General features: G+C 62.4%; 60 protein-coding genes and 1 pseudogene (2 of these 61 cut by a window edge). 35 read left to right on the forward strand and 26 right to left on the reverse strand.

Features of this window, described 5'->3' with window-relative positions:
- The 3 genes and pseudogenes from V1293_RS03620 to V1293_RS03630 all read left to right on the forward strand — a co-directional run.
- On the forward strand, positions 1–518 hold the 3' end of the coding sequence (locus V1293_RS03620; RefSeq protein WP_334506759.1) for a glutamine synthetase beta-grasp domain-containing protein. It extends 520 nt beyond the left edge of the window; only the last 518 of its 1,038 coding nucleotides appear in the window; the start codon falls outside the window, past its left edge; its stop codon occupies positions 516–518.
- 202 nt (positions 519–720) lie between these two features.
- Positions 721–1,425, forward strand: coding sequence for a GrlR family regulatory protein (locus V1293_RS03625; protein WP_334506761.1), 705 nt, complete (start codon positions 721–723; stop codon positions 1,423–1,425).
- Between the two features lie 6 nt (positions 1,426–1,431).
- Positions 1,432–2,113, forward strand: a pseudogene (locus V1293_RS03630) (substrate-binding domain-containing protein).
- Between the two features lie 3 nt (positions 2,114–2,116).
- On the opposite strand, the gene V1293_RS03635 reads toward V1293_RS03630, so the two are convergent.
- On the reverse strand, positions 2,117–2,560 hold the full coding sequence (locus V1293_RS03635) for a DMT family transporter (RefSeq protein WP_442894204.1): 444 nt from the start codon (positions 2,558–2,560) through the stop codon (positions 2,117–2,119).
- A gap of 138 nt (positions 2,561–2,698) precedes the next feature.
- Between V1293_RS03635 and V1293_RS03640 the strand changes: the two genes are divergently transcribed.
- The gene (locus tag V1293_RS03640) at positions 2,699–2,848 is read left to right on the forward strand and encodes a hypothetical protein (protein ID WP_141686549.1); all 150 of its coding nucleotides are present in this window, start codon (positions 2,699–2,701) and stop codon (positions 2,846–2,848) included.
- A gap of 82 nt (positions 2,849–2,930) precedes the next feature.
- Entirely contained in the window at positions 2,931–3,635 is a 705-nt protein-coding gene (locus V1293_RS03645; protein ID WP_334506765.1) for a GrlR family regulatory protein, read from the forward strand.
- Here V1293_RS03645 and V1293_RS03650 read toward each other — a convergent pair.
- The 3 genes from V1293_RS03650 to V1293_RS03660 are packed head-to-tail and all read right to left on the reverse strand — an operon-like array spanning position 3,632 to position 7,243.
- Entirely contained in the window at positions 3,632–3,832 is a 201-nt protein-coding gene (locus V1293_RS03650; RefSeq protein WP_334506767.1) for a hypothetical protein, read from the reverse strand. The two genes, V1293_RS03645 and V1293_RS03650, sit on opposite strands and share 4 nt — an antisense overlap.
- Positions 3,829–4,932 carry a PepSY-associated TM helix domain-containing protein gene (locus V1293_RS03655; RefSeq protein WP_334506769.1) on the reverse strand — a complete coding sequence of 368 codons (1,104 nt, stop codon included), beginning with the start codon at positions 4,930–4,932 and terminating at the stop codon, positions 3,829–3,831. Before V1293_RS03655 ends, V1293_RS03650 begins: the two co-directional genes overlap by 4 nt.
- Positions 4,933–4,984: 52 nt before the next feature.
- Entirely contained in the window at positions 4,985–7,243 is a 2,259-nt protein-coding gene (locus V1293_RS03660; RefSeq protein WP_334516609.1) for a TonB-dependent siderophore receptor, read from the reverse strand.
- Between the two features lie 338 nt (positions 7,244–7,581).
- Here V1293_RS03660 and V1293_RS03665 point away from each other — a divergent pair, with 338 nt between their 5' ends.
- The 3 genes from V1293_RS03665 (at position 7,582) to V1293_RS03675 (ending at position 10,627) form a co-directional block, all read left to right on the forward strand.
- Positions 7,582–8,457, forward strand: coding sequence for a S1C family serine protease (locus V1293_RS03665; protein WP_334506771.1), 876 nt, complete (start codon positions 7,582–7,584; stop codon positions 8,455–8,457).
- Entirely contained in the window at positions 8,454–8,831 is a 378-nt protein-coding gene (locus tag V1293_RS03670; RefSeq protein ID WP_334506773.1) for a response regulator transcription factor, read from the forward strand. The genes V1293_RS03665 and V1293_RS03670 overlap by 4 nt, the downstream gene beginning before the upstream one ends.
- Before the next feature lie 173 nt (positions 8,832–9,004).
- A complete protein-coding gene (locus tag V1293_RS03675) occupies positions 9,005–10,627 on the forward strand; it encodes an ABC-F family ATP-binding cassette domain-containing protein (RefSeq protein WP_334506775.1) in 1,623 nt (540 codons plus the stop codon).
- A 3-nt stretch (positions 10,628–10,630) separates the two neighbouring features.
- On the opposite strand, the gene V1293_RS03680 is transcribed toward V1293_RS03675, so the two are convergent.
- Positions 10,631–11,611: a glycerophosphodiester phosphodiesterase family protein gene (locus tag V1293_RS03680; RefSeq protein WP_334506777.1), complete on the reverse strand. Its 981-nt coding sequence runs from the start codon at positions 11,609–11,611 to the stop codon at positions 10,631–10,633.
- A gap of 158 nt (positions 11,612–11,769) precedes the next feature.
- Here V1293_RS03680 and V1293_RS03685 point away from each other — a divergent pair, with 158 nt between their 5' ends.
- Together V1293_RS03685 and V1293_RS03690 are read left to right on the forward strand one after the other, a co-directional pair.
- Entirely contained in the window at positions 11,770–12,117 is a 348-nt protein-coding gene (locus tag V1293_RS03685) for a hypothetical protein (protein WP_334506779.1), read from the forward strand.
- A gap of 39 nt (positions 12,118–12,156) precedes the next feature.
- On the forward strand, positions 12,157–12,834 hold the full coding sequence (locus tag V1293_RS03690) for a nitroreductase (protein WP_334516611.1): 678 nt from the start codon (positions 12,157–12,159) through the stop codon (positions 12,832–12,834).
- 9 nt (positions 12,835–12,843) lie between these two features.
- Here V1293_RS03690 and V1293_RS03695 read toward each other — a convergent pair whose 3' ends face one another.
- Entirely contained in the window at positions 12,844–14,925 is a 2,082-nt protein-coding gene (locus V1293_RS03695) for a methyl-accepting chemotaxis protein (protein WP_334506781.1), read from the reverse strand.
- Positions 14,926–15,087: 162 nt separating this feature from the next.
- Between V1293_RS03695 and V1293_RS03700 the strand changes: the two genes are divergently transcribed.
- Entirely contained in the window at positions 15,088–15,849 is a 762-nt protein-coding gene (locus V1293_RS03700) for an SDR family oxidoreductase (RefSeq protein WP_334506783.1), read from the forward strand.
- An 814-nt stretch (positions 15,850–16,663) separates the two neighbouring features.
- Here V1293_RS03700 and V1293_RS03705 read toward each other — a convergent pair.
- Positions 16,664–16,918 carry a hypothetical protein gene (locus V1293_RS03705; RefSeq protein WP_334506785.1) on the reverse strand — a complete coding sequence of 85 codons (255 nt, stop codon included), beginning with the start codon at positions 16,916–16,918 and terminating at the stop codon, positions 16,664–16,666.
- A 224-nt stretch (positions 16,919–17,142) separates the two neighbouring features.
- Between V1293_RS03705 and V1293_RS03710 the strand changes: the two genes are divergently transcribed.
- Positions 17,143–17,382, forward strand: a complete 240-nt coding sequence (locus V1293_RS03710) for a hypothetical protein (protein ID WP_334506787.1) — start codon at positions 17,143–17,145, stop codon at positions 17,380–17,382.
- Positions 17,383–17,402: 20 nt separating this feature from the next.
- Here the strand turns inward: V1293_RS03710 and V1293_RS03715 are convergent, their stop codons facing one another.
- On the reverse strand, positions 17,403–17,837 hold the full coding sequence (locus tag V1293_RS03715) for a hypothetical protein (protein WP_334506789.1): 435 nt from the start codon (positions 17,835–17,837) through the stop codon (positions 17,403–17,405).
- Positions 17,838–17,997: 160 nt separating this feature from the next.
- On the opposite strand from V1293_RS03715, the gene V1293_RS03720 reads away from it, so the two are divergent.
- Both V1293_RS03720 and V1293_RS03725 read left to right on the forward strand, forming a co-directional pair.
- Entirely contained in the window at positions 17,998–18,348 is a 351-nt protein-coding gene (locus V1293_RS03720; protein ID WP_334506790.1) for a hypothetical protein, read from the forward strand.
- 149 nt (positions 18,349–18,497) lie between these two features.
- Positions 18,498–19,286, forward strand: coding sequence for an SDR family NAD(P)-dependent oxidoreductase (locus V1293_RS03725; protein WP_334506792.1), 789 nt, complete (start codon positions 18,498–18,500; stop codon positions 19,284–19,286).
- A 40-nt stretch (positions 19,287–19,326) separates the two neighbouring features.
- On the opposite strand, the gene V1293_RS03730 is transcribed toward V1293_RS03725, so the two are convergent.
- Entirely contained in the window at positions 19,327–19,488 is a 162-nt protein-coding gene (locus V1293_RS03730; RefSeq protein ID WP_334506794.1) for a hypothetical protein, read from the reverse strand.
- 11 nt (positions 19,489–19,499) lie between these two features.
- The gene (locus tag V1293_RS03735; protein WP_334506796.1) at positions 19,500–19,733 is read right to left on the reverse strand and encodes a DUF6894 family protein; all 234 of its coding nucleotides are present in this window, start codon (positions 19,731–19,733) and stop codon (positions 19,500–19,502) included.
- Positions 19,734–19,976: 243 nt separating this feature from the next.
- Between V1293_RS03735 and V1293_RS03740 the strand changes: the two genes are divergently transcribed.
- The gene (locus tag V1293_RS03740) at positions 19,977–20,162 is read left to right on the forward strand and encodes a hypothetical protein (RefSeq protein WP_334506798.1); all 186 of its coding nucleotides are present in this window, start codon (positions 19,977–19,979) and stop codon (positions 20,160–20,162) included.
- A gap of 165 nt (positions 20,163–20,327) precedes the next feature.
- Here V1293_RS03740 and V1293_RS03745 read toward each other — a convergent pair whose 3' ends face one another.
- On the reverse strand, positions 20,328–21,356 hold the full coding sequence (locus V1293_RS03745; RefSeq protein WP_334506800.1) for a hypothetical protein: 1,029 nt from the start codon (positions 21,354–21,356) through the stop codon (positions 20,328–20,330).
- 222 nt (positions 21,357–21,578) lie between these two features.
- Between V1293_RS03745 and V1293_RS03750 the strand changes: the two genes are divergently transcribed.
- Positions 21,579–22,331 carry an alpha/beta fold hydrolase gene (locus V1293_RS03750; RefSeq protein WP_334506802.1) on the forward strand — a complete coding sequence of 251 codons (753 nt, stop codon included), beginning with the start codon at positions 21,579–21,581 and terminating at the stop codon, positions 22,329–22,331.
- Here V1293_RS03750 and V1293_RS03755 read toward each other — a convergent pair.
- Positions 22,328–22,510 (reverse strand): hypothetical protein, encoded by a 183-nt coding sequence (locus V1293_RS03755; protein WP_334517069.1) that lies wholly within the window; start codon positions 22,508–22,510, stop codon positions 22,328–22,330. The genes V1293_RS03750 and V1293_RS03755 overlap by 4 nt on opposite strands.
- 9 nt (positions 22,511–22,519) lie before the next feature.
- Positions 22,520–22,753: a DUF6894 family protein gene (locus V1293_RS03760; protein ID WP_334506804.1), complete on the reverse strand. Its 234-nt coding sequence runs from the start codon at positions 22,751–22,753 to the stop codon at positions 22,520–22,522.
- A 311-nt stretch (positions 22,754–23,064) separates the two neighbouring features.
- Between V1293_RS03760 and V1293_RS03765 the strand changes: the two genes are divergently transcribed.
- The 4 genes from V1293_RS03765 (at position 23,065) to V1293_RS03780 (ending at position 25,069) form a co-directional block, all read left to right on the forward strand.
- On the forward strand, positions 23,065–23,433 hold the full coding sequence (locus V1293_RS03765; protein WP_334506806.1) for a hypothetical protein: 369 nt from the start codon (positions 23,065–23,067) through the stop codon (positions 23,431–23,433).
- A gap of 230 nt (positions 23,434–23,663) precedes the next feature.
- The gene (locus V1293_RS03770; RefSeq protein WP_334506808.1) at positions 23,664–24,254 is read left to right on the forward strand and encodes an NADPH-dependent FMN reductase; all 591 of its coding nucleotides are present in this window, start codon (positions 23,664–23,666) and stop codon (positions 24,252–24,254) included.
- Between the two features lie 155 nt (positions 24,255–24,409).
- Positions 24,410–24,763: a hypothetical protein gene (locus V1293_RS03775; protein WP_334506810.1), complete on the forward strand. Its 354-nt coding sequence runs from the start codon at positions 24,410–24,412 to the stop codon at positions 24,761–24,763.
- 123 nt (positions 24,764–24,886) lie between these two features.
- Entirely contained in the window at positions 24,887–25,069 is a 183-nt protein-coding gene (locus V1293_RS03780; protein ID WP_212418709.1) for a hypothetical protein, read from the forward strand.
- Between the two features lie 101 nt (positions 25,070–25,170).
- Here V1293_RS03780 and V1293_RS03785 read toward each other — a convergent pair whose 3' ends face one another.
- Positions 25,171–26,076 carry a ketopantoate reductase family protein gene (locus tag V1293_RS03785; protein WP_334506812.1) on the reverse strand — a complete coding sequence of 302 codons (906 nt, stop codon included), beginning with the start codon at positions 26,074–26,076 and terminating at the stop codon, positions 25,171–25,173.
- A gap of 158 nt (positions 26,077–26,234) precedes the next feature.
- On the opposite strand from V1293_RS03785, the gene V1293_RS03790 reads away from it, so the two are divergent.
- The 3 genes from V1293_RS03790 (at position 26,235) to V1293_RS03800 (ending at position 28,868) form a co-directional block, all read left to right on the forward strand.
- Complete coding sequence (locus V1293_RS03790; protein WP_334506813.1) at positions 26,235–26,507, forward strand: hypothetical protein; 273 nt, start codon at positions 26,235–26,237, stop codon at positions 26,505–26,507.
- Between the two features lie 183 nt (positions 26,508–26,690).
- Positions 26,691–28,091, forward strand: coding sequence for an adenylate/guanylate cyclase domain-containing protein (locus tag V1293_RS03795; RefSeq protein WP_334506815.1), 1,401 nt, complete (start codon positions 26,691–26,693; stop codon positions 28,089–28,091).
- Positions 28,092–28,280: 189 nt separating this feature from the next.
- A complete protein-coding gene (locus tag V1293_RS03800; protein ID WP_334506817.1) occupies positions 28,281–28,868 on the forward strand; it encodes a septal ring lytic transglycosylase RlpA family protein in 588 nt (195 codons plus the stop codon).
- Between the two features lie 34 nt (positions 28,869–28,902).
- Here the strand turns inward: V1293_RS03800 and hisC are convergent, their stop codons facing one another.
- Together hisC and pdxY are read right to left on the reverse strand one after the other, a co-directional pair.
- The gene (hisC, locus tag V1293_RS03805; RefSeq protein ID WP_334506818.1) at positions 28,903–29,967 is read right to left on the reverse strand and encodes a histidinol-phosphate transaminase; all 1,065 of its coding nucleotides are present in this window, start codon (positions 29,965–29,967) and stop codon (positions 28,903–28,905) included.
- A gap of 136 nt (positions 29,968–30,103) precedes the next feature.
- Positions 30,104–30,952 carry a pyridoxal kinase PdxY gene (gene pdxY, locus V1293_RS03810; RefSeq protein ID WP_334506819.1) on the reverse strand — a complete coding sequence of 283 codons (849 nt, stop codon included), beginning with the start codon at positions 30,950–30,952 and terminating at the stop codon, positions 30,104–30,106.
- A gap of 110 nt (positions 30,953–31,062) precedes the next feature.
- Here pdxY and V1293_RS03815 point away from each other — a divergent pair, with 110 nt between their 5' ends.
- Positions 31,063–31,332: a DUF2312 domain-containing protein gene (locus V1293_RS03815; protein WP_334506821.1), complete on the forward strand. Its 270-nt coding sequence runs from the start codon at positions 31,063–31,065 to the stop codon at positions 31,330–31,332.
- Positions 31,333–31,533: 201 nt separating this feature from the next.
- On the opposite strand, the gene V1293_RS03820 is transcribed toward V1293_RS03815, so the two are convergent.
- Together V1293_RS03820 and V1293_RS03825 are read right to left on the reverse strand one after the other, a co-directional pair.
- The gene (locus tag V1293_RS03820; RefSeq protein ID WP_198518601.1) at positions 31,534–31,707 is read right to left on the reverse strand and encodes a hypothetical protein; all 174 of its coding nucleotides are present in this window, start codon (positions 31,705–31,707) and stop codon (positions 31,534–31,536) included.
- A gap of 99 nt (positions 31,708–31,806) precedes the next feature.
- On the reverse strand, positions 31,807–32,151 hold the full coding sequence (locus V1293_RS03825) for a tRNA-binding protein (protein WP_334506824.1): 345 nt from the start codon (positions 32,149–32,151) through the stop codon (positions 31,807–31,809).
- A 119-nt stretch (positions 32,152–32,270) separates the two neighbouring features.
- On the opposite strand from V1293_RS03825, the gene V1293_RS03830 reads away from it, so the two are divergent.
- From V1293_RS03830 to V1293_RS03845, 4 genes are all read left to right on the forward strand, one after another.
- Complete coding sequence (locus V1293_RS03830; RefSeq protein WP_334506826.1) at positions 32,271–32,474, forward strand: hypothetical protein; 204 nt, start codon at positions 32,271–32,273, stop codon at positions 32,472–32,474.
- 338 nt (positions 32,475–32,812) lie between these two features.
- Complete coding sequence (locus V1293_RS03835; RefSeq protein ID WP_334506828.1) at positions 32,813–33,811, forward strand: Bug family tripartite tricarboxylate transporter substrate binding protein; 999 nt, start codon at positions 32,813–32,815, stop codon at positions 33,809–33,811.
- 29 nt (positions 33,812–33,840) lie between these two features.
- Positions 33,841–34,776: an oxygenase MpaB family protein gene (locus V1293_RS03840; RefSeq protein ID WP_334516612.1), complete on the forward strand. Its 936-nt coding sequence runs from the start codon at positions 33,841–33,843 to the stop codon at positions 34,774–34,776.
- Positions 34,777–34,861: 85 nt separating this feature from the next.
- Positions 34,862–35,218 carry a hypothetical protein gene (locus V1293_RS03845; RefSeq protein WP_334506830.1) on the forward strand — a complete coding sequence of 119 codons (357 nt, stop codon included), beginning with the start codon at positions 34,862–34,864 and terminating at the stop codon, positions 35,216–35,218.
- A 144-nt stretch (positions 35,219–35,362) separates the two neighbouring features.
- On the opposite strand, the gene V1293_RS03850 is transcribed toward V1293_RS03845, so the two are convergent.
- Positions 35,363–36,031: a hypothetical protein gene (locus V1293_RS03850; protein ID WP_334506832.1), complete on the reverse strand. Its 669-nt coding sequence runs from the start codon at positions 36,029–36,031 to the stop codon at positions 35,363–35,365.
- 544 nt (positions 36,032–36,575) lie between these two features.
- On the opposite strand from V1293_RS03850, the gene V1293_RS03855 reads away from it, so the two are divergent.
- Both V1293_RS03855 and V1293_RS03860 read left to right on the forward strand, forming a co-directional pair.
- A complete protein-coding gene (locus V1293_RS03855) occupies positions 36,576–37,598 on the forward strand; it encodes an SH3 domain-containing protein (RefSeq protein WP_334506833.1) in 1,023 nt (340 codons plus the stop codon).
- 95 nt (positions 37,599–37,693) lie between these two features.
- Positions 37,694–37,993: a cytosolic protein gene (locus V1293_RS03860; protein WP_334506835.1), complete on the forward strand. Its 300-nt coding sequence runs from the start codon at positions 37,694–37,696 to the stop codon at positions 37,991–37,993.
- A gap of 34 nt (positions 37,994–38,027) precedes the next feature.
- Here the strand turns inward: V1293_RS03860 and V1293_RS03865 are convergent, their stop codons facing one another.
- Positions 38,028–38,378 carry a zinc ribbon domain-containing protein YjdM gene (locus V1293_RS03865; RefSeq protein ID WP_334506837.1) on the reverse strand — a complete coding sequence of 117 codons (351 nt, stop codon included), beginning with the start codon at positions 38,376–38,378 and terminating at the stop codon, positions 38,028–38,030.
- Positions 38,379–38,719: 341 nt separating this feature from the next.
- Positions 38,720–39,586: a hypothetical protein gene (locus V1293_RS03870; protein ID WP_334506839.1), complete on the reverse strand. Its 867-nt coding sequence runs from the start codon at positions 39,584–39,586 to the stop codon at positions 38,720–38,722.
- A gap of 56 nt (positions 39,587–39,642) precedes the next feature.
- Here V1293_RS03870 and V1293_RS03875 point away from each other — a divergent pair, with 56 nt between their 5' ends.
- The gene (locus V1293_RS03875) at positions 39,643–40,038 is read left to right on the forward strand and encodes a tripartite tricarboxylate transporter substrate-binding protein (RefSeq protein ID WP_334506841.1); all 396 of its coding nucleotides are present in this window, start codon (positions 39,643–39,645) and stop codon (positions 40,036–40,038) included.
- 424 nt (positions 40,039–40,462) lie between these two features.
- Positions 40,463–41,029 carry a hypothetical protein gene (locus V1293_RS03880; RefSeq protein WP_334506843.1) on the forward strand — a complete coding sequence of 189 codons (567 nt, stop codon included), beginning with the start codon at positions 40,463–40,465 and terminating at the stop codon, positions 41,027–41,029.
- Positions 41,030–41,310: 281 nt separating this feature from the next.
- Here V1293_RS03880 and V1293_RS03885 read toward each other — a convergent pair whose 3' ends face one another.
- Positions 41,311–42,999 (reverse strand): DUF4435 domain-containing protein, encoded by a 1,689-nt coding sequence (locus tag V1293_RS03885; RefSeq protein WP_334506845.1) that lies wholly within the window; start codon positions 42,997–42,999, stop codon positions 41,311–41,313.
- A gap of 7 nt (positions 43,000–43,006) precedes the next feature.
- Complete coding sequence (locus V1293_RS03890; RefSeq protein ID WP_334506847.1) at positions 43,007–46,747, reverse strand: vitamin B12-dependent ribonucleotide reductase; 3,741 nt, start codon at positions 46,745–46,747, stop codon at positions 43,007–43,009.
- Between the two features lie 1,025 nt (positions 46,748–47,772).
- On the opposite strand from V1293_RS03890, the gene V1293_RS03895 reads away from it, so the two are divergent.
- Complete coding sequence (locus tag V1293_RS03895; protein ID WP_334506848.1) at positions 47,773–48,456, forward strand: helix-turn-helix domain-containing protein; 684 nt, start codon at positions 47,773–47,775, stop codon at positions 48,454–48,456.
- On the forward strand, positions 48,453–48,950 hold the full coding sequence (locus tag V1293_RS03900; protein WP_334506849.1) for a cupin domain-containing protein: 498 nt from the start codon (positions 48,453–48,455) through the stop codon (positions 48,948–48,950). The genes V1293_RS03895 and V1293_RS03900 overlap by 4 nt, the downstream gene beginning before the upstream one ends.
- 35 nt (positions 48,951–48,985) lie before the next feature.
- Here V1293_RS03900 and V1293_RS03905 read toward each other — a convergent pair whose 3' ends face one another.
- On the reverse strand, positions 48,986–51,154 hold the full coding sequence (locus V1293_RS03905; protein WP_334506850.1) for a carbamoyltransferase C-terminal domain-containing protein: 2,169 nt from the start codon (positions 51,152–51,154) through the stop codon (positions 48,986–48,988).
- A 181-nt stretch (positions 51,155–51,335) separates the two neighbouring features.
- Here V1293_RS03905 and V1293_RS03910 point away from each other — a divergent pair, with 181 nt between their 5' ends.
- A complete protein-coding gene (locus V1293_RS03910) occupies positions 51,336–52,559 on the forward strand; it encodes an ABC transporter substrate-binding protein (RefSeq protein WP_334506852.1) in 1,224 nt (407 codons plus the stop codon).
- A 41-nt stretch (positions 52,560–52,600) separates the two neighbouring features.
- On the opposite strand, the gene V1293_RS03915 is transcribed toward V1293_RS03910, so the two are convergent.
- Together V1293_RS03915 and V1293_RS03920 are read right to left on the reverse strand one after the other, a co-directional pair.
- Positions 52,601–53,050, reverse strand: a complete 450-nt coding sequence (locus V1293_RS03915; protein ID WP_334506854.1) for an SRPBCC family protein — start codon at positions 53,048–53,050, stop codon at positions 52,601–52,603.
- 237 nt (positions 53,051–53,287) lie between these two features.
- Positions 53,288–54,581 carry the 3' portion of an O-antigen ligase family protein gene (locus V1293_RS03920; protein ID WP_442894205.1) on the reverse strand. 38 nt of this gene lie beyond the right edge of the window, so the window shows 1,294 of its 1,332 coding nt (coding positions 39–1,332); its start codon lies off the right edge, out of view — the gene reads right to left on this strand; it ends in the stop codon at positions 53,288–53,290.

Raw genomic sequence — 54,581 nt, forward strand, 5'->3', positions numbered from 1 at the left:
CGAAGGGCCAGTGGGAATTCCAGATCTTCGGCAAGGGCTCCAAGACCGCTGCCGACCAGATGTGGATGGCGCGCTACCTGATGCTGCGTCTCACCGAATCTTACGGCATCGACATCGAATTCCACTGCAAGCCGCTCGGCGACACCGACTGGAACGGCTCCGGCATGCACGCCAACTTCTCGACCAAGTATATGCGCGAAGTCGGCGGCAAGGAGTACTTCGAGAAGCTGATGGCGGCCTTTGACAAGAATCTCATGGACCACATTGCCGTCTACGGGCCGGACAACGACAAGCGCCTGACCGGCAAGCACGAGACCGCGCCCTGGAACAAGTTCAGCTACGGCATTGCCGACCGTGGCGCCTCGATCCGCGTTCCGCACTCGTTCGCCAACAACGGATACAAGGGCTATCTGGAAGACCGCCGTCCGAACTCGCAGGGCGACCCCTACCAGATCGCGTCCCAGATCCTGAAGACCATCGCGGAAGTCCCGACCGGCGCCAAGGCGGCCGCGGCCTAAGGGACTTACGATAAGGGACCTTATGACCCGGGCGCGCCCGGGCTGCAAAGCTGATCCGCCAAGGCGAAACCGCCTTGGCGGATCATTGCGTTTTGATGACACGCCGTCTTGATGAGTTTGATTCAATTCCGCCGGTTCAAGGCCGTTTCCTTGCGTTATGAAGCGCGCTAGACAGCGGCATGGGCTCGCCGGGGACACGGCATTGTTTGAGGGATTTTACAAAGTCAGGTTTCAGCTTGGCGCTGCGGTCGGCCGCAGCGTGATGTATGCGCGCGACGGCAGGATGCTCGGCGGCAATTCGGCCTTTGCCCATATCGGCACGTACGAAAAACGGGATGACGGCGTCGACATCGTGATCCAGACCGTCCGCCATAACCCGGACCCGAATTACCGCGCGATGGCCGGCACCGACGATGCCACCCTGCTGGCAAGGGGCAGGGCTGACGGAGACCTCTACCGTTTTGAAGGGGGCTTGAAGGAATTGCCCGGCGTGGCGTTTCACTCGGTGATGACGCCGATCGAGCAGGATGCCGTACCGATCGCCGGTGGCGTCGGCGAGGGGGGCATCGTCAACGGTCTCTATTCCATTCACATCCGCATGCTTGACGGTGTCGAGGGCGGCCTGACAGGCGTCATGTTGCTCAATGAAGGCCGCATCCTGGGCGGCGATGCCTCGTTCTATTATCTCGGCACCTACACCTCGGAGAAGGGCCGCTGGAAGGGGCAGATCCTGAATCAGGAGCACACGCCGGCCATGGGGGAGAATCCCATCTTCGGCGGGCACGAAGTCGGCATCGGCTTTTCCGGCACCTGCGGCAAGGAGGGCGCGATGCTCGAGGCGACCGCGCTCGCCGGCAAACGCAGCCTTCGCATGACCGCGGTGCTCAAGCTGATGCACCAGGTGTAGTGGCCGATGAGCGATACTGTGCGCGTGCTCTCGACGCTGGCGCTGAAGGGCGCCGTGCACGACCTGACCAGCCAGTATCAGGCGGCCGGCGGTGCGCATATCGATGCCGATTTCGCCCCGACACTGGCGCTGCTGGAGCGGTTGCGAGCGGGTGAGGCGGCCGACGTCGTCATCCTGACCCGCGAGGGGCTGAACGAGGTCGCGCGCGAGGCGCGGGTGGCGGCGGAAAGTTGCGTGGATCTCGCGCGATCTTTTGTCGGCATTGCCGTGAAAGCCGGCGTGGCCCATCCGGATATCTCAACCGAGGTGGCGTTGCGCGTGGCGTTGCTCGGCGCGCGTTCGGTGGCCTATTCGCGACTCGGCGCCAGCGGCATTCTGTTTGCGAAATTGATCGAGCGGCTCGGCATTGCCTCCGACATCAACGCCCGGGCGGTGATCATTCCGCAGGGCTTTACCGCCGATCGGCTCGTCACCGGCGAGGCCGATCTCGCGGTCCAGCAGATCAGCGAGCTGAAGCAGGTCGCCGGCATCGATGTGGTGGGACCCATTCCACACCAACTGCAAACGCCGGCAGTCCGCAGGACGAATGGCGGCGACGAACAGGCCGGCCGAAGCAGACCGGCTGTTGCGGTTTCTCGCTTCGCCCGAGGTCGCGCCAGCGCTGCGCGACAGCGGGCTGGAGCCTTGAATTTCACTCCCTGATCATGACGACGCCGGCGATCAGAAGAGCAGCGCCTGCAAGCCGCGCGGCGCCGATGGGATGCGGCGTCAACCCAAACGCGCCGAAATGATCCAGCGTCACCGCGGCGAGCACCTGGCCGGCGATGACAAGCGCAAACAGCGTCGCCGCGCCGAGCGAGGGCAGCAGCAGGATCGCCAGCAAGATGAAGGCGGCGCCGAATACGCCGCCGGACCATGCGTACCACGGCACATCGACGACGGTCTTCCATGACGGCACCCGTTCGCCGAGTGCGATCACCGCGACGATCATGGTGACGAGGCCGCCGGCATAACTGACCAGCCCCGTCCAGGCCGGAGATCCCAGCGCCGTGCGCAGGCTGCTATTGAGCACCTGCTGGGTCGTGACGCTGACGCCGCCGCCGAGCGCGAGGAGATAGAGGAAGAAATGTTGCACCGAAGCCTCCATTCATTCCGCGCCGGCAGAGCGATCCGGCATTGCAGGGCTTGAGACAACGCGAATAGCCGGCTCGGAACAAGAGGCCCCTCGGCGCAATTATTGCTGACGGGGACTCGCCAACAAGCGGTGCTTTCCATGATCCGAAAACTGCAATCAGGCGAATACCGGCTCTATTCCCGCAAAATCAACCCGAAAACGGGCAAGCGCCGTAACCTTGGAACCTTCAAATCCCGCGCGGCGGCGGAAAAGCATGAGCGCGCCGTGCAGTATTTCAAGCGGCACTGAACCTGCGTTAAAACGCGGCTGGTTCCGGGCTTCCGGCAGTGCTATGCCCCGCGAGACAATTCCATAGTGCGGGACATTTTCGTTGCTGAACGGGCTCTACAAGGTCGAGTATGGCGTGAACGACGCGTTCGGCCGCAGCATCATGTGCATGCACAATGGCAAGCTGCTGGGCGGTAATTCGGCCTTCGCCCATCTCGGGACCTATCAGGAGATGGCTGAGGAAATTATCGGCGAAGTCATCACCCAGCGTCACAATGACGACCCCTACTACAAGCCGCTGATGGACACCGACGTCGCCGCCATCAGCGTGCGAGGCAAGCTGCAAGGCAACAAGATTCGTTTTGAAGGCAGCGCCGCGCCGCGGCCGGGCGCCCTGTTCTGGGCCGAGCTGACGCGGCTCGACGACGAGGGTTTGCCTCCGGTCGGCACCGTCGGGCAGGGCGGCATCGTCAACGGGCTCTATTCCCTCCAGCTTCGCGCGCTCGACGGCGTCAAGGCCGGCCTGTCGGGCGTCATGCTGCTGCTGGACGGCCGCATCCTTGGCGGCGACGCTTTCTTCTATTACCTCGGCGCCTATTCCTCGGCCGACGGCCGCTGGAAGGGCGAGATCCTCAACCAGGAGCACACCCCGGCCAAAGGCGAAAACCCCGTGTTCGGCGGCCATGAGGTCGGCATCGGCTTTACCGGCACCTGCGACGAGGCGGGTGCCGAACTCGAAGCCATTGCACTCGCGGGCAAGCGCAGCCTGCGGCTGGCCGCCACGCTGAAACTGATGCGGCCGGCTTAGATTCGTTTGCGCCGCGCGAAAAACCACGCGGTAACGACGACGGGTGCGCCAACGGCAATCCAGGAAAAATAGCGGCCAGCGCCTTCGGAGAGCAGTGCCGTCAATAGCCCCGCAACGGACAGCACGCCGATCAGCAGCGGACCGCCGTATATGCTCCACCAATTGCCGCTGGACCGCGGTTTGCGTGCAGCGGTCATTCGGACGGCTGCAACAAAGGCTGCCCCGCGGTGGCGTGGCTGCGGTGCTTGCGGCGTTTGACGATCCATAGATAGAGCCCGCTGCCGATGACCACGATGGTCATGGTGTCGAGCAATGCCCAGATGATCTTCAGCGGCATGCCGCCATAGTCGCCGAAATGCAGCGGCTGCGAGACCAGCAGTGCCTTGAGATAGACGGGAAGGTCGCGCGCGTCGGACACCTCGCCGGTTTCGCCATCCAGCAGCACCGGCTTGAGCAGCCGCGACGTCAGCGGCGTGTGGCCGCGCATGAACACTGCGAAATGATGCGAGCTCGTGAACGGCGTGCCTGGAAAGGCGACGAACGAGACATTCATATCGGGCGCGATCTTGCGCGCTCTATCGAGCGTCGTGTCGAGCGAGGCCAGGTGCACCGGCGGCGGCTTGCCGGCATAGGGCTTGACCATGTCGGCGAGCTCGGTGGCTTTCCACTGGTTCAGCATCACCTCGGCGAGCGTATTGATGACGCCGGTGGCGCCGACCACCAGGGCCCAGGCGATGGTGATGGCGCCGAGCAGATTGTGCCAGTCGAACCAGGCGATACGGCGCGATTTGTCCCTCAGCGTGCCAAAGCTCAGGCGGCGCGTGAACGGCCAGTACAGCACGACGCCGGAGATGATCGCGACCAGGAACAGGAACCCCATCGCGCCGAGGAACAGTTTGCCGGGCTGGCCCGCAAACATATCGACGTGGAGTTTTAAGAATATCAACATCGGACCGCCGCCCACCGAGCCGAGCGGCTTGGCGGTATGGGCGTCGTAGGCGCGCAATGTCGCCGCATCCGGATCGCCGTCGACCTTGTTGTTGGTGTAGGCGATCACGTTGTTCGGTTCGTCCTTGTCCCACAAGATATATTGCAGGACGCGACCAGGATCGTTCGCCAGCGCCGTGCGGGCGATCTCGTCGATGCTTCGTTTGACGGCGCCCGGCTGGACGATCTCGGGTTTCGGATCGTAGCCGAGCAGCTCATCGATCTCGTGATGGAAGATCAGCGGCAGGCCGGTGACGCACAAGAGCAGCAGGAACAGCGTCGATATCAGGCTGCTCCAGGTATGAACCACCGACCAGATGCGAACAGTTCTGGCTTTCAGCGCGGCCTCCCTCGTGTCCGTGCTACCATTTGTAGGCAAGGCTCGCCGTGACCCGGCGGCGGTCGCCATAGAAGCAGGACGTATCGGACGCGCAACTGGCGACGTAAGTCTTGTCGGCGATATTGATGACGTTCAACGCCGCGCGCCAGTTTTGCCATTCGTAATGGATCGTCGCGTCACCGAGTACGACCGACGGAACGATCAGCGTGTTCGCGATATTGGCAAACGACTTGCCGACGTAACGCACGCCGCCACCAAAGCCGAAGCCTCGCAGCGGCCCCTCCTGGAACGTATAGTCGGCCCAGAGCGACCCGATCTGCTGGGGCGTATTGGTCGGCGTCAAGCCGATCAGGGCCGGATTTGTGTCCTTGCTGGTAAAGAGGTCGTAGGTAGTGAAGGCGCCAACCATCTTCAGGCCGGGCGCGGGATTGGCCACGGCCTCCAGCTCGAGGCCGCGCGATGTGACCTCACCGGTCTGGTTCTGAAGGGTCTGTATGACGTTCGGGACTGGCGACGGCACGTTTTGCCGCTTCAGATCGAACACGGCAATGCTGAAATGGCCGTTGAAGCCGTTAGGCTGATACTTCAATCCGATCTCGGCCTGCTCGCCTGTTTCCGGCAAGAACAGCTGGTTCGAGGCGTTGAGGCCGATGATCGGATTGTAGCTGGTCGCGTAGGCGACGTAGGGCGCAAGGCCGTTGGCGAAATTGTAGATCAGGCCGGCACGCCCGCTGAACTTGCTGTCCTCGCGGTTGAAAAGCGTGTCGCCGGTCGGGCGATCGCCCTGGCTGGTCGATACCCAGTCATTACGGCCGCTCAACACCAGCGTGAAGCCGCCGAACTTCATCTGGTCCTGAACATAGGTGCCGAGTTGATTCTGGGTCAGGAGGAAATTGCGGAACGGCGCGCCCGAGAACGGAATGTCGCCGACGCCATAAACAGGATTGAACACATTGATCGAGGGCACGCCGCCAAAGGCAAAGATCTGATAGTCGTCGATCCGGTAGCTTTTCAAGTCGAGCCCGAACAGCATCGTGTGCTGCACCGGGCCGGTATCGAAACGATACTCCAACTGGTTGTCCAGATTGCCTTGGTTGGCAGTGTTTTTCGCGTACCAATTGTAGCGGCCGATGTCGCCGGCGGCGATGTTGGTATAGCTGTTGCCGATCAAGCCGCGATAGGTGATATCAACGTGCGCGTAGCGGGCATTCTGCCGAAATGTGACGCTGTCGGAGACGTTGCGCTCGAACTGATAGCCGATCATCTCCTGTTCGCGCTTGAACGTATCGACGCTGGGGTCGCCGACGAACAGCTTTGTCGGAATACGTCCAAAGGGTGCATCCACCACCGTTCCGACATAGGGCAGGAAATTGATGCCGCGCGTATCCTGCTTCGACGCCGACGCCAGCACCGTGAACGTCGTGTCCGCGTCCGGCTTGTAGGTGACCGACGGTGCGATGAAATAGTTATTGTCAGGTGTAAAGTCGACCTGCGTGCCGCCGTTCTGGACTTGGCCGACCACGCGATAAAACAGTTTTCCGTTCTCCGGTTGCGTCGCAACCGGACCGCCGAAATCGAACGATAGATACGTATTGCCGAAATTGTTGACGCCGGTCTCGACATATCGGATCGGCTCGGCCGGAGGCATCTTGCTGACCGCATTGACGATACCGCTCGGGCTGGAGCCGCCATACAGTACGGCCGAGGGACCGCGCAGCACCTCGACGCGCTCCATATTAAACGGCTGCAGCTTCCAGCTTGCGTAAGATGTGTAGAAGAGCTGCAGCCCGTCGAGGAACAGGCCGATATCGTCGGACTTGAAGCCGCGGATCAGGAACCAGTCGTTGCGCGTGTCGGCGCCGAATGTACCGGCGACGACGCCCGGCGTGTAGCGCAGGATCTCGTCGAACTTGCCGGGTTTCTGGTCGCGAATCTGTTCGCTGCCGATCACCGACAGCGACTGCGGCGTCTCCATGATCGGCGTATTGGTCTTGGTGCCCGCCATCGAGCGGCCGGCGACGTAACCCTGGACCGCGCCGCGCGGGTTCTCGACGACAGTGGTTGCCTCGCGTTTTGGTTGGAGCCTTCGCGAAGCGGCCGTGCTTTGCGCCACCGGGCGTCGGGCGCGCTGGGTCGTTGTTGCGGCGGTTCGCTTTTCGGGTGAAGTAACCACGACTGACGGGAGTGATTGCGACGCGGAGCCGGAACCCGACTGCGCGAACGTCGCCTGCGGCCACAACACCAATACGGATGCGGTCGCCGACGCGGCGACCCTCAACAAATCACGAGACTTCAAAGCGTCACCCCAACCTGAGAGCACTTGTCGCGCTTTCAGGAAATTTGGCAGCGCAACCCCAAGTGGGACGCATAACGCGAGCGACGACGATTCCTCTAATAGAAAGGTTCTTAGAGTAGCTCTTAGAAAGCCTCCAAAAATGAATGCAGAAAATTGCTTATCTTCGCAACACACGCGGTAGCTGAGAAGTCGGTACACCTTGGTGATGCTGGTTCCGTGGTGATGCGTTCGCCGTCAAAAAGCATCCGCGCCTCCCCATCAGGCTAGTTCCAGAACGCACTCAGAACTCCCAGATTGGATCAAGCAATCCAGGAGTTCCCGCCATGACCGACCCGAGCGCAGCCATTCTTTCCTCGTTCTCCTCCGCCCTCGCCGAACTCGTCGCCCGAACAAAGCCTGCGATCGTCTCGGTGCATTCGCACCGCTTGCGGGCCTCGGGCTTTGTCTGGAAACCCGGCCTGATCGTGACGGCCGACGAGGCGTTGGCCGATGAGGGCGAAGTCTCGGTCAAGCTTGCCGACGGAACGACGCGGCCAGCCAGCGTCGCCGGACGCGATCACACAACCGACATCGCGCTGTTGCGATTTGATGCCCAGAATATTGCACCGGTCGCGCTCTCGTCTGTCGTTCCGGATCTCGGCTCGCTGTCGGTCGTGGTCGCCGCCGAGCACGGCGCTCCCACCGCGGCGCTGGGTACCGTATCGCTGGTTGGCGGCCGCTGGCGAAGCCTGCGCGGTGGTGAGATAGATGCCCGGATCGAACTCGGCGTCCGGCTGCGACACAGCCACGAGGGGGGCCTCGCGCTCACTGCCTCCGGCGAAGCGATTGGCATGGCTGTCCAGGGGGTGCGACGTGTTCTTGTCATTCCCAGCGCGACGATCGGCCGGGTCGCAGGAAGACTTGAAACCCATGGCCGGATCGCGCGGGGCTATCTCGGGGTTGGGCTGCAGCCCGTCAAGCTCGACGATGGGATCGGTGCGATGGTGATGAGTGTCGATAAGTCGGGCCCATCGGCCGCCGCCGGCATCCGGCAAGGCGATGTTATCGTCGCTTGGAACGACGAGAAGCTCGCCGGCGTGCGTTCGTTGTTAAGAGCGCTCGGGCCGGACAGCGTCGGCTCGGTCGTTGATGTCACGATTCGGCGCGGCGGCGAACCGGTGCGGATCAAGCTTACGATCGGCGAAAGGGCGGACGCGTGAGCGAGGAGGTTGCACCGGTCGTCGTCGTCGCGATCGAGATTTCCGATCCGGCGCTGGCGGACCGGCTTGCATCGCTGCTCGGCGGCGTTATCGGCATCCGCCTGGCGACACCGGGGGAGGCCGCCGCGGTCGCGCTCGTGTCACGTGAGGCGCAATCGCTCCTCGACCCTGCTGACATCGAGCTTACGCCGCGCGAACGTGACGTGCTGGTGCTGATGGCCGAGGGCGCATCGAACAAGGTTATTGCGAGACAGCTTGGAATATCCGTTCACACGGCCAAATTCCACGTCGGATCGCTGCTCGACAAGCTCGACGCCACCGGTCGTACCGACGCCGTGGCGCACGCCGCGCGCCGCGGCGTGATCCACTTGTAACGCCGCGCGGCCGGCGGCGAGGGAGCAGTTGCAGAGCGCAGTTGCAGAGCCTTGGCATATAATCCTAGAGCTGGCGGGAATCTGCTTCGGGAGGGCGGTCCGGAACCGCTTCCACTAGCGCGCCGGATGTCCTAAGCAGCGGGCCGCAGCGATTTCCTCCTTTTCAGGCCCCAATGATCCGTCTCGATAACGTCAGCAAGCAAGTCGGCCACCAGATCCTCTTCATCGAAGCCTCCGCGGCCCTCCAGAAGGGCGAGAAAATTGGCCTCGTCGGTCCGAACGGGGCCGGCAAGACCACGCTTTTCCGGATGATTTCGGGCCAGGAGCCGCCGGATGAGGGCCAGGTCTCGCTCGATCGGGGCATTACCATCGGCTATTTCAGCCAGGACGTCGGCGAAATGTCGGGCCGCAGCGCGGTGGCCGAGGTGATGGACGGCGCGGGGCCCGTCAGCGCCGTGGCGAACGAGCTCAGGGAACTCGAGGCCGCGATGGCCGATCCCGATCGCGCCGACGAGATGGACGAGATCATCGTGCGTTATGGCGAAGTGCAGCACCGTTTTGAGGAACTCGACGGCTATGCCCTCGATGGCCGCGCACGCGAAGCGCTGGCGGGCTTAGGCTTCAGCCAGGAAATGATGGAGGGCGACGTCGGCGCGCTGTCGGGCGGCTGGAAGATGCGGGTTGCGCTGGCGCGCATTCTGCTGATGCGGCCCGACGTGATGCTGCTGGACGAGCCGAGCAACCATCTCGATCTGGAAAGCCTGATCTGGCTGGAGCAGTTCCTGAAGGGATACGAAGGCGCGCTGTTGATGACCTCGCATGACCGCGAGTTCATCAACCGCATCATCAACAAGGTGGTCGAGATCGACGGCGGCACGCTTTCGACCTATTCCGGCGATTACGAGTTCTACGAGCAGCAGCGTGCGCTGAACGAAAAGCAGCAGCAGGCGCAGTTCGAGCGCCAGCAGGCGATGCTGGCCAAGGAAATCAAGTTCATCGAACGCTTCAAGGCGCGTGCCTCCCACGCCGCCCAGGTACAGAGCCGGGTCAAGAAGCTCGACAAGATCGAGCGCGTCGAGCCGCCGAAGCGCCGTCAGACGGTGGCGTTCGAATTCATGCCGGCGCCGCGCTCGGGCGAGGACGTTGTCAGTCTGAAGAACGTCCACAAGGGCTATGGCAGCCGCAGCATTTATCAAGGGCTCGACTTCATGATCCGCCGCAGGGAGCGGTGGTGCGTGATGGGCGTCAATGGCGCCGGCAAGTCGACGCTGTTGAAGCTGGTGGCAGGCTCGGCCGAGCCCGACGACGGTACGGTGGCGATCGGCGGCAGCGTCAAGATGGGCTATTTCGCCCAGCACGCGATGGATCTGCTCGACGGCGAGCGCACGGTGTTCCAGTCGCTGGAAGATTCCTTCCCGCAGGCCGGCCAAGGCTCGCTACGGGCGCTCGCCGGCTGCTTTGGTTTTTCCGGCGATGATGTCGAGAAAAAATGCCGGGTGCTCTCGGGCGGTGAGAAGGCGCGGCTGGTAATGGCAAAAATGCTCTACGACCCGCCGAATTTCCTGGTGTTGGACGAGCCGACCAACCATCTGGACCTCGCGACCAAGGAAATGCTGATCAATGCGCTTTCCGAGTTCGAGGGCACCATGCTGTTCGTCTCCCATGATCGGCATTTTCTGGCGGCGCTTTCCAACCGCGTGCTGGAGCTGACGCCCGAAGGCATCCACCAATTTGGCGGCGGCTACACCGAATATGTCGCGCGCACCGGGCACGAGGCACCGGGGCTGCGGAGCTAGCGGCTAGTTTCGCTTACTGGCGAGCGGGGCGATCGCCTCGATCTCGTTGGTCCAGATGCCGCCGGAGTAGTTTTGCGGCAACCGCGCAAACTGCTCAGGCGTATCTATTCCGGTCGAGAACTCGCCGCCGCGGTAGGGTCCGAGCACGAAGACCTCGCTGTTGGCTGCCTTCATGCGGTTGAGGAAACGGTCCGGCCAGCCCCATAGCCAGGGTGCAACATTGACCGGCACCAGCACCATCGCGTTGTGGCAGGCTTTCGGCACCACGCCGCTCCAGCCGTAGCCGATGTAGCCGAGCAGGCAGCTCTTGATGCTGGCGCGCGAGATCGTCCTGATATCGCTCGTTCGCTGGCGCAAGGTCTCGACCGGCTCGTCGCCGCCATAAACCATGATCTGCGCCCGGCGTTCGGCGGGAAGCTTGTTCAGCACGGCTGCGAGCTTCTCTCCCTCGGATGGGTCGCGGCTCTTCACATTGATCAATAACCGCGCTTGCGGAAAGGTTGCCAGCACTTCCGTGAGCGTCGGCATCATGCCGATGCCCTTGCCGCGAAAGGGAAAGGTCTTGCCGCCATCGGCGGTATAGCCATGGCCGATGTCGAGTTTCTTCAAATAGGCCATGGAGTGTTCGCGCGTCACGCCGCTTCCGTCGGTGCGGCAATCCAGCGTCCAGTCGTGAAACACCGCGAATTCGCCGTCGGTGGTGGGATGAACGTCGAGTTCGACGATGTCGGCCCCAGCCGCAAAACCGGCGCGCATCGAACCGATGGTGTTCTCGAGATACTCGTGGCCCGACGGAAGCATCCGCGCCGCGGTGCAGGTGTCGTTCTTCAGCTCGCGTTCGTCGAAGCGCTGGGCAATGCCGCGATGCGCCAGCAGGAGTGGCTTGCCTTCGCGGTGTGCGGCGAGATGATTGGTGTTGTTGATGTAGATGGCTGCGGCGAAGACGACGATCGCCGCCGCGGCATATTTGAGTTTCTTGTTCAAGATTTGCCCCCCGCGTGGAGGATGCATTCGCTAGGCAGCATTTCTGTTCGATTTGCGGCGGAGGGCAGGGAAAACCGAAACGCATGGCGCTACAACTTGCGCGCGGCTTGTCGCTGCTGAACTCGCCCGTTAGGCTGCCGCAAAAACGGGGGGCAGCCATGAAGCAGCTCAGAATCGGCGATATCACGATCGACGCGGTGATCGAGCGCGCGGGGCCATGGCGGCGGCCGCAGGATTTTTTCCCGGCTTACGACGAGGCGGTGTTCCGGCATCATCTCGCCGGCATGGAGCCCGAGGTGTTCGATACGGCGCTGGGCATGATGGTGATAGAATGGCCGGCGAAGCCGGATTGGGACCCAAAGCAGTCGGCGGTCTCGCGACGCAAGTTCTTCGCCTCCGTCGCCGGCACCGACACGCTGATCCTGCCGATCCATTTTCCGGCACCCACCGCAGGCCTGATCACGGCGGACGGCGACCGCTTCGATTATCGTTTCAAAAGGGATTGACGGACCATGGGAATGCAACGGACGAACGGAATGCAACGGATGGATTTCGAGACGCTGGTTCAGACCCGCAAAAGCGTACGCGGGTTCACCAGGGAGCCGGTTTCCCGCGCCGTCATCGAGGACATCATCGAGGTCGCCAAGCGCGCGCCCTCGTCGATGAACACCCAGCCCTGGCATATCCACGTCCTGGCCGGCGAGCCGCTGGAGGAAGTGCGCCGCCGCAACATGGAGGAGATGATCGCAGGCGCCAAGCCGAAGCGCGACATCATCAGCCATGGCGAATACCAGGGCGTTCACCGCGGCCGGCAGGTCGATATCGCGAAAAAATTGTTCGCCGTGATGGGCATCGCACGTGACGACAAGCCGATGCGGCAGGACTGGGTGCTGCGCGGCTTCCGGCAGTTCGACGCGCCGGTCTCGCTGGTCCTGACCTATGACAAAATTCTCGATCCCGGCGCGGTGTGCCACTTCGATCTTGGCGCGCTCTGCTACGGCATCGTGCTCGCCGCCTGGGATCGCGGGCTTGGCAGCGTCATCAACGGGCAGGGCATCATGCGCTCGGATATCGTGCGCGAGGTCGCCAATATCCCTGAGGACGAGGTCATCATGACCTGCGTCGCGATGGGCTACCCCGACGACAGCTTTCCGGCCAACGCGGTGCGCTCCGATCGCGAGCCCAACGGCGATTTCGTGCGTTATGTCGGGTTCTCCGAGTGAGGCGCGAACTTACGCCGCACGCACCTCCGACAAGAAGCGGTTGACCTGTCCGGCCAGATCCTGGGACTGCGAGGACAATTGCTCGGCCGCGCCGAGCACCTGATTGGCGGCGGCGCCGGTGTCGTCGGCGGCCTTCTGGACGCCGGTGATGTTGGAATTGACCTCTTGGGTGCCGCGCGCCGCTTCCTGCACGCTGCGCGAGATTTCCTTGGTCGCGGAGCCCTGTTCCTCGATCGCAGCCGCAATCGCGGTGCCGATCTGGTCGATTTCGGCGATCACGTTGGCGACGTTCTGGATCGCCGTCACGGTCTGGTCGCTCGCCGCCTGGATAGCGGCGATCTGTTCGGAGATTTCGGTGGTGGCCTTCGCAGTCTGGCCGGCCAGCGATTTGACTTCGGAGGCGACGACGGCAAAGCCGCGCCCGGCATCGCCGGCACGCGCGGCTTCGATGGTCGCGTTCAGCGCCAAGAGGTTGGTCTGCGCGGCAATGCTCTGGATCAACGTCACGACGTCGCCGATCTTCTGCGCGCCGTCGGCGAGCGAGCGGGCGGTGTCGCCGGTGCGCCGCGCATTGTCGACCGCGCGGGCGGCGATTTCGGTCGATTGTGCGACCTGGCGGCCGATTTCCGAGATCGAGGAGGCCAGTTCCTCGGTGGCGCTCGCCACCGTCTGCACATTGGCGGAAGTCTGTTCGGAAGCGGCGGCGACGATGGCCGCCTGTCGGTTGGTGAGGGTTGCGGTCGATGACATCGACTGCGCGGTGTCTTCCATGATGGACGAGGCCGACGACAGTCCGCCGACGAGTTCGGTGACCTTGGCTTCGAACACGCGGGTGAGTTCGTCGAGCACCTGGGCGCGGCGCATCTTGCCGTCGTTCTCGGTGGCCTTCTCGGCGGCGAGCCGTTCCGCCTCGATCATGCTGTCCTTGAAGACACCTACGGCAGCAGACATCGCGCCGATCTCATCGCTGCGCCCGGCACCGGCGATTTCACCGGATACGTCGCCGCTGGCCAGCCGTGACATGGTGGCGGTGAGGTCGATGATCGGCTTGCAGACACGACGGCGCACCATCGCGATCAGCGCGCCGCTCGCGGTGACGACCGCGGCAAGGCCTGCGAGCGCAATCAGGAAGCTGAAGCGCGCGGAGGAATAGGCGTCACCGAGCACCTGTTCAGCGTTGTCGTAGAAGGCGTCGCGAACCGTAATGATGGACGCAAGACCGAGTTGCGTCTCCGCGTAGTAGGTCTCCATATCGTGTTCATATTTGCCGCTGACGGCGCCATCCTTGACGAGCTTCAGCTCCTTGCCGAAGCGATCGACATAGGCCGCGTTCATCTTGTCGAGCGCCGCGGCCACATTGGCCGGCGTGGAGGGGTTGCCGCGCAATTCCTGCAGTGACATCAGAATCTGATCGTTTCGCCCCTGCGAGCGGCTGATCTCCATCTTCTCGGCTTCGGTGGCTACCCGGTTGCCGCCGATGAGATTCTTGTGCAGGCTCGAGTTGAGACCGCCGACGTCGCGTAGCGTCCAGGCGATATTGGCGTAGCTTGCTTGCCGGTAGGCCGTGCCGTCCAGCAGCGCGATCTTGCGCACCTGCTCGTCGAGCAGCGTCGTGACTGCCTTGTTGAAGACCGAGTTGTCGGAGACGATTTTCTTGGCGGCATCGCGGCGGGCTTCCGCCGGACCGGAGAGGGCCTTGTCCATGGCTGTGCGCAGCGCCGCGAATTGGGTATTCAGGGCATCGATGCTGCTGCCGACTGCGGCACTGTCATCGATCGCGCCCGGCAAGGTCGCCTTGACCTTGTTCATCTTGTCGCGCGCCCCATCGGTGTTCTTGCGATATTTGTCGAGTTCGGCGAGCAGCTTCGGATCCACGGTGGGAGGTCCGAACATGATGTTGGTGGCAAAGCCGCGCTCGGGATTCATGTAGCGCGGGATCTCGCCGACCGCGCGCACCAACTCCAGCCGGCTCTGCGCGACCGAGACCTTGTCCATGATCTGGTACTTCGAAGCCGCCACATAGACGGCGAGCCCGCCGCCGACGGCGGAAAGCGAGACGATGGCAGTGGTCAGGAGGGTACCGATTTTCATGGAATTTCAGGCCATTTGGGCTGGTGGGAGAGTGCGCGGGCCACCAATATAGGTGGTGCTAATTAATCCAGGGTTACGGTTGGGCGTGTCACACCGGCCTGTTCCATTTCGTCTTGTAATGCAGTGGGTTGCCACGGCTTTTAGAGACAGAGGAGTGAGGAAATGAAGATCGTTATCATCGGCGGTACAGGTCTCATCGGGTCGAAGTTGGCTCCGTTGCTGCGGTCGCGCGGTCATGATGTGCTGCAGGCGTCGCCGAGCAGGGGCGTCAACGCCGTGACCGGGGAGGGACTGCAACCGGCGCTTGCAGGCATCGACATCGTCGTTGACGTGTCGAATTCGCCATCGTTCGAGGACAAGGCGGTGCTGCACTTCTTCGAGACGGGGACGCGCAACCTGATCGCGGCTGCGAAGCAGGCCGGCGTGCGGCACTGCATTGCGCTGTCGGTCGTCGGCACCGACCGGCTCGAGAGTAGCGGCTATTTCCGTGCCAAGCTCGCACAGGAGCGCCTGATCGAAAATTCCGGCCTGGCCTACACGATCCTGCGTGCCACCCAGTTCTTCGAGTTCGTCGGCGCGGTCGCGGATTCCGGGCGCAGGGATGGCGAGGTCCATGTCTCCAGCCAGTTGATGCAGCCGTTGCTTTCCGACGAGGTCGCGGTTGCGCTCGCCGATGTAACCGTTGGCGAGCCCGCCAACGGCATCCGTGAGGTCGCGGGTCCCGAAGTGGCGCCGCTTGCGGACTTCGTCGGCCGCTGGCTCCGCAAGCAGGGCGATACCGGCAGGATCGTGGCGGGCGCCGACGTGCCGTATTTCGGTGCACCGCTCGCGTTGCGAACGCTGGTGCCGGACGACGGCGCTCGGATCATGCCGACGCGTTTTGACGATTGGCTGGGCAGGGCGGCGTTTCGCTCCTCGCAATGACGGCGAAAATTGCATGGGCTCGTCATGCCCGCGAAGGCGGGCATCCAGTACGCCGCGGCCTATCTGTTCAATCACTGGCGCCTCTGGATACTGGATCATCCGCCCCAGTGCGCAATTGCGCACAAGGCGGACGATGACGACTGAATATAACGTTACGGTCTCGCGACGCATTGCGTCCGAGGTTTGCATATTCGTTGCCCTCGATGAGAACAGAGGGCGCAGGGAAGACCGGGTGCTTGCTGCACCCGCGGTCTCGTGTGCAATTTGCGCATAAGAACGCGCACACGAGCATACAGGGCAGCGGGAACACTCCGGCCTTCCCTGCGCAATGGCTTTACGGCTTACTTCGAGCTCTCCCCGGTGAACGGCTTTCTTGCCACCGTCGCTCCACGAGATAACCCGTGAAACTTAGCGCCAGCACCGCGGCGTCAGGACCACACGACTTCGCCGTACGCGTAAGGCGCGTACGTCTAGCGCGCCATCTGCGTCCATCGCATCTCACAGCACGTTCGTGACGATGGCCAACGCCCCTCATCTGCCGTGCGACGGGCGGAGTTATGCGACTGATTTGGCCTTCGGCGGAAGCGGAATATTTTTGATTCCGGGGCTTGACGTGATTTCGGAAAATCCGAACTGATTTGCCCGTCGTGTTGATTTGTCGCAGTTGTGCTTCAGGATTGCGCTTGCGCGCGAAGCAAATCAGTTCGCAGTCCGTAGGGTTGGCAAAGCGAAAGCGTACCCTCCATCAAGATGCGCGATCGACGATAGATGGTGGGCACGGCGCAAGGGCGCCTTTGCTCCACCCTACGCTGCATCAATGCGTTTCTTCGGTCGCACTCTTTGCGGCGTCGTGGGATTGGGCCGGCGCCTTCGAACCCATTTCCTGACAGGGCTGTTGCATCCATGAGCCGTCGGCCGCCTGCTGGTAGGCATGGCAGGAGCCGGTCGCGGGCGCCTCCGTTGCCTTCGCCGTAGCCGTATGGGAATTCGAGTTCCTGGCGAGCGTCGGCGCTGCCAGGGTGAGGAGGGCGGCCGCCGCGCCGAAGAAGATCGCTTGCCCTAACCGCATGGGAAATTTTCCTTATCTCGAAAGCGAATGCTTTCTTCTTCCTAAGGAGGATTGTGGAAATTTTTGGAAATGCCGGTAAGCGTTGACAGGGCTTGCTTAACGCTTTGCAAACAGCCGGGCCGCTCATGCGCCGCAGCGCAAGATGAATTCTGTTCTTGCGCTCAGGAACCAGTTCCTTCGGTTGCGCGTTATTGGTTTGGCATCATGCCCAAGGCACGGCGTCCATGCGTCCGGAAAAGGCACTCTTCAATGCGCTGTTGACCCATTTCTTGATGGGCGTGGCGCTTGGGCTATCGCTGGTCCTGCTGCTCAGCCTGATCGATTCCTTTCATGTCAGGGATCTCGTTGCAAAAAGCAGCGCGCCTGTTCAGACCACGGTGATGCTGGTCACGACCTACGGGTTGATGTTCGGCATCGGCGCGGCGCTGACCGGCCTGGTGCTGACGCTGGAAGACGAGAGCTGAAGCTGAGGCGGTCTGCCTGATCAACGGCGCAGGCGGGCGATCGTGCCGGCGACGATCTGCATGGCGACGCCGACCACCCATCCGGCCATGATCATCGATATCCATGCCAAATGCGGATCGTGGCGCAGTACGATCACGCCGACGCAAGCGAAAGCCGAGAAGGCCGCGAGGAAGGTGCCGATTGCGCTGAGCAGTTCCGGCGTATCGATGTTGCCGACCCAGGCGCCATCGGTGGGCCGGCCGCTCGATGTCGTTAAGGGCAATGGCGGCGTATCGATACCGAGATAAAAGCCAACGGCGCCGCCGATCATCATCAGGAGCAGGAAGGCCTGATTGGTGAGCGCAGAATGGCTCGTGCCCACCAGCGCCGCCACAAACAACCCGCCCGCTGCGCCGGCCATGGCGAGCCCAAGGCGTTCGAGAACGTGGGCGATTTTTCGAACGCGGGTTTGCATGGGCGGTGCCCGCCGGTTACGAAGCAAAGTTAGGACGATTTTGGACGAGGTGAAAGCAACCTAGCGGTGCAGGTGGTGCTGAATTGATACAGCGCAAGGGGGTGAGGCGTAGTGTAGACTTTGTCTCAAGCTGGAAGGGAATAGCGAGGCCTGACCCGATGTGATTGCGCCTGGATCTGCTTGTTCTCTTGGCCGCGACCTCACTGCGCGAACCAAAGCAGGCAAATCGTTCCAGTTCAGCCGCACGATCGCCAATCAGCCAACGGTCGCACAGCTTGAGGATTTCACCGGCGTCTTTCGCAGCGACGAAATCGACCCGCCGTATGAAGTGAAGGGCGGTCATCTGGTCGTGCGATCGAAGGTGGCGGACCTGCCGCTGCTTCCCGTCACGACTGACCTGTTCGTGAACGGGCAGAATCGCATTCGGTTTACACGCAATGCCGAGGGGCATGTTTCGGGTGCGTTACTGAGCACTGGCAGGATCCGCAACTTTGAGCGATTGGCGAGGTAGCAAGCTCGCCTCAATCCCCCTTTTGCTGCGTGCTGATGAATCCGAGGCCGAGATGAGATAAGAGGTGGATGCCCGGGACATCCAGCGCGAGGACGCGCTCCGCGCTTTTTGTTCGGGCATGACGACATCCCTCGAAAGGGGTACCCGATATGAGCCTGTTCAACCATCCATTCGACCCTGCGCGCGAGGCGGCGCTCGTCACCGGCGCGGGCAACGGGATCGGCCGCGCGATCGCGCAAGCCCTGGTCGGCGAGGGCGTGCGCACGGTGTTTGCCGATGTGAACCGGGACACGGTGACGGCGGCCATCAAGGCTTCGGCCCGGCCGGAACTGGCGGTGCCCTGGGTCGGCGACCTCGCCGATGCCGCGGCGCGCGATGGGCTGCTGGCGGAGGCAGCCAGCGCGCTGGGGCGCGTGACGCATTTCGTGCACAGCGCCTCGCCGCCGCGGCGCGAGACCGATCACGCGCTTGGCGTCAGCACGGAGATATGGGCGCAGATGCATGCGGTGAATCTTGAAGCCGGATTCCATCTCTCGCGCGAACTGGCGCGAGGGCTGATCGCCGGCAAAGCGCCCGGCTCGTTCCTGCTGCTTACCTCGCTGCATGCCGGCACACCGCGCAACCTGCCGCACTACTCGACGTCGAAGGCAGGGCTTTCGATGCTGGTGAAGGAGCTGGCCAAGACGTTCGGCCGCTTCAATATCCGCGTCAACGCGCTGGTGCCCGGCGCGATCGCGGCCGGCGGCTTCGTCGCCGACCCCGCGCTCGCAAGACACATTCCGCTCGGCCGGCTCGGCCAGGCCACCGACCTTGCGCCGCTGGCGTTGGCGGTGCTGTCAAACCGGATCTCGGCCTACGTCACGGGCGCCGCGATCGTGATCGACGGCGGCCTGTCGCTGACGAACTGGTTCGAGCCGCCGGAGTTAGGGGATCTGTAGGGATGCAGGGCGGATTGTGACGCAGTAAGACTAATGCGCCCTACGACTGCGGATTAAGCGCCGCGTGCTTCGCGTGCCATTTTGGGCCGGGGCCGCGCATGTAGTGCAGCTCGGGGCGGTAGGGGTTGCGGGCAAGATCGACCAGCCTGTGCCAATGGATTACGATCTCTGCCAGGCGTCGGAGCAGTTGCATGGCCAGCATGGCGACCTCTCTCAATGCAGCTTGCCGAGCATGGACGAAAACGGCAGGTCGAAGATTTCGTCGTTGAGATCGTCGCTGACATGCAGCGTCCAGTCGCGCCAGTCTTCCGGACCCTCTGCCATTATCAGCGACTGCACGACGCGGGCGGCGTGGTCGCGCACCTCGGCCAGGTTTCCGACGGCGGTGCCGCGCTGGTCGATGCATACGCCTTCGGAATTGGAGTAGTGGAAATAGACTCTTGCCATGTCCGACTCCCGCGATTGCGATTCACGCTGAAAATACCAGTCGTAAGACCGACTTGATATTCGGGGAGATTGCGGACGGGATATTACGGGGCCCGCAGGTGGAACCGCGTGATCCCCAAATTTGGCCGAAAATTATCCGTCTCGGCGGGAGGAACGAGACTTTCGGTTCGGCAGTTTTCACGAGCAAGCTGCGACGAAGCGAAACGCTGCGGCATGGACTGGTGGAACCCCTGGGAGAGCGACATGATGTCGGAAATGCAGATCCATACGATTGCGCGCCAAATGATGGAGAAGCACGGCCTCACCGCGATCGCGCAAGCCGCGCACAATGCACAGGATTGCGAGAGCAAGGGCGATGTCGAGGAAGCCACCGAGTGGCGTCATATCGAGGACGCCATGAAGATGATGCGGGGACCGCACCAGAGTTAAGTTCCGCGCGAAACCGAAGGCCTGATGGAGCCAGTGGGGCGCGCGAATGCGCGCCCGGCGACGGGCGCCATTGCGCCCGCACTGTGGCGACGAGCGCAATAGCGCTCGCACTGTAGCGACGAGCGCTATTGCGCTCGCACTGGTGATAACGTGGAATCCGGCTTGCTACCGCAGCGGCATCGGCGGGCGCACCACCGGCTCGCCATCATCGGAAATCGTTTGCTTGGGCGGCGCAGGCGGCAACGGCGCGGCGGCCTGCGCCGGCGGGAGCGGTGCAGCGGGAGCGGCGGCAATCGGCGCGGGCGAATAGGACGGCGAATAGGAATAGGCCGGCTTCGGCTTGCGTACCGGCGGCGGAGCGGCCGGCCGCGACGGAGGCGGCGTCAGCGCCGACACCCTGGGCCGCAGGTTCTGCTCGGCAGGCCTGGTTTCGGCCGCTTTGGCCTCCGTAGCTTTGGCAAGCTCACGCGACATTTGGGCCTGGCTCGTCTTGAGCTGCGCGATGGTGGCTTTCAGCTCGTCGACCTGCTGGCCCATCGTGGCGAGATCCTGTGCCATCGATTGCAATTGGGTCGACTCAGCTGAAGGAGCGGCCGCGGCAGTGACGGTGGGTTCGGGCTGCGCCGGCGCCGGCGCTGCCGCTGCCGCCGGTGGCGCGGCGGCCTGATCTGTTGCAGCGGCCTCGGTGGCCGGAGCGCTCGGCTGCTCCGCGACGGCGGGCATGGTTGCCGATGGCAATGCAGCCAGCACGAAGGGCGGTGCCCACTCGAGGGCCATCGCCTTCGCTTGATCGCCATAGTGCTGCCATCCGGCGGCGGCGATGGCGCCGCACAGGCCCAAGAGCGCCATGATTACGCGCTTCGTCCATTTGGCCATCGGCCGTTCGCCGGGGAGCTTGAGACCATCCACCTTGATTTCGCCCGGCCTGATATTCTCGATCGGGATATCGCGGTTGACTTGGATATCGCGCGCGTCCGGTGCGCGAAACGTCGGTTCGGCTTGCGGGGTCGGCGCGCCGACCGAAACCGGGGACGCGACGTGAATTTGCGGCGCGGCTGGCGCTGCGGCCGGATCATGCGCCAGCGGCGGCGCTTTCTCGGCATGCGGCGCCTTTTCGGCATGCGCGGCCAGTAGCGTTTCGATCGCAAAGACGTCGTGCGGATCGGTGTCTTTCAGCGTTGGCGTGGATTGCATTGGCGGTCCCTTGCTCAGTCCAATGTCACCCGCATCGGGCGGCGAGCATGCTTTGCGGCGTCGGAAAACGTGCCCAGAAAGCCTTGTCCAGCCGCCACACGGCCAGCGAGGTTTGACCAAAGCAAGGCGATCTCGTGAAGAGGTTGGGGCCGTGGGTTCCGGGTGCTGGAACCGGAGCGCAAAGATCATATCTGCGCATGACCAATCACGGGGGGATTTTGCATGCCATTTGCCGTTCATCGCGGGCACAGGATTCATTACACGGTGGAGGGCGAAGGGCCGCTGGTCGTGCTGCAGCACGGTATGCTGATGGACGCCAGTGTGTGGAAGCAGGGCGGATTCGTCGATGCGCTGACCGACAGATACCGCGTGGCGTGCGTGGACTCACTCGGCCACGGGGTGAGCGACAAGCCGCCGGACGCCGATCGCTACCGTCAGGAGCCGCGGGCCGGCGATATCGTCGCCGTGATCGATGATCTCCACTGCGCCCGCGCCCATCTGGTCGGACATTCGATGGGGGCGTGGCTCGGCGTCGGCGTCGCGAAATATTACCCCGAACGGCTCTCGTCGCTGGTGCTCGGCGGCTGGGACGTCCTGAACGGCCTGCCGTCGACCAGCCAGGGGCCGCTGCGGTTCGACGCCTTCATGAAATTCGCGCGGCTGACCGCGCCGCATTTGACCCGATCGGTCACGACGGAATCGGAGCCCGGCCTACGGGCCTGCTTTGACGCGCTCGGCCAACTCGATGGCGCCGGAAAAGCCGTGCTGGAATCCGGTTGCCACGTGATGATCTGGGAGGGACAGGACGATCCCGCGCACCCGCGACGCAAGGCGTTCGCCGATGCCAACAGCCTGCGTTTCCTGTCGACGGCCGGAGATCACCTTGGAATGGTGCTCACGCATGGCGTGGAAAGCGCGAAGGGAATAAGGGATTTTCTGGATCTGGCGCCGGGCGCGCGGCTGGCCGCGTCTTAGAGGGCAATTCCTGCGATATCAGCGCGATGCCTGGCGTGCCATTTCGGGCCGGGGCCGCGCATATAGTGGCGCTCGGGACGATAGGGGTCGCGGGCGCGCTCGATCAGGCGGTGGCAGCGCGCCACGATCGCGTCGAGGCGGCGGAGCAGCGGCATGAAGGGCGGTCGCGTCGGCAGCATGGCAATCTCTCAGTGCGGCTTGCCGAGGACGAAGGCGAACGGCAGAACGAAGATCTCATCGTCGAAATCGTCGTTCACGTGCACGACCCAGTCGCGCCAGTCCTCCGCGTCGCGTCCCATGATCAGCGACCGGACGATGCAGGCGGCGCGGTCTCGCGCCTCGGCGAGGTCGCTCACCGCTTCGCCGGATCGATCGAGCCGGACTTCCCGGGAGTTCGAGCAGTGGAAATAGACTTGCGTCATGTTGGCCTCCTGTAAGCGAAGCTGCTCTTATTGGTACGAAGCTAGCGCCAGAAGGTTCTGCCCATCCGTGATGCACCTCACATCCGGTCGTTAAGATTTTATTAATGCTGTAGTGGTCAAACTTTAGGCATGGAATCGCAGCGGAACCGGACCTCCCGAGCCGGCAGTTGCAAGAGAAGGCCGGCGGCGTAATGCCCGCCGGCCTTTTCTCTTGCCGGCGACATGGCTGAAATCACGGCGCTGTGAATCGACTGCCGGAACAAGCATCTCGTCTCGTCCGTTCGCTCTTCATATGCAATGGAGAGTGAGCAATGACGAAACTGACACTGCTTGGCGCGGCCGCCATCCTTGCGACGGCGCTTGCGACGCCTGCGATGTCGCAGGAAGCGACCCAGGAGCCCGGCATGATCGGGTTCAACTACCCGAACTCCAACTATCTGCGTGGCGGATATGGCGTGCGCACGCCGAGCCGCTATGACTACAGCTACTACGGACCTCGCGTGTACTACGGACCTCGCGTGCATTACGGTCCCCGTTATTACGGTCCCGGCTATGTTGGCGGACCGGTCGGGCTGGCTGCCGGTGTGGCTGCGGGCGTGATCGGAACGGCGGGCGCTATCGCAGCGGCGCCGTTCGCCGATTCATATGCTTATTACGGCGATGACCCCGGTTATTGGTGAGCCGGAATTTCCAATCTCAAAAAAGCGGCCTGACGGCCGCTTTTTTATTGGCTTTCAGCGCGTAGATCCGGATGAGCGCAGCGATATCCGGCGACCTCTCTAGCATCGCCCTCCAGGCTACGGTTCATCGCGCGGCGGCCTTCAGGTTCATTGCGGCAGGCGCGGGACTTGCATGGGCAGGGCCCGCATGGTTCGGATGCATCATCCAATGTCTTTAAGGTGCAGGTCCCATGAGCAACCGCATTCTCGTCTTTTACGGCTCCTACCGCTCCGACCGCATGGGCATTCGCCTTGCGCAATTCGTAGTCGAGGGATTTCGCGCGCGCGGCGACGATGTCGAACTGATCGACGCCAAGGCGATTGGCCTGCCGATGCTGGACCGCATGTACAAGGAATATCCGAAAGGCGGCGCGCCGGGCGCGCTCGAAAAACTGGCCGGGCAGATCCGCGCCGCTGACGGCTTTGTCTTCGTGACAGGCGAATACAATTGGGGCATGCAGCCGGGGCTGAAAAACCTCACCGATCATTTTCTCGAGGAATGGTTCTGGCGCCCCGCCGCGATCGCCAGCTATTCGGCCGGCCGTTTCTCCGGCGCGCGCGCAGCGCTCGCATGGCACGGCACGCTTTCGGAAATGGGCATGGTGGTGATTTCGAGTTCGATCGCCGTCGGGCCGATCGCGCAGACGCTGAGCGAAGACGGCAAGCCGGCCGGCGAGGGCGGCAAGGCGCTGTCACACGCGTTTCCGCGCTTTGCCGATGATCTCGTGTGGTGGATGGAAGCGGCAAGGGCGCAGCGGGAAAAGAAGCGGCCGCCATATTGATATGACGCCCTGATTGGAACGCAATCATGGCGGAAGCGCACCCACTTTTCGCCACGCCTGGACAGCAGATTGCGCTTCGCCTGCCTTCTTCTCTGCCTTCTTCCCCGAGCCGCCGCAGGCAGCTCGCTCATCCACTCTGTGTACCGGAAAAACTGATGTCGCCAATGAAAGCGCGCTGCGGTCTGCTTGTTCTTGCCGTGATCGTCGCGATGGGCGGATCGGTGGCCCTCGCGCAGAATCTCGATCAGGGCAAGCCGGCGCCAAAACTGTTCGCCGAAGGTTGCGCGTCCTGTCATCGCAGCCCGCGCGGGCTCGCCAAGGGCCGCTTCCACCTCACGCTCTATCTGTTTCTGCAAAAACACTATTCCAGCGGCTCCAGCTCGGCCTGGGCGCTGACGTCCTATCTGGAATCCATCGACAGCGGAAAGCGCGTCGCGGCGAAGAAGCCACAGGCTGCGAGCACGGCGCGGTCATCATTGCGCCCGCCGGCGCCGGTGCCGGCGCGATAGGCGGTCCGCGCGATCGGCCACGACTTGCTCACCCCTGCGCTACGAAATCTCCTCAGCCCGGCCATCTTTTCGACCTTTGCCGGCCTAGCATCCTGGGCGTGCGTGTGGCGGGGAGTAACGACGATGGTGGTGGCAGAGCTCAAGACCAAGGTGGAGAAGTACGAGACGAAAGCCTCGCGCTGCGAACAGCAGGCGCGGGCAGCAACCGACAAGGCCGAGCAGAGCTTTTACGAGGTGCTCGCCGGCTACTACGGCAGCCTCGCAACGGACTTTCGGAAGATTCTCGAGAAGCGACTGGTCGCGTAGGCGATTGCCGCGCGTCGCCCGGATGAGCGTCAGCGAAGTCCGGGGAGATATTGGCGTGGTCCCGGATGTCGCTAACGCTCATCCGGGCTTCGCGTTTCGGGTTATTTCCGCGACATCTCCTTGCCTCGTTCGGCCAGCTTCACCATTACCTGCAAGGCATGATTGGTCGGCGTGGCAATGCCCAACTCCGCGCCCTTGCGCACCACATAGCCGTTGAGAAAGTCGATCTCGCTGGGCTTGCCGCGCGCAAGATCCTGCGCGGTGGACGACATCTGGTTGGGCATGACCGCGGGGATTTTCAGGATCTGCTCGATGATATCGTCTGATATCGATACGTTGCTGGCGCGCGCCACGGATACTGCTTCCTGCACCGCGCTTGTGACGACATTTCTTGTACCTTCGACTTCCAGCATCGGTCCGTAGGAAATGCCGGCCACGGCCGAAAGCGCATTAAAGGCGCAGTTGATGATCAGCTTGCTCCAGAGCGTTTTGTCGATGTCGTCGGCGATCGTGATGCCGATGCCGGCGGCTTGAAGCGTTTGCGCCAGCGCTTCGCTCGCGGCGGAGGGGCCGATGGCGAGGTCGCCGCCGCCGTGATGCCTGACATGGCCGGGCCCGGCCATCTCGCTGCCGACATAGACCACCACAGGAATGACGGTGTGGCCGATGACCGCGGCAAGGCGCGGCGCATTGTCGACGCCGTTCTGCAGGCTGAGAACGGATGTGTCCGGCCGCAGGCGCCCGGCGAGCGACCGGCCGGCCTGCTCGGTATCGGCTGACTTCACGCAAACCAGCACGAGGTCGGGCGAGGCAAGCGCGGTTGCGTCGATTGCCGCCCTGGTGGGCAGGTGTCCTTTGAAAGTCTTGGTGTCGAGCAGCAGGCCATGAGCGTTGATGGCGTCGACATGCGGCTGCCTGCCGATGAACGTCACGTCATGCCCGGCCCGCAGCAGCAGCCCCCCATAGTAGCATCCGACCGCTCCGGCCCCGACGACTGCGACTTGCATGTTCTTCTCCTGGTCGGTGGAGCCCTGCTGCTAACTGGTTGGGCTCTCACCATTAATTGAGTGCGGGGAACTGCATTGTTGCAATGCAATATCGTGATATCGCATTGCAACAAAAGAGGTGTAGGTTATGGCTTCGAATCGTACCCCGGAGAATTGAAGTGAAGAAGACTTACCTTTCCATCGCCGCCACCGCATTCTCGATTGCGGGTGCCACTGCCGGTTTTGCGGCGGAGTTGCCGACCTATGAAACGAAGGGACTGCCGATATCGGCGGCGCAGGTCAGCGTGCTGGGGGCCGCTGATGTCAGGGAACAATCGCCGGCGCTGGCCGCCGCAGCCACTGCGCATCAGCTGAGCGTCCTGACACCGCGGACGACACGGACGGCCGAGACGGCCGCGCCGGGCCCAACCACCGGTCGCGCCATTCGCTGATCGACATCTTCATCGCCGCTTGAGCAAAAAGCCCGCGACATCGTCGCGGGTTTTTTGTCTTGATGAATGACAGGTTCCGCGTATTGCGCCGTGCGCAAGCCGGCCGGCGAGGGCTACGAACGATGCGCGCACGGGAGGGGTTAGCGGGTGTTCGCGCTGCCTTCTTTCAGGTAGCATTGTCGCATGAGCGAAACCGAGACGTTATTTGCGGCGCTGCGTCAGTCGTCCGACGAAGCCGTTGTGGACATGCTCGAGCGTATGGTGCGGGATGCCCCGGATCATGCCTTGAACAAGATGAACGCGCTTGATCTCGCAGGCACGCAAGGCATCGACGAAGACCGGGTCATCGCGGCGCTGCTGAATGCGGTGGGGCTCGGCATGTTCGAGATGACATGGAGCGTGATGTGCCCGAGCTGCGCCGGGGTTCTTTCCGCCAACAAAAGCCTGAAGACGCTGGATCGGACGCAGTACAATTGCGCTTTCTGCGCCGCCGGCTATGAGACGACGCTCGATAATCTGGTCGAGGTGACGTTTACGGTAAGCCCGCGCGTGCGCAAGATCGCGGCCCATAATCCCGACGAACTGTCTGCACCCGAATATTATCGCCAGATCTTCTGGAGTTCGGCGATCGATCTTCCGGACGATCTGGAGAAGCTGCTGGACGAAGTCACGCTCGAAATCGTCGACTTGCCGGCAGGCGAAAGGGCCATCCTTTCCCTGCAGGTGCCGCAGGGCACGTTGATCGTGTTCGATCCCGTGACGCATGCGGCCCAGTTCCTGGAGGTCAGCGGCGAAGAGACCAGCGAGCGCCAGAACCTGTCCGTGATCTTCAACAGGCTCCAGGTTCCCGTCGACACCGTTACCTTGCGTCCCGGGCCACTGCGCCTCGCCCTGGACAACCGTACCGATGGTCGCGTGTTGCCGGCGGTATGGGTGGCGAACCCGGCGCTGGACGACCTTCTGAAGCGACGCAAGTCGGTTCTCACGGCAACGCGCCTCCTCACCAATCAGACTTTTCGCGATATCTACCGGACCGACACGCTCGCCATTGGCCAGCGCCTCAAGATCCTGAGCCTGACTTTCCTGTTTAGCGATCTCAAGGACTCGACCGAGCTCTATGAGCGCGTCGGTGACCTCACAGCCTTCGATCTCGTCAACGAGCATTTCAGGCTGCTGCAGGAGATCATCGCCTCCGAAAGGGGAGCGATCGTGAAGACCATTGGCGATGCCGTCATGGCGACCTTCGAGACGCCCGACCGCGCCATTGCCGCGGCGATCCGCATGCGCGAGGCGATGAGCGATCTCGGCGCCGAGCGTCAGCATCAGAGCCTGCGCTTGAAGATGGGCATCCATGAAGGTTCATGCCTCGCGGTCACCCTCAATGGCCAGCAGGATTATTTCGGCCAGACGGTCAATATCGCCTCGCGCGTCCAGGGCCTTGCTGCCTCACGCTCGATCGTGGTGACGGAATCGGTGGTGGCGCATGCGCGCGCCCTGCTTGAGACCAACGGGCTGAAGCCAACGCCGAGACGCGTGGCGCTGAGCGGCATCGCGGACAAGGTGTCGGTCTACGAGATTTCCTGAGCGCAGCTTGCTGTTAGTGGCTACAGGATCCAGCTAAATCCTGTGACGCAATCACCACACTCGAACGGAATTGCGCTGTGGAAACCGCGCCTGATCGCCTCCGGCCACGCTTCCGCCCGGATTCGGTCCCGCCATTGCCGCGTGTTGGTTTTCGGCTTGGGCTGAGGCCGCGAGCGGGGGGATTGCAACATGTCTTCCATTGGTTGCACCGGGACTTCGTGCGTCGACGTCAGAGCAGGCCGTACTCAATTTAAAGCGCCATCAATCACGGCCGCGCGCGCAGGGAAATTCGTACGGCTGCTTGCTGTCTCGCTAGCAGCCGCATCGCTTGCGGCCTGCGCGCAGTCCTCGGTCATCACCCAAAAATCCGAACTTCGCGCCAGCCGGCAGGCGTCGCTTGACCACGATCGAGCGACATCGTCCATGATGAAGAGGCGCGTAGCCGCCGTGAGAAGGCATATCCCGGCGTCGCGCAGGGATGCCGCCGACACTAAAACGGCCTCGCATGGGGTGGCCAGCTTCTACACCGAGGGAACGAAGACCGCGAACGGCGAAAAGTTCAACACGCTCGATATGACCGCCGCCCATCCGACGTTGCCCTTCGGCACCAAGTTGCGCGTGACAAACGTCGCGAGCGGCCGCTCGGTGACGGTGCGGGTTAATGACCGCGGTCCCTATGTTCAGGGGCGTGTCGTCGACGTCTCCTATTCCGCGGCCGACGCGCTCGGAATGGTGGGGAAGGGCGTTGCCAAGGTCAAACTCGACGTCGTGCAGTAGCGGGCGGCGCGCGGGACCGTAGGGCTGATCCGCGTTACTCGCTGCCCAGGATGTCCGATAGGGCCGACAGCAGCCGGTCGATCTGCCCGTCGGTGCCCACACTTATCCGCTGATAGTCGGAGATACGAGGCGCGGAAAAATGGCGGACGATCACCGCCCGTTGGCGCAGCGCGCTCGCCAGCGCCGCGCCCTCGTGCGCCGGATGACGCGCGAAGACGAAGTTGGCGGAGGACGGCAGCACTTCGAAGCCGAGCCCGACCAGGCCGCGATTCAGCCGCTCGCGGCCTTCGATCACGCGCGCGCGGCTCTGTTGAAAATAGGCTTCGTCCTCCAGCGAGGCGATGGCGCCGGCCTGGGCGGGCCGGCCAAGGGGGTAGGAGTTGAAGCTGTCTTTCACCCGCGTCAGCCCCTCGATCAGGTCGGCGTCGCCGATCGCATAGCCAACCCGCAAGCCAGCCAGGGCCCGGGACTTGGACATGGTTTGAACGACCAGAAGGTTCGGGTGGGAGGCGACCAGCGGGATCGCGGTCTCGGCGCCGAAATCAACATAGGCCTCGTCGATGATAACGGGAGCGTCAGGATGTTGCTCCAGCAGCGCAACGATCTCGGCCCGTGACAGCGCAATTCCTGTAGGCGCATTCGGATTGGGTACGATGAGCGCGCCGGCCGGCCGGCGATAGTCGGCAATGCGGATTTGCATGGCCTGATCAAGCGGGACGGTTTCGTAAGCGATGCCGAACAGGCGGCAATAGACCGGGTAGAAACTGTAGGTGATGTCAGGGAAGAGCAGTGGGGCATCATGCTTCAGCAGCGCGGCGAAGGCGTGGGCCAGCACCTCGTCCGAGCCATTGCCGACGAACACATGTTCTGACCGTACCTGGTGGTAGGTGGCCAAAGCGGCCCGCAGCGCTGACGCCTGTGGGTCCGGATATAGACGCAGCGTATCAGCCGCCTCGCCGCGGATCGCTTCCAACGCACGCGGGGAAGGACCAAACGGACTTTCATTGGTGTTGAGCTTGACCAGTTCCGCCATGCGAGGCTGTTCGCCCGGCACATAGGGTTTCAGGTCGTGCGTCAAGCTGCTCCAGAAACGGCTCATTTTTCTCTCCAGTCGCGTAGATCCGGATGAGCGAAGCGATATCCGGGGGCGGTGTTAGCGAGCAGGCGGATTAGCGAAGCGTAATCCGCCGATCGGTCGCGGATGAATGGCGGATTACGCCTTCGGCTAATCCGCCCTACTGGCCGATGGCGATACATTCAAATTTGCGTTGCGGATGAACAAGCCACTCTGCGCTCTCGACGATGCGCATTTCCTCGGTACCGCTGGCCGCGGTGCGTTCCAGCACGGCGAAGATGGCAGACGCAGCGTGGCTGAGTGCATCCGGCGTGTCGGCGCCGCGGACGCGCGCGGCGACCAAGAGCGCAGCAAAGAGATCGCCGGTGCCGTTCGGGCTGATCGGCAGTTTTGGCGTGCGGACGCGCCATGCCTTTCCGCGCTCGACAGCCAAGGTCTCGATTTCGCCCCCCGGCGTATCGGCAAGCTCGGCACTGGTGACGACGACCGTCCCGCGCGCCGTGAACGCGCGCGCTGCCTTGAGCACCTGATCGACCGAAGCGGCCTTCGTGCCGCACAGCCATTCAAACTCGAAATGATTTGGCGTGATGATATCGGCCAGCGGACACAGCAAATCGCGCACCAGCGGCGGGATATCGGCGTGGACGAACAGTCCGCGGTCGCGATCCCCGAGCACGGGATCGCAGCAATAGAGCAGCGCCGGATTTTTGGCCTTGGCGCGCGCGACAAAATCCGCGACCACGGCGGCGTTGTCGGCTGAGCCGAGATAGCCGGACAGGATCATCGTGGCGGCATCGACCGCGCCGCGCTCCTCGATGCCGCGCAGGAGATCGGCGACGAATTCTCTATCGAGAACCCGGCCGCGGATGGTCGGATAGCCCGGCCGGTTGCTGAGCAGCGTGGTCGGCACGGCAATTACGTCGATCCCGTGCATCTGCATCGGAAACACCGCGGCGCTGTTGCCGACATGGCCGTAGGCGACCTGCGACTGGATAGAAATCACGTTCATGTGGTCAAGTCGGCGAATAAGCGGGTTGCAGGGGCGGGAACCCTCCGAGGTTAACACATTGGTTATTTGTTTGCGGGCATTTTCACCACCTCATTAAACAGGGAGGCACCATGTCTGACGTCACCATTCCCGGCGGCCGGATTCGCTCTTTCGTCGAGCGGATCGAGAATATCGACAGCGAATTGGCTGAACTGAACGAGCAGAAGAAGGAAGTGTTTGCGGAGGCCAAGGGCGAAGGGTTCGATGTGAAGATCCTCAAGGAGATCATCAAGCTGCGCAAGCAGGACCAGGACGAGCGCGACGAGCGCGAAAGCCTGCTCGATCTCTACATGCGCGCCATGGAAACCGCGCCGCCGGAAAAGACCGCGAAGGCGGCCTGAGCGAAACGAAGACGCTAGCTACTTGCTCGTCATGCCCGGCCTTGTGCCGGCGATCCACGTCTCTGCTCCAATTGAGCACGAAAGACGTGGATGGCCGGGACAAGCCCGGCCATGACGGATGGTGATTCATGCGCGGCCGGGATGAGCTAACGGGTCGCGCGAATGCGGCCGACAACTCATCCAGGCTTGCTGCAAGCCTGATCACCCAAACAGTGCGACGTAGATCACGTAGAGCCAGCCCAGGATGCCATGGATGATGGCCCACAGGATCGAATGGTTGTTGGTGTAGGAGATCGCGATGGCCAAGGCCGAGCCAAAACCCACGCCGTATTTCGCGCCCTCGACCCGAACTCCGTAATATCGATTTCCGTTCATGGCGATCCTTCAGATGCGTAGGCGTGGATTGGAGCCCACCGAAGCGTAACCCGCTGACGTCCCTTCAAACAAGACCACACCCGCGCGCCCCGCGTGGCGTTAAAAGACCGGCTCGCCGATCGCGATCTCGCTGCGCGGGCCGAGCACGATCACGTGGCCTGCCGCGTCCTTTGCGCCGAGGATCAGCAGCTCGGATGTGAAGCCCGCGATGTTCTTCGCACCCAGATTGCAGACGCACACGACCAGCGAGCCGAGCAAGGCCGCGGGCTCATAGTTCGTGATCTGCGCGCTCGACCACATGATCCTGCCGGCGCCGACGTCGACGCCGACCTTGAGGGACGGATTGCGCGCGCGGGGAAACGGCTGCACGTCGACAACCTTGCCGATCCGGATATCGAGACGCGCGAAATCGTCGTAGGTAGCCTGGGGTTTTAGCGGGGGCATGTCTTGCTCATCGTTTGCGCGGTCGGGTTTGCGCGGTCGGCCGCCAAGGACATCCGCATTGAATTTCTGGGGATGCCGTAACGCAACCTTTCTTGCCGCGAAAGCGTTGCATGCGCATGATGACAGCACCAGCCATGCATCCCATGACGACCTTCGACCCGTCCGAGCCGGCAGTCCTGCACGACTGCACGGCCGACCAGATCATTAGCTGGACCGGCGAGGAAGCCGACGACTTCCGCCGCTCCAGCGTGTTCCGTGATGACGGGACCGTCGCGTGGAGAGAGTATGTGTTCGACGGTTGGGGAAACGTGCTGGGCGGGTGATGGCGGGGCTAAAGAAAAAGGACACGGCCCACGCGGCGCGTTCGTCGAGGCTCGCTTCGCTCATCTCCAGCGATAACGCCGAAGCCGTTACGCGGGGATGACGGCGAGCGCATTTCTTGAAGTCATCAGCCGCCAGAGCGCAGGTGAGGAACGCGCGGGGTCCTTTTGTCGCGATATGCGGGCTTTGCAGCATCGCCCGCAGTCCGTAAGCTGAAGGCAACCGAACGCGCCCCCTCCCTCTGGCCGGCAGATCGTCCCGTCACGCCGATCGCAGACCGGGGGAGAAGAACAGCGAAAAGCTGCGGCGCGGCACACGGCCTTTGAAGGGGAGGACATCGATGCCGTCGTCCGTGAACCGCCGTCGCGCGCTCGCGACCATTGGCTCTTTCGTTGCCGCGCCATGGCTGGCGCCGCGTGTGGGACGCGCCGGAGAGAGCTGGCCGATCCGCCAGGTGCGCTACGTCAACGGCTTTCCGGCGGGCGGCGCCACCGACACGCTCTCGCGCGTGATCTGCCAGAAGATGAGCGAACTATCCGGGCAAACCTTCGTGGTCGAGAACAAGGCCGGCGCCGGCGGCGTGCTGGGCGCGGATGCGATCGCAAAGGCCCCGGCCGACGGCTACACGGTCGGGCTCGGCGGCATCGCCTCCAACGTGCTCGCGATCGGCAGCTACGCCAAGCTGCCGTATCATCCGCGCGAGGATTTCACCTTCATCTCCGGCATGTGGCAACTGCCGAACATCCTGACCGTGAAGAAGGACCTGTTCTCCGCGGACCTCAAGGAATTGCTCGCGGCGTTCAAAAAGGAGCCGGGCAAATACACCTACGCGTCCGCCGGCTTCGGCACCACGCTTCATCTCTCCGGCGAGATGATGAACAGCATGGCCGGCGTCCAGGTCCGCCACGTGCCTTATCGCGGCGCCGCGCCGGCACTGAACGACCTGCTCGGCGGCAATGTCGATCTCCTGTTCGACAATTTGCCAGGTTCGCTGCCGAGCGTACGTTCCGGCGCGATCAGGCCCGTCGCGGTCACCGCGAAGAAGCGGCTGGCGGAGCTTCCCGACGTGCCCGCGTTCGCCGAACTATTGCCCGGCTATGAGATGACCTCATGGGCCGCACTCATTGGCCCCGCCAACATGCCGCCCGACCTCGTCGCGCAAATCAACGCGCTCACCGCAAAGGCCCTGAACGATCCTTGGGTGAAACAGCGCTACGCCGACCTCGGCGCCACCACCTGGCCGACCACGCCGCAGGAGATATCAGCCTATCGCGATAGCGAGGAAGCGCGGTTGCTGCCGATCATGAAGGCGGCCGGGATCAAGCCGGAGGGCGGGTGAGGGCAGGCCCGCTTGAGGACGCGCCGTTGTTGTTGTCCGCGGATGATTTCGAAAGCAGTCTCGATGCCGTTCGCGCGGCGGCGGCCGGACGCGTCGAGGGAATCTTCGGCCCGGATTCCCTGACATGGCGGGTCGACCGCGAGGCGGCGGTTTTCCTTGGCGCGGGGCGGGCGTTGTTGCTTCAATTGGCGCACCCCTGGGTCGCCGCCGCGATATCGGAGCATTCCCGGACCTTTGCCGATCCGGTTGGCCGGTTTCACCGGACATTCAACATCACGTTCACGATGGTGTTTGGCACGCTCGATCAGGCGCTGGCCGCAAGCCGCCGGCTGCATCGACGTCACGCCGCGGTGACCGGAATATTGCCACAGGCGGCAGGCCGCTTCGAAGCCGGTTCTGATTACCACGCCAACGAGGTCTCGGCGCTGCGGTGGGTTCACGCCACGCTGGTGGAGACCGCCTTGCAGACGCATGACCTGGTCTTGCCTGCACTGACCAACAGCGAGCGCGAACAATACTGGGCCGAGGCCAAGCTGTATGCGGCGTTGTTCGGCGTGCGAGCGGCCGATCTGCCGGCGGACTGGACGTCGTTCACCGCCTATACGGAGGCGATGTCGCAATCCGATGTTCTCGCGGTCAGCCCCGCCGCGCGCGATATTGCGGAGCAGATCTTTTCCGGTCGCGGGACAGGATTGCGCGTACCAAAATGGTATCGCGCGCTGACGGCCCATTTGTTGCCGGAGCGGTTGGCCCAGGAATTCGGATTTGAGTTCGGCGAACACGAAGCGCGCAGCATGAACCGGGCGCTGGCGTGGATCCGGCGCATCTATCCCCGCCTTCCCATGCGCCTGCGCGCGGTGGGCCCTTATCAGGAAGCGCTGGCGCGCCTGCAAGGCGACAAGCGGCCGGACCTTGCCGTGCGCTGGCTCAACCGGCTTTGGATCGGCCGGCCGATGATGGAATGAGCAGGGTGGGCTAATGCAGCGTAACCCATCGACCGGATACACGCTTGCTCCCGCAATTGTAACCTTTGCGTAAATGGTGCGCCGTATGGTTGCGGTGGACGAGGCAAAGCGGGCGATGTTTCGGCCCGAACGGCTTATCGAGATTGTCCCCGACCGCCAACCTGTATTCCTGCTCGTTCCATCAAGGCCGTATCAGGAGGGGCAGGCGGTGATAAACGGGGTGTATTTCCCACCTGAGCACGCTGAGCCTCTGCTAAAGAGCCTGGCCGAAGAACAGGCGAAAGCAATCAGTGCTCGTCAGCACCTCAAGAAGCCGTCTGGCAGCGAGCGTCGCCCGGATGAGCAACGCGATATCCGGAGCGCAACACGAAGTGAACCCGTTGTTAAGAATTTCCGCGCGCTGATTTACGCGATTCCGATTCGTTCTTTGAGAACAAAATAGAATCGGACGTAGAACAGACTGATGGCGGGTTCACCGGACGAGCGCAGCGAAATCCGGGTGGCGTCAGAGTGGTTCCGGATATCGCTGCGCTCATCCCGGCGGACCCTCGTGTCCGAGCGTGAACGCCGCCCCCCCCCCCGCGGCCTATCGGCAAGAATGCGTCTGGCCGTCGTAGCCCCGGTAAGTCCCGGACGACGGATTGTAGGTGCGGAAGTGGGTGCAGAGCATGACGATGGTCCGCTCGCGCGGCTTGTGGGCTGCGCTGGCCGGTTGCACCGATTTACTGTGCTCTGCCCCTTTGCGGTGGACAGCGCTTTTTGATTGCTTGGCGACAGACTTCTGCTTCAAGGCGGGCTTCCCGTGCGCAACCGCTGGTTTTTCCTCGGCAGGAGCCGGCTTCTGCTCGACGACCGCAGGCTTCGCGTCCGGGACGGCCGGCTTCTGCTCGATGATGGCGGGCTTGTCGTCCGTGGCAGCCGACTTCTCCTCGACAGCTGCGGGCTTGTCCTGCGCAACCGTTGGTTTCGCCTCGGCGGGGGCCGGCTTCTGCTCGACGATGGCAGGCTTGTCGTCCGTGGTAGCCGACTTCTCCTCCACCGCCGCGGGCTTGTCCTGCGCGATTGCTGCTTTCTCGTCCGCGGGCGCCGGCTTCTGCTCGACAGTGGCGGGCTTGTCGTCCGCGGCAGACGGTTTCTCTTCGGCAGCGGCCGCAGGCTTTTCCTGCTCGGGCGCAGAAGGCTGCGCTGCGGTCGGGCTCGGATTTTCCGTGGCCGACGTCTGCGCGAGCGCCTGAGCGCTGATCACCATAAACAAGATACAACACAGCACGCCGGCGCGCGCGGCGACGGTCGATAGAGCTGACAAACGCATGGATTGATACTCAGCTAATTGTCCCCATGAATGCTCCACACGTATTTGCGGCAAGTCTGTGAACAGTGCTGCTCTTTCGCGAGCGACGACGCGCTTAACACCGAGAGTGTGTGCCGGCTGCCACACCACGCGTCTTGAGGGCCTGGCGCCAAAACAGCGAAAGCGTCTTGAGAGCGCAACTGTGAAAAGAGGCTTGCTCGTGACACAATCAAAGCGAGCGTGAATGAGTGCAGCGTGGCGTTGCGGTGACGATCATGGTCCACACCGCAGCGATCTCGCGGCGCTGACGCTTGCTGATTCATCTCACGGCGAAAAATTCGCTGGTCGAACTCGCCGACGGCACGCTTCCTGCTGATCGTCTCAGGCGGCAAACGAGAGCGGCGCGTCTCGCGCCTGCGAGACGCCTGCATCATTCTGATAACGCGACCACTCCTTTAGGGAACGCCTGTTTCGCTACGGCGTTCCAATCCATGAGGAGGAACTCGCCATGAAACTGAGAGGATTGTTTATCGCAGCAGCCGTGCTGCTGATGCCGACCGCCGCACTGGCGGCGCCGGGCATCGTCACCACCACGGTCAGCCTGAGGGCAGGGCCCGGTGAAGGCTTTCCAACCGTCGACCGCATTCCCGGCGGGGCCCGTGTCAACATCCATGGGTGCCTCAGAGGCATCGCCTGGTGCGATGTGAGCTGGTCGGATGATCGTGGCTGGGTATCGTCGCAATATCTCGAATATCTCTACCGCAACCGCTACGTCTATCTGCCCGATTATGTCGACGAGATCGACGTTCCCGTCGTGCCGTTCGTGCTGACCTCGTACTGGTCGAGCCACTATGCGGGACGTCCCTGGTATCACCGCCGCGCCTACTGGAGCGGCTACTGGCAATCGCATGAGCGTTTCGCGACGCGGTTGACGATCGACCGCTCGGCGGCCCGGATCGGCCGCGCGGCGGCAGCGCGCGATGCGGCGCTCCCCGAGGCAAAGGCGGGTGCAAAGACGCGTGTGGGTGTCGAGGAGAGGTCGCGTGCCCGTGTCGAGGAACGGACGCGCGCCGGTGTGACGGAGCGGAGCCGCGCCGGTGTGACGCAACGCGTGACGCGGGAGAAAGACATCGCTGCGCGCAGCGGGCGAGAGGTGCGCGAACGCGCGGCGGTGCAGCCCCGCATGACGCGCGAGAACGCGCGGATGACGCGTGAGAACGCAAGAGCGCCCGTGCGCGAGCAGCCGATGGCCCGCGCCCGCACGCAGACGCCACCGGTCATGGCCCGCGGTCATGACGAACCACGTGCGGCTGCGCCGCGGATCGAGCGCGCCGCGCCCCACATGACGCAGCCCAACGCGGCGCGCGGCGGCGGTGGCCCGCCGAACGTACGCGCGCAGATGCCGGCCCCGGCCGCCCCGCGCGCGGCAGCGCCCGCAATGCCGCAGGGCGGCGGCGCGCCGCACATCGCACCGCGCGGTGGCGGCGGACCGGGCGGTGGCGGAGGCCACGGTCAGGACAAGCGTCAATGAACGAAAAAGCCCGGCCTTGAGCCGGGCTTTTTTGCTCGACGAACTGCTGGCGGCCTGACGGGCTACGCATTTCTCCAATTGCGAAGGAGTATCCGATGAAATCGCTTTTGCTGCTCACCGCGAGCGGTCCGCTGCTCATTCTCACATCGCACGATTCCTTGCACGATCAGAGGCTTCTTGAGGTGCTCAAGCACAAAGGGATCGGCAAGTTCGTCGCGTTTGAGGTTCCATTGTCACTCGCCAAGGAGCGCTACGGCGGGCATTTTCAAGCGGTCGAAAGCAACCTGCACGAGACTGATGATTTGAGGATCCTCGACTTCAACGGCCAGCGGATCTTTCAGCTCTTCCGTTTCGATGAACTCGGTTCACCGATCCTTCAGGAACAGCGAGCGTAGCCAGGATTCGCTTCGCTCATCCGAGTCACGCTTGCTACGCCTTCTTCACGAACTCCGATTTCAGATTCATCGCGCCGATGCCGTCGATCTTGCAGGCGATGTTGTGGCCATCGGTCGCCTCGGTCAGGCGGATGTTCCTGACCTTGGTTCCGCCTTTGACGACCGATGACGATCCCTTGACCTTGAGATCCTTGATGACGATGACGCTGTCGCCATCGACCAGCAGGTTGCCGTTGATATCGCGGACGCCCGGCTCGGGCGAGGCCTCCGCGGCTGCCGCCGCCTCGGCGCTCCATTCATGCGCGCATTCCGGGCAGACCCACAGGCCGCGATCCTGATAGGCATGCTCGGAATTGCATGCCGGGCATTTCATTGCATCGTCCATAATCGTCCCTCTTGGCGGAGCGCACCGTAGGGTCATGTCCGGGCAAATCAAGCAAAAAAGGAACGTCGTCTGATGGCTGTTGCCATCGGCCATAAAATCTCGATCAGGGCAAATCGGCCAGGGGTGGCACAGACGGGCGAAGCAACATCCGGGTCTCGAACGATCCCGCATCTCGCTGCGCTCATGCGGGCTACTTGCTGACGATATCGCCTTCCTGGACCCTGCACAGATACTCATCCGCAGTACACCGCAGGGCCCAGACACAAAATCGCGAAAACAACCCCATGCAAAGTAGCGAGCGTGGCCTACGCTTGCTCGTTGAGCTATGGCGGACAGGTCGGCTAATCCACCCGACGCGCAGCGTGACCGTCATGCGAAAATCGTCGGGTCAATCCCCAGACAATTGCGGCCGTGGCTGCCGTCGCGATCAGATGTTTCAAGGTGTGTCCGGTGACGAAGCCGAAAGCGGTCGCGATCTCGTGGTCGAGCACCTCGGCGACCTTGGCCAGGATGTACAGCACCATCGCGGCGGCGAAAGCGATGCGATCGGTGCGCGGGGCGCGATGGATCGCTTGCCATAGCGGGATGAGGATGAGAGCGAGCCCTTGCAACAGGAGATACGGTCGCAGGTCATCCGCGCCGTTCCTGTCTGACATGGCCCACCATGCGACGCTGGCGACGGCGTAAAGCCCGAGAACGATCGCGTCGATTCCGGTCTTCGATCCGCACTGGGTGTCTCCGCGGACGCCGACGAGCAGGCCGGCGCAAACCAGCGCGATCGGCAGCCTGTCCCAGATCAGGCTGATATTGTCGGGGGCGAGATGATAGAACGCGGACCCGAAAGCGGTCAGGAACAGTCCGGTCAGGAACAGCCTGTAGCCGGGCCATCCGTCGCGCAAATGGTCGCTGGCGCGTCGGGGCCGCAATGTCAGCCAGCCCCAGATCGCGACCAGAGCGAACCCCGCGTTGGAAAACACATCGGCTGCGTGAGGAATGCCGAAGGCGGCCGACTGGTCGGCGAATTCGTTGTAATGCGCCGGCTGCGCAATGCGTCCGTGCAGCGCCAGGATCACGATCATGCCGACGGTGATGATCGTCGGAGCGTGCTTGATCCATGGGGCCATGGGGTGGCCCGGGCCGATCGAGACGTCCATACCGGGGGCGGGTTGCATCGTCGGCTTCTCGAGTTTTGAGCGTTGCTCAAGCATGAGTAATCCGAAAATGAACAATGTTCAAGAAGAATTTTCGCTAGGCGCTTTGGCTGTTGTTCAGTCCGGGGGAGATCGACCTTGTCGTCGATACGGATGCACAGGCGGGGCGCATTCGCAGCCTCGTATTCTTCTCGCGAACGCGCGCGCCGAAATTCACTGATGTGCCGACCACCGAGGAGGCGACGGGTCACAAGTGGCACGAGGGCGTGTGGCGCGGCTTTGCGGCGCCCAAGGGCCTGCCGAAGGAGACTGCCGCGCAGTACGAGACCGCGATCAGGAAGATCTGGGACAGCGCGGAGTTCAAGGAGTTCATGAACCGGCGCGGCCTCGACATGATCTATCTGGATTCGGCTGGCTTCGCGTTATTACGGTGCATTCAATCCACTATTGGCACCATGCGGCTTTGCTGCCGGCTTTCCGGAGTTGAGTGCACTTCTGCACGGACCTAATTCAACCGCTAATGGATCGGCAAGATGGTCAGATCCCGCATGGGAGGGATAGGTCAGGCCATTTGACGATACCGCAGCGCTTTCCAGACATGATGGCTGACGTCGGGCGCACTGGATGCTACCATACGCTCGCTCGGATCGTGCGGGTTATGCCTTCTTGCAGGTGTGTAAACCGTTCATCGGCCCTGTCTGAGTCGGTTCTACGCGAGAACATGAACCGGCGATCGGAGCCACAATCTCCCACATACTTCGTCCATCTGCGGCGAAGCGTCGTTAGAGCATGATCGCGTCGGCGTTCGGCGCCTGCGCGAAGTTCGACATCAGCAAGGACAACAACACGGTCTTACGTGCAAGCACGTCGTCTCTAACTCCGCGGCAGCTCGCGGCATAGGCGTGAGCCGCCGCTTGATCCAGGGAGGAACCAATGAGGCCCATCAACCCAAGCAAATACGCGATACCCGCCGCAGCGATGACACTTGCGAAAGCAACGCTTCTCGCCGGGGCACTGGTAGCCATTGCTACCGCGGCTGCCCTGGGAGAGCCGATTGAAAAGAAGGGGACTACGCCCTACGTGACGCACTTCATTTTCAAGCCGTTGATGAGCATTGACATCGCCGGGTTAGGTACGGCCACCGCGCTGGAGGCGATCGGGACTACCCAAAACATGAAGGGAGAGAAGATGCTCGACAAGATGTCGGCCCATTGCACAGCGTTGAACGTGGCGTCCGGCGACAAGAAATACATTGACGGCGCCTGCGTGCTGGCCGACAGCGACGGTGACAAGATTTTCTCGACCTTCGATACGCGCGACCTCGATAAGTCGCAGCCGAAAATGGATTGTGGCACCCACATCATCACCGGCGGTACCGGGAAGTATAAGGGGATCACCGGGAGTGAGCCATTTGCCTGCATAACCATGCCTGCGCCAGCTGGCCCGGGCGGCTATTTCGCGATGGACATCCCGCATAACACGACGTGGGAAATCAAATAAGAACCCCGATGTCCCCTGGAACCGGGGGGCAGCAACACTTAACGAGAGCCCAGGCCAACACAGCCGGGCTTTTCTTCTGCTGAATTTCATCTCCAGGGATCACCGGCGACGAATTCGTCTTGGGATTACGGTGACAGTGCATTCATTTACTGTTGGACACCATGCGGCTTCGCTACCGGCTTTCCGGAGTTGAGTGCACTGTCACCGTAATTCTGGTTGCAAACTCAGCTTACCCCTGACCACCTGCCACCCCATAGGATCTACTTACTCAGTGTCATCCATTACGTTGCAGCAATGGCAGGCAAGACATTTCGGATTGCAATCGAAACCTCTGGCGCGGTGTCGTTTCGCAATGCGCGCACGATCCAATGTTCGAATCGGGTCTTAGTTGTGTCTTTCGCCCTGCAGGCGATGCTCAATATTCCTTTATTATCGTACCACTTGAGCAGTTCGGCGATATTCCTGTCGGAGATGGCCTTCCAGATGCTGTCCGAAGCCATTTTTGCGATAGCCTCCACATCGAAGGCATCTGTTTTGGTTTTATAGTCCGTCGCAAGTGTTGTCACGTCGGCAGCATCGCTCAGGTCGATTTTCTTGAGCGTGCGATCGATTCTGCGGCGGCAATACCGCAATACTATTGGAGCTTGGTTCTTTGAATCGGCTGCCCCCGCCAAGAGTTCGTCGAATATCGCAGTCAACTTGTCTTGGAGAGCTTGGTCCGCGTAACCCTCCGCCCTCGCGATTGCCTCAACCACTTGAGGCAGGAGGAAGATGTTTTCGATCTCCGAGACAGGTAAAACGGCGATACCCTTGCTTTGTAGCAGTTCAATCTCGGAGGCGTCGTAGGCGTCCGCGTCGACGATACCTGCGCAAGTCACGCGGGTAAGGGAGGCATTGGCGCGCAACATGGCCACAGCATGGATGACCTCCTCGCAAGAGCCACGAGGGATAACAGTCCAGTCGGAGTAGCAAGCGCGGTAAATGGCCTGATCGAGGCTGCTACCTTGCCCTTCCACAAAGAGGACGGGCTTACGGCTGCCAAGAATGAGTGTCGTGATCTCTTCGGTGAAACCGGTATCCTCTGGCACGCCTTCGATGGTCCAACCGTTGGTGGGGCTATAATCCCGCAGAACGTATTTTTGACCTTCGCGCGATGCCACAAATTCAAGGTCGTGAGAGATAAATGCCATTCCGCAGTCGGACCGTGCGGCCTCGAGCTCATCCCAGAGGCGCGACATGATCGAGCGGTGGATATGTAACTCTGGCTCATCGAAGATGATGAGGCTGTCCGGCGCCGCCACCAGCGTCTGGCCGACGAGATAGAAAATTGCTCGTTCACCATCGCTCATATCTGCTGCAGGATACTTAACGGCAGAGCCGGCAACAGATGCTTGAATATCATCGCCAGTAATTTCCAACCTCCGGTGAGGAAGAATGCGGTCCCATATTTGAGTGAGCTGTTCGAGCTTGGTGGCCGCCGCAGGCTGAGCGCTGCCGGCGCGCGCATTCTTATGGGTGGTCAGAGAGGTATTGGCCTGTTCGGCAAAAAGTGCCTGCACGAGAAAGTCATAGTCGTTAAGCAACGAAACCGCAGCGTTGCTTTGCCATCGACTCCCATTTCTATGTTGAAGCCCCGCGGTCGGACTCGCATGTCCCGTTCTAAGCGCGAGAAGGGCGACGCGCTCGCTAATCTTATGTATGGAAGGATTGAGGGTGAGGGCTCGGTGCGCGGAAATTCGGTGCGCTTTGTCTCCAAGATCAGTTTCGATTTGGACCGCAAGTCTGGTCTTTCCGCCGCCGTTTGCTCCGACGAACAGGAGTGAGGTTCCCGGCTCGACTTGAAAATCCATCGGTCCAGAAGGTGTAGTGACTGAGAAACTAAACGTCATCTGGTCTTTTCCGGTTTTAGTCTTCAACTTTCGAGACGAAAAAGGCCGCCCTTTCGAGCGGCCTTTCCATTTGTTATCCATCAATCGATCACGAACACCCCGTCGTGCTGCCACACGTATCGCACTTCATGCAGGTCCCGTTCCGCACCAGCGTGAAGTTGCCACACTCGCCGCACATCTCGCCTTCGTAGCCCTTGGCCTTCGCTTCGGCGCGGCGTTCGGCCTTGCTCGGGGCTATGGCCTGGGCGGTGCTGCCGGCCTTGCTCCACTGCAGCTTTTCCGTCGGCGACAGATCGTGCTGAGTTTCCTGCTTGAGCGCGACCGCGCCTTCATGCGCGTCGGAGACGCGGGCGCTGGGGCCGTGGGAGGCGATGGCGGTGACGTTGTGGGAGCCGCGGGCATCCGCATCGACGCCGCGCATCACGACCAGATTATCCGTGCGGGAGCGGGTCAGGCCCTTGGACAGATACTTTGTCGCCTGCTGGCTCGCGCCGTCGGACGGCTCCTTGCCTTCCTCGACGCCTTTGCCCATCGCGTCGAAGTTGGACTCAGAGGGATCAACATGGGCGAGGTCGAAGCGCGACATGTAGCTGACCGCGAGTTCGCGGAACACATAGTCGAGGATCGAGGTCGCGTACTTGATGCTGTCGTTGCCCTGCACGGGGCCCGCCGGCTCGAAGCGGGTGAAGGTGAAGGCGTCGACATATTCCTCCAGCGGCACGCCGTATTGCAGGCCGAGCGAAACCGCGATGGCAAAGTTGTTGATGAAGGAGCGGAGCGCGGCGCCTTCCTTGTGCATGTCGATGAAGATCTCGCCGAGACGGCCGTCGTCATACTCGCCGGTGCGCAAATACACCTTGTGCCCCCCGACGACCGCCTTCTGGGTGTAACCCTTGCGGCGGTCCGGCATTTTTTCGCGCTCGCGCATCACGACGATACGCTCGACCAGCTTCTCGACGATCTTTTCCGAAACCTGCGCGGCACGCGCGGCCATCGGCTTCTCGTAATACGCCTCGGCCGCATCTTCCTCGTCGTCATCGTCGGCGATGAGCTGCGAGTTCAGCGGCTGGCTCAGCTTCGAGCCGTCGCGGTAGAGCGCGTTGGCCTTCAGTGCGAGTTTCCAGGACAAGAGATACGCCGACTTGCAATCCTCGACGGTGGCGTCGTTCGGCATGTTGATGGTTTTCGAGATCGCGCCCGAGATGAACGGCTGCGAGGCCGCCATCATGCGGATGTGGCTCTCGACCGACAGATAGCGCTTGCCGATCTTGCCGCAGGGGTTGGCGCAGTCGAACACCGCGTAATGTTCTGCCTTGAGGTGGGGAGCTCCCTCCACCGTCATCGCGCCGCAAATGTGCACGTTGGCGGCCTCGATCTCGCGCTTGGTGAAGCCAACAGCGGCGAGCAGGTCGAAACCCGGAGCCGTGATGGTCTCCGGCGCGATATTGAGCGTGTCGCGCAAAAAGTCCTCGCCAAAGGTCCACTTGTTGAAGGCGAACTTGATGTCGAACGCGGTCGGCAGCGCCTTTTCCACCTTCGCCAGCGCTTCGTCGGTGAAGCCTTTGGCCTTCAGCGTGGAAACATTGATGCCGGGCGAATTGGAGAGCGAGCCGTGGCCGACGGCGTAGGCCTCGATCTCCGCGATATCAGCCTCGCTGTAGCCGAGCGTCCGCAACGCCACCGGCACCGCCTGGTTGATGATCTTCCAGTAGCCGCCGCCGGCGAGCTTCTTGAATTTCACCAGCGCGAAATCAGGCTCGATGCCTGTGGTGTCGCAATCCATCACGAGGCCGATGGTGCCGGTCGGCGCCACCACGGTGGTCTGCGCGTTGCGGTAGCCGTTGAGCTCGCCGAGCTCGAGCGCCTTGTCCCAGGCCGCCTTGGCGTGGGTAATCACGTCAGCCTGCGGGCAGGAGGCGTGATCGAGCGGCACGGGGCTCACCGCCAGCGCCTCATAGCCGCGGCTCTCGCCATGCGCCGCACGGCGATGGTTGCGGATCACGCGCAGCATGTGCTGGGTGTTCTTCTTGTAGCCGGGGAAGGGGCCAAGCTCCTTCGCCATCTCGGCCGAGGTGGCATACGCCACGCCGGTCATGATGGCGGTCAACGCGCCACACAGCGAACGGCCTTCCTTGCTGTCGTAAGGAAGCCCCATGGTCATCAGCAGGCCGCCGATGTTGGCAAAGCCCAGGCCCAGCGTGCGGAACTCGTAGGAGAGTTCAGCGATCGCCTTCGACGGGAACTGCGCCATCATCACGGAGATTTCGAGCACGATGGTCCAGAGCCGGCATAGGTGCTCATACGATTCGACGTCGAATCGCTTTGTGGTGGTCGAATAGAACGTGATGAGATTGGCGGAGGCGAGGTTACACGCCGTGTCGTCCAGGAACATGTATTCCGAGCACGGGTTCGACGCGCGGATCTCGCCGGACGCCTTGCAGGTGTGCCAGTCGTTCATGGTGGTGTTGAAGTGCAGGCCGGGATCGGCCGACGCCCAGGCGGCGTGGCCGATCTTCTCCCAGAGCTCGCGGGCCTTCAAAGTCTTGGTGATCTTCTTGTTGGTGCGGCCGATCAGATTCCAGTCGCCGTCGGTTTCGACAGCGCGGAGGAAGTCGTCCTTCAGCGAGACCGAGTTGTTGGAGTTCTGGCCTGATACGGTCAGGTAGGCTTCCGAATCCCAGTCGGTGTCGTAGGTCGGGAAGTCGATGTCCTTGTAGCCTTGCTTGGCGAACTGGATGACGCGCTTGATGACGTTGTCGGACACCAGCGCACGGCGCGCGAGCTTGATCTCGCGGCGGAGCGCCGGGTTCTTCTCGGGATCGAAGCAGTCGTCGCCGCTTCCTTCGCAGTTCACGCAGGCCTTCAGCACCGCCTTGAGGTGCTTCTGGTTGATCTTGGAGCCGGTGACGAGCGCGGCAACCTTCTGCTCCTCCTTCACCTTCCAGTCGATATAGGTCTCGATATCGGGGTGATCGGCGTCGACCACGACCATCTTGGCCGCGCGGCGCGTGGTGCCGCCGCTCTTGATCGCGCCGGCGGCACGGTCGCCGATCTTCAGAAAACTCATCAGGCCGGAGGAGCGGCCGCCGCCGGAAAGCTTTTCGCCTTCGCCGCGCAGGCGCGAGAAGTTCGAGCCGGTGCCGGAGCCGTATTTGAACAGGCGCGCCTCGCGCACCCAGAGGTCCATGATGCCGCCCTCGTTGACGAGGTCATCACCCACGCCCTGGATGAAGCAGGCGTGCGGCTGCGGATGCTCGTAAGCCGACTTCGATTTTGTCAGTTTGCCGGTGAACGGATCGACGTAATAGTGGCCCTGGCCGGGGCCATCGACGCCGTAGGCCCAGTGAAGTCCGGTGTTGAACCATTGCGGCGAGTTCGGCGCGACCATCTGCTTGGCCAGCATGTAGCGCAGCTCGTCGAAGAACGCCTGCGCGTCTTCTTCGGTGGAGAAATACTTGCCCTTCCAGCCCCAATAGGTCCAGCAGCCGGCGAGGCGGTCGAACACCTGTTTTGCGCTGAGCTCGCTGACATAACGCTCGGATTCGGGGAGGAGGGCGAGCGCCTCGGTGTCGGGCACCGAGCGCCACAGCCACGACGGCACGGTCTCTTCCTCGACCTTCTTCAGGCGCGCGGCGACGCCCGCTTTCCGAAAGTACTTCTGCGCGAGGACGTCGGAGGCGACCTGCGACCAGAACTGGGGCACTTCGACATTTTCGAGCCGGAACACGATCGAACCATCGGGATTGCGGATCTCCGATGTCGTCAGCCTGAAATCAATCCCTGCATAGGGTGACTGGCCGGAAGTGGTGTTGCGCCGTTCGATTCGCATAGGTCGTGCCCCGTCTTCTTGACCGGTCCGCTTTTTCGCGGTTGCCGGATGTTATCGATGAGCGAACTTTCGGCACCAAGGTTGAAGACAACCTTGGGCCTGAGATCCGCAAGCTCTACCGGTAGACCCGGCCCTGTTTCTGTCTTCGCCACCCCAAGGGTTCGTCCCGCCTGCCGGCGAGGCCAACCCCTTCCACTTGGTTTTGAGCATGATCTTTTCGGAAAACCGGTACCCACTTTTCCGGATCATGCTCTAACGCCGCAACTCGGTCGCCTGAGCCATTCGGCTCGTTTTTCAGCGCCGCTCGCCCCCGTTTCAAGGCAGACGAGCCCTCGATCCGTGCCTCGACCGGCCGACGGAGTGCTCGTTCAGGAACCCATTTGGGAGCGACCGGCGGGACCCAAAACTTAACTCGCGCCGTCCAGGAAGAAGGCTAGGCCAAACCCGTCGCGCCCGTCAAGGACTAGTACGAGTTCCTGAATCAAATACTAAATATGGTGGAAAGTGAGGGATAACAGGGGGTGATGCCGCCCCTGTGATGCCGCCAAGTATCAGTGAGTCCTCAGGGATTCCCAAGACAAAAAATTTGTTGCGAGGTGTGGAAACCACCTTCGCCCCGCTGTTCACAGGGCAGGTATTTTTTCAGCCGCCGGGATTGCCTTGACGAGACTCACGTAGGGCTACGGAGCGTGCTTCCGTAAGGCTACGGGGATGGAGGTCTGGCATGTCTGCGCATTCGCGGTCGGAAAGCCGGACAGGGCTGACGTTGACGGCCGATTCTGCGCCAATGGGCGGACAGTGCCGTCAGCGAATCGAGACCGGGGAGGGCGTCACCATCTCGCCGGACGATTGGCCGCGTCGGAGGTGAGTTCGGCGAGTAGCCAGCGCTTGAACACCTGAAGCGCGTGGTGGCGCTGCGTTCCCGGCGGATCGAACGTTAGTTCGCTCGCGCAGGCGATGCGAGCCAACTTGACATTTGCCTATATAGCAATAAGATTTGCCTTATAAGCAAATGGGAGAGCAGCGTGGTTTCGGCAGAAGCTGGCCGGCGCGCCCGCGAGGCGGCGCGCCTTGCCGCAATCGGAGCCGTCATTCGCAGGGCCCGTTCGGCGCGCAGTTTGACGCTCGATGAACTCGCCGGAATGGTCGGGCTATCAGTGACATTTCTCTCGCGGATCGAGCGCGGACTCATCGCGTGTTCGATCGGTAATCTGCTGGAAATTGCCGGCGTCCTTCAATTGCGGCCGGCCGAATTGTTTGCCGACATCGAAGGAGAGGACCGGACGCGCGCGTATCGCGTAGTGCGGTCAATCGATGCCGTTCCATCGAAGGGCGCGGACGCAGATTATGCCTGGCGGAAGCTTGCTTCGGGCATAGGCGGGCAGCGGCTGGAAACTTTCCTGCTCGAATTGTCGGCGAAACCGCGCAAGCCGACGCTGGTCGCGCATCCCGGCGAAGAAATGTGTTTCGTCCTCGAAGGCAGTGTCGAATTTCAGGTGGGCGACGAAACCATCGCGCTGGAGCGAGGTGATTCGATTCATTTGCGCTCAGACGTACCGCATATGGCGTGGGCGCGGGGGGCCGGCAGTGCACGCCTGCTCATGGTGACATCAATCGAAAATCAGTCGGCCATCGCGGTTGAGTGGTGGAGCAATATTGCGGGCAGAAAAAGCGAAAGAGAGAGCACGGCAAAAGGGAGAGCAAAATGAGTGCTGTCAGGAGCAAGGAGATTCCCGATACGGCGACCGCAAATGCGGAATTGACGACCGCGCGCGAAGCGTCGCGAAAGGACCACAAGCCTTACGAGGCGCGCCATTTGGACGAAGTCGAATGGGAGACGATCCGCTGGCCGGGCGAGACAGGCAAAATGCTTTTTCATCCGCGACCGGAGCGTCCGACCGAACCGAACGCGGGAATCCTGCGGCTCGAGCCCGGCGCCTATCACCCCGAGCACTACCATGGCTTCGCGCAGGTCTGGCATATCCTGAAAGGCGAATTTTCAATCGACGGAACGCTGCATGGTCCGGGAACGGTGCTGTTCCATCCAGACCCGCACTTTGAGGGCGAATTCCGCACCGAAACGGGCGGGGAGATATTCATCGTCCAGTATCCTGGTCCGACGACCGGTGAGCGCCCGATCTATGGCGGCCGGTTCAACATGGCGGAACGCAAGGCGGTTGCGAGCGAACGCGTCGATCTCTGAACCGGTGGATCACCCGATCTCAGGGGAGAAGCGAATTATGGTGTGCGCTGGCTGGAAGCTGATGTCTTCTTCCAGTCGGCAAGCCATTCTCTGAATCTTCCGCTGTCGCGCTCGCCGCCATGCCAGGCCGCGTGCACGGTGCCGTCGTCGGCTACCATGATGACGGCATCGAGCCCCCTGGAACGGCGTAGCGTATCGATCGCCTGCTGCGGCGTTTGCGCGATGGGACCCGCGACGTTGAAGGACGTGTTGACGGAGAGCTCGACGCCGATATGGCGGCCGAGCGCCTTCAGATAGGCATAGGTGAGGGGATCGTCTTCGGCGCGCACGATCTGGATGCGGCCGGTGCCGTCCGCATGGATGACGGCCGGAATTTTTTCGCGCGCATGCGGCTTCGAATGCGCCGTCAGCACCATGTAATTGTAGGCGTTGTAATCGGCGTCCGCGGCGCCGGGCAGCAGTTCGAAATATTCACGCGCGGCTTCCAGCGTTGCCATTGGCGCCAGAGGGCGAATGGCCTCGCGGTATTTGACGCGCTCGTTAAGCCGCTCGCGCGCTTCGGGATTGCAGGGGTTTGCGAGGATCGAACGGTGGCCGAGTGCGCGGGGACCTGTTTCGGCCGCGCCTTGATAGAGTGCGATCACGCCGCCTCGCGCGACCATGAATGCCATCAGGTCGGCGATCGCGTCGCGGCCTTCAGGCGTCGAGATATCGCCGATCCGTTGCGAGGCGATGTCATTGGCCTCGACCGCGCTGACGATATCCTCTTGCGACGGCGGCGTGCCGCAATAGAAGGCATGGGTCATCGGCGCGCCGCGCGGCGCGCCCGCCAGATGCGCGAACAGCCAGGCGGCGCCGATGGTGACGCCGGGATCGCCGGGGACCGGCGGCACCCACAGATGCAGGCGCGTGTTGCGCTGCTGCGCCTTGGCGAACCAGGCCTCATCGAAATGTTCGAGCAGCCGCATATTGCCGACCGCGTTCAACGCGACGCCGCCGGTCAGCACCAGCCGGCTGGCACCCGTGGCGCGCAACAGATGATCGACGACATGGATCATGGCGTCCTCGAACACCAGTTGCGTCGCGGCGGCCTTGTCGAGGCGGTTTTTGGTGTCGGGGCGGTGATGGATTTCCTCGACACGCAGCACTGCGTCCGGATTCCAGAGCTGGTCTGGCTTGAGCGGTTTGCCGAGTATCTCGGTGAGCGCCTGCTTGTAGGGATGATCGAAGGGATCGCAATACCAGTTCGCCATCGCGCGATTGAGCCGGACTTCGCCGTTCGCACCGAAATGCAGCACGTCCCGCAACCGCGCATAATAGGGATTGCTGGCGCGGTCCATGTCGCCCCATGCGGCGGCGCCCATGTAGCGGCCCTCGCTGGAAAGCCAGGTCCAGCCGCCCTGTGTCGACGAGATCACGCTGTAGAACGCGCCGAGTGAATCGAACATGCTGTCGTTGCAGTAGAGGCGGCGCATCGCGCCATTCTCAACCGCATAAAGCGAGATCGAGCCCTGATCGCCGGTGCCGTCAAGCACCGCAATCGCCGTCGGTTTGCCATCATCGGCGAATGGCGAGGCGGCGTAGGAAAACCAGGCGTGGTTGTCGTGATGCGGCAGGCAGATCAGCGGCACGCGCTCGGCAAGCCCGAGCTGGCGGGCGAGGATCTTCGGCGTCCGCGTCATCTGGTCGAGGCGGCGGCCGTCGAAGCCGGCAGCTTCAGTGGTGCGTACCAGCTTGAAGCTCTGCGGCATTTCCTCGACCACCGAGCGCGCCAGCGTGCCGGCCAGCGTTGGATAATCCCAGCTGGTGAGCCAGGCATCGATATCGCCGATATCGCGGCCCATCTCCCGCAGCGTCGCTACCGCCGCGTCGACCGACAGTTTTGGATACTCGGTCGTGTGCTTGTTGCCCGAAAAGCGCTCTTCCTCGTTGTTGACGATCAGCCGTGGCCCGTCCGCCTGCGTCACCTCGACCAACGCCAGACCCGAATTATGCGTGCCGGGCGCGCCGAGGCCCGCGAGATAGACCGTTTCGCCTCGCGCGAGCTTGTCGCGCACATGCGCGATCCGCGCATCGGCGAATTCCGAGCCGAGCTGGTGAAATCCCGCAACCCCCATGGTTTTCGCCGCCAGCCAGCGCGCGAAACGGAAGCCCGCGGCGGCGAGCCTGGGATGCCGCGGACCAATTCGTATGTCTGGTTTCAACCTGTCCAACCTGGCCTTGAACGCATGATCTTGCACGCATGGTAATGACGCGAACCTGCATCAATCACAATTGGCGCCGGGCAACAATGCCGTTTCGTCATACGGAATAAGCACATGCTTGCAAGCGTTGATGCGACTTGCGAGACTTGCCCGCAACAAGACTGAAAAAGGGGAGAAAACGATGCCGGTTCGCATGCAGAATCTTGTTGCCATGACGGCGCTCGCCGTCGCTGCAATGGTCGCCACCACAGCCCACGCACAGAAGAAATACGATTCCGGCGCCAGCGATAGCGAAATCAAGATCGGCAATATCATGCCGTATAGCGGCCCGGCCTCGTCTTATGGCGTGATCGGGAAGGCGCAGGCGGCCTATTTCAACAAGATCAACGCCGAGGGCGGCATCAACGGCCGCAAGATCAACTTCATCAGCTATGACGACGCCTTCAGCCCTCCAAAGGCGGTCGAACAGGCGCGCAAGCTGGTCGAAAGCGACGAGGTGTTGCTGATCTTCCAGCCGCTCGGAACGCAATCGAACTCCGCCATCCAGAAATACATGAACGCCAAGAAGGTGCCGCAGCTCTTCGTCGCGACCGGTGCAACCAAATGGGGCGACCCGCAGAATTTTCCGTGGACCATGGGCTGGCAGCCCAACTATCAGAGCGAAGGCCGCATCTACGCCGCCTACATCCTGAAGAATTTTCCAAACGGCAAGATCGCAGCGCTCTGGCAGAATGACGATGCCGGCAAGGACCAGATGAAAGGGTTGCGCGATGGTCTCGGCGACAAGGCGAGCATGATCATCGCCGACAAGTCCTACGAGGTCTCCGACCCCACCATCGACTCGCAGATCGTCGCGCTGAAGGATTCCGGCGCCGATATCATGATGACCTGGGCGGCGCCAAAGGGCGCGGCGCAGGCGATCCGCAAGGTCGCCGAGCTCGGATGGAAGCCGGTCTATTTCCTCGGCAACGTCTCGACCTCGGTGGCGGCGGTGCTCAAGCCGGCCGGCCTCGATAATTCGAAAGGCATTATTTCAACCGCCTATCTGAAGGATCCGACCGATCCGTTGTGGAAGGACGATCCGGGCATCAAGGGCTGGCTAGCCTTCATGGACAAATATTTTCCCGACGGCGACAGGACCAACATCAACAACATCTACGGCTACGCGAGCGCGCAGACCATGGTGCAGGTGCTGAAACAGTGCGGCGACAATCTCACGCGCGAGAACGTGATGAAGCAGGCCGCGAGCCTGAAGGATTTCACCAGCGAGGTGCTGCTGCCCGGCATCAAGGTCAACACGGCCGCCAACGACTTCTTCCCGATCGAACAGATGCAGTTGATGAAGTTCAACGGCGAGGCCTGGGAAGTGTTCGGCGACATCATCACCGGGGAGGTCGGGCATTAGAGGGTAGGGCACTACAGCGTGGTGCCCTTCCTCGACGGTCACTATCCCGGAATATCCGGCTCCACGAGTGATGCGAGCTGGGCGAGCGACTGTTGCCAGCCGAGATAACATGCTTCGACCGGAATCACCGTCGGCAAGTTTGTCTGTTCGATGTTGATTTCGGTTCCGACCGAAACCGCCTTCAGGATCACGGTGACCTCAATGACGCCAGGCAAATTGGGATCGTCGAAACGATCAGTATAGCGGATACGCTCGTTGGGCACGATCTCCAGATATTCTCCGCCGAACGAATGGCCCGTATTCGTGGTGAAATTCGTGAACGACATCCTGAATGTGCCGCCAACCTTCGCTTCCAAATGGTGGACCTTGCAGGTGAATCCATAGGGCGGCAGCCACTTGGCCATGGCTTCCGCATCAAGGAAGGCGCGAAAAACCTTTTCCGGCTTGGTGGCGAGGACGCGATGCAAACGAACGGTATTGCCTTGGGACATGACGTTATTTTCTCCATTACTGAGCGGAGTATATCGCAGGATTTGGTTGGGTTAGCTCCGTCTCTGCCACAAGGACGCCTGGCCTCCCTGCGAGCCGACATGGGGCCAAAAAAAATTTCACTGACGCGGGGCGCGCCGGTTCCGTTTTAGGTGACGGTAGAATTGCGAGGGTAGAACAGGGGAAGTATTCCACGCGCGCGATCGACATGCGAGCGCGCCAGTTCTGACGGCCCGATGCTAGCCTGAGCTCAGTCTCACTCCCGTGGGCAGCGGCATCGCCGTCGCCCGGCGCCGCCGGGATGCATGCAGCGACATGCCGCCAGCGATGCCCACGCCAAGCACGTACAGCCAGCCTTCGTGGAAATCGAACAGATGCGAATTCAGGAGTGAGCTGATGACGTTTTGAACGACGACGACGAGCCCGATCCACGCCGCGAGCGTCCGTCCGGTGAACAGCAGGAGATGGTTGAGCCACATGGCGTAGAGCAGCATGACGCCGAGCAGCCCCCACTGCACCGCGACGGCAAGCGTCTGGTTGTGCGGGTTGCTGACCATCTCGGCCTCCAGCCCGGTTTGGCCTACCGCATCGCGCTCGAATTGCGCCTTGATCGAGCCGGTGCCGTGGCCGAGCAATGGGGCCTCGGCAACGAACTTGATCGACTTGCGCCAGTAGGTCAGCCGTTGCGCCGTCGATGCGATTCCGCTGATGTCGCGCGCCTGATATTCGACGCCGATGTCGCCGATGCGCTGGCGCAGATAGGGGGAGTGCGTCCAGATCAGCGAACCGGCGACGATCGCGCCTGCGAGCAGTGCGAGCATCGGACGCCGGCCGAGATAACGCGAGGCAAACAATACCAGCAGAATCGCCATGTAGATCAGCGCGGTCCGGGCCAGCGCCACGAACAGCATGTTGGCGATGAAGGCCAACGCCAATGCGAGATAGCCGGCGGCCAGCTTCCATTTTCCCCAGCGCCACGCGATCAGCGCCGGCAGGGCCAGCGCGAACGCGCAGAGCGCGAATTCCTGGCTCTGGTCGATATAGTTCTTGACAGGGACGCCGGCGGAGACGGTGTGCGCGAGCTTCAGGCCGGGGACGAACAGCACGATCCAGGACAGGAACATCAACAGCGTGCACGAAGCGAGGAAGGCGATCAAAACCCAGGCGCCGCGTTGGGTTTGCTGGAAGTGGTAGAGAAGGAACGGGATCAGCAGCAGCTTCGCCACCGGCTTGATCCCGTGCAGCCGCACCGCCCAGGGGCCGTCCACCCACAGGGTGCCAAGGACGGCAAGCGCCAGCAACAGGAGCGGCAAGACGCAGGCCGGATGGCCCAGATCGCGCCCGAACGCCTCCCAATCGATGATGGGAGCGACAACGATCACCCAAAGCCCGACCAGGATGGAGGTCGCCGAGGTCGACCATGGCAGCGAGGCCGCCATCATCACGGCAAGGCCGTCAACGGCCAGCAGCCAGGTCGCCGAGCGGCGCCAACTGTGGAACCGATCAAGCCAATGCGAAAGTCTCGGTGAAAGT

This window comes from Bradyrhizobium sp. AZCC 1693, from assembly GCF_036924745.1.
Taxonomy (GTDB): Bacteria; Pseudomonadota; Alphaproteobacteria; order Rhizobiales; family Xanthobacteraceae; genus Bradyrhizobium.

Excerpts from the sequence above, each read along its gene's own strand:
- V1293_RS03735 (WP_334506796.1), bottom strand. The coding sequence starts at position 19,733 with ATGGCAAGAGTCTATTTCCACTACTCCAATTCCGAAGGCGTATGCATC.
- V1293_RS03715 (WP_334506789.1), bottom strand. The coding sequence starts at position 17,837 with ATGCAAACCCGCGTTCGAAAAATCGCCCACGTTCTCGAACGCCTTGGG.
- V1293_RS03700 (WP_334506783.1), top strand. The coding sequence starts at position 15,088 with ATGAAGATCGTTATCATCGGCGGTACAGGTCTCATCGGGTCGAAGTTG.
- V1293_RS03820 (WP_198518601.1), bottom strand. The coding sequence starts at position 31,707 with ATGAACGGAAATCGATATTACGGAGTTCGGGTCGAGGGCGCGAAATAC.
- hisC (WP_334506818.1), bottom strand. The coding sequence starts at position 29,967 with ATGAGCCGTTTCTGGAGCAGCTTGACGCACGACCTGAAACCCTATGTG.
- V1293_RS03685 (WP_334506779.1), top strand. The coding sequence starts at position 11,770 with ATGAAGCAGCTCAGAATCGGCGATATCACGATCGACGCGGTGATCGAG.
- V1293_RS03705 (WP_334506785.1), bottom strand. The coding sequence starts at position 16,918 with ATGCGGTTAGGGCAAGCGATCTTCTTCGGCGCGGCGGCCGCCCTCCTC.
- V1293_RS03855 (WP_334506833.1), top strand. The coding sequence starts at position 36,576 with ATGAAACTGAGAGGATTGTTTATCGCAGCAGCCGTGCTGCTGATGCCG.
- V1293_RS03755 (WP_334517069.1), bottom strand. The coding sequence starts at position 22,510 with ATGCTGCCGACGCGACCGCCCTTCATGCCGCTGCTCCGCCGCCTCGAC.
- V1293_RS03815 (WP_334506821.1), top strand. The coding sequence starts at position 31,063 with ATGTCTGACGTCACCATTCCCGGCGGCCGGATTCGCTCTTTCGTCGAG.
- V1293_RS03640 (WP_141686549.1), top strand. The coding sequence starts at position 2,699 with ATGATCCGAAAACTGCAATCAGGCGAATACCGGCTCTATTCCCGCAAA.
- V1293_RS03675 (WP_334506775.1), top strand. The coding sequence starts at position 9,005 with ATGATCCGTCTCGATAACGTCAGCAAGCAAGTCGGCCACCAGATCCTC.
- V1293_RS03665 (WP_334506771.1), top strand. The coding sequence starts at position 7,582 with ATGACCGACCCGAGCGCAGCCATTCTTTCCTCGTTCTCCTCCGCCCTC.
- V1293_RS03765 (WP_334506806.1), top strand. The coding sequence starts at position 23,065 with ATGACGAAACTGACACTGCTTGGCGCGGCCGCCATCCTTGCGACGGCG.
- V1293_RS03775 (WP_334506810.1), top strand. The coding sequence starts at position 24,410 with ATGTCGCCAATGAAAGCGCGCTGCGGTCTGCTTGTTCTTGCCGTGATC.
- V1293_RS03900 (WP_334506849.1), top strand. The coding sequence starts at position 48,453 with ATGAGTGCTGTCAGGAGCAAGGAGATTCCCGATACGGCGACCGCAAAT.
- V1293_RS03910 (WP_334506852.1), top strand. The coding sequence starts at position 51,336 with ATGCCGGTTCGCATGCAGAATCTTGTTGCCATGACGGCGCTCGCCGTC.
- V1293_RS03760 (WP_334506804.1), bottom strand. The coding sequence starts at position 22,753 with ATGACGCAAGTCTATTTCCACTGCTCGAACTCCCGGGAAGTCCGGCTC.
- V1293_RS03745 (WP_334506800.1), bottom strand. The coding sequence starts at position 21,356 with ATGCAATCCACGCCAACGCTGAAAGACACCGATCCGCACGACGTCTTT.
- V1293_RS03740 (WP_334506798.1), top strand. The coding sequence starts at position 19,977 with ATGATGTCGGAAATGCAGATCCATACGATTGCGCGCCAAATGATGGAG.
- V1293_RS03885 (WP_334506845.1), bottom strand. The coding sequence starts at position 42,999 with ATGGATAACAAATGGAAAGGCCGCTCGAAAGGGCGGCCTTTTTCGTCT.
- V1293_RS03915 (WP_334506854.1), bottom strand. The coding sequence starts at position 53,050 with ATGTCCCAAGGCAATACCGTTCGTTTGCATCGCGTCCTCGCCACCAAG.
- V1293_RS03785 (WP_334506812.1), bottom strand. The coding sequence starts at position 26,076 with ATGCAAGTCGCAGTCGTCGGGGCCGGAGCGGTCGGATGCTACTATGGG.
- V1293_RS03770 (WP_334506808.1), top strand. The coding sequence starts at position 23,664 with ATGAGCAACCGCATTCTCGTCTTTTACGGCTCCTACCGCTCCGACCGC.
- V1293_RS03880 (WP_334506843.1), top strand. The coding sequence starts at position 40,463 with ATGAGGCCCATCAACCCAAGCAAATACGCGATACCCGCCGCAGCGATG.
- V1293_RS03695 (WP_334506781.1), bottom strand. The coding sequence starts at position 14,925 with ATGAAAATCGGTACCCTCCTGACCACTGCCATCGTCTCGCTTTCCGCC.
- V1293_RS03870 (WP_334506839.1), bottom strand. The coding sequence starts at position 39,586 with ATGCTTGAGCAACGCTCAAAACTCGAGAAGCCGACGATGCAACCCGCC.
- V1293_RS03780 (WP_212418709.1), top strand. The coding sequence starts at position 24,887 with ATGGTGGTGGCAGAGCTCAAGACCAAGGTGGAGAAGTACGAGACGAAA.
- V1293_RS03800 (WP_334506817.1), top strand. The coding sequence starts at position 28,281 with ATGTCTTCCATTGGTTGCACCGGGACTTCGTGCGTCGACGTCAGAGCA.
- V1293_RS03860 (WP_334506835.1), top strand. The coding sequence starts at position 37,694 with ATGAAATCGCTTTTGCTGCTCACCGCGAGCGGTCCGCTGCTCATTCTC.
- pdxY (WP_334506819.1), bottom strand. The coding sequence starts at position 30,952 with ATGAACGTGATTTCTATCCAGTCGCAGGTCGCCTACGGCCATGTCGGC.
- V1293_RS03650 (WP_334506767.1), bottom strand. The coding sequence starts at position 3,832 with ATGACCGCTGCACGCAAACCGCGGTCCAGCGGCAATTGGTGGAGCATA.
- V1293_RS03865 (WP_334506837.1), bottom strand. The coding sequence starts at position 38,378 with ATGGACGATGCAATGAAATGCCCGGCATGCAATTCCGAGCATGCCTAT.
- V1293_RS03835 (WP_334506828.1), top strand. The coding sequence starts at position 32,813 with ATGCCGTCGTCCGTGAACCGCCGTCGCGCGCTCGCGACCATTGGCTCT.
- V1293_RS03750 (WP_334506802.1), top strand. The coding sequence starts at position 21,579 with ATGCCATTTGCCGTTCATCGCGGGCACAGGATTCATTACACGGTGGAG.
- V1293_RS03845 (WP_334506830.1), top strand. The coding sequence starts at position 34,862 with ATGGTTGCGGTGGACGAGGCAAAGCGGGCGATGTTTCGGCCCGAACGG.
- V1293_RS03830 (WP_334506826.1), top strand. The coding sequence starts at position 32,271 with ATGACAGCACCAGCCATGCATCCCATGACGACCTTCGACCCGTCCGAG.
- V1293_RS03710 (WP_334506787.1), top strand. The coding sequence starts at position 17,143 with ATGCGTCCGGAAAAGGCACTCTTCAATGCGCTGTTGACCCATTTCTTG.
- V1293_RS03730 (WP_334506794.1), bottom strand. The coding sequence starts at position 19,488 with ATGCTGGCCATGCAACTGCTCCGACGCCTGGCAGAGATCGTAATCCAT.
- V1293_RS03690 (WP_334516611.1), top strand. The coding sequence starts at position 12,157 with ATGGATTTCGAGACGCTGGTTCAGACCCGCAAAAGCGTACGCGGGTTC.
- V1293_RS03725 (WP_334506792.1), top strand. The coding sequence starts at position 18,498 with ATGAGCCTGTTCAACCATCCATTCGACCCTGCGCGCGAGGCGGCGCTC.
- V1293_RS03825 (WP_334506824.1), bottom strand. The coding sequence starts at position 32,151 with ATGCCCCCGCTAAAACCCCAGGCTACCTACGACGATTTCGCGCGTCTC.
- V1293_RS03795 (WP_334506815.1), top strand. The coding sequence starts at position 26,691 with ATGAGCGAAACCGAGACGTTATTTGCGGCGCTGCGTCAGTCGTCCGAC.
- V1293_RS03890 (WP_334506847.1), bottom strand. The coding sequence starts at position 46,747 with ATGCGAATCGAACGGCGCAACACCACTTCCGGCCAGTCACCCTATGCA.